Here is a 43,296-nt window from a genome sequence, read left to right on the forward strand (position 1 = left end):
TGGCAACGGCATTTCCGAGGAATTCCAGGTGTTCCGGCACATGGCCAATCTCGAGACCGTCAACACCTATGAGGGCACGCATGACGTGCACGCGCTGATCCTCGGCCGCGCGCAGACCGGATTGCAGGCGTTCTTCTGAGATGACGGCGGACCGGGCAGAGCACGTCCACCGGCGCTTTCTCGAGCGGGTCGCCGCCGGTGATTTCCCCAAGGCCGACCTGCCGCATGACCTGCCGCTTAACGCCGAGCGGGCCGTCGGCATCTTCCGCTCGCAATGCATCTCGCGCCATCTCGACCGGATGGCGCGCCGGATGCAGAAGGCGGGGCAGGGCTACTACACGATCGGTTCGTCCGGGCACGAGGGCATGGCCGCCGTCGCCGCGGCGCTGCGCCCGACGGACATGGCCTTCCTGCACTACCGTGACGGCGCGTTCCAGGTCGAGCGCGCGGGCCAGGTCGACGGCCAGAACCCGATCCGCGACATGCTGCTGAGCTTCGCCTGTTCGACCGACGATCCGGTCTCCGGCGGGCGTCACAAGGTGCTGGGCTCGAAGGCGCTGACGATCCCGCCGCAGACCTCGACCATCGCCAGCCATCTGCCGAAGGCGGTGGGCGCGGCCTATTCGATCGGGCTGGCGAAACGTATGCGGCCCGAACACGCGGCGCTCGAACCCGATTCCATCGTCATGTGTTCCTTCGGCGATGCCTCGGCCAATCATTCGACGGCGCAAGGTGCCTTCAACACGGCCTGCTGGACGGCCTATCAGGGCGTTCCGTTGCCGCTGATGTTCGTCTGCGAGGACAATGGCATCGGCATTTCGGTGAAGACCCCGCCCGGCTGGATCGAGGCGAATTTCTCCGACCGGCGGGGGCTCGCCTGGTTCGCGTGCGACGGGCTCGACATCTTCGAGACCTATGCCACAGCGCTTGAGGCGGCGGAGTTCGCGCGGCGCAATCGCCAGCCGGTGTTCCTGCATGTGAAGACGGTGCGGCTCTTCGGTCATGCCGGCTCGGACGTGGAAGCGGCCTACCGGCCGAAGGCCGAGATCGCGCAGTCGGAGGAGGCCGATCCGCTGGTGCGCACGGCGGGGCTGCTCGCAAGGGCAGGCTATCTTTCGCCCGCTGACGCGATCGATATCTATGAAGGCATCGAGAAGGCCTGCGAGGCCGAGATGGAATTCGCCGTCGACCGGCCGCGGCTGAAGCGCGCGCGCGATGTGATGGCGAGCCTGATCCCGCCGAAACGCGCATGCAAGCGCAGGAACGGACCGTCGCAGGACGAGCGGACGCAGGCGTTCGGCGGCGACGAAAAGGCGTTCGACCAGCCGCAGCCGATGGCGAAGCTCATCAACTGGGCGTTGACCGACCTGATGCTGGAGCACCGCGAGATCGTGCTTGCCGGCGAGGATGTCGGCGTGAAGGGCGGCGTCTACGGCGTGACGCAGAAGCTTTGCGAGCGGTTCGGCCGCCACCGCGTCATCGACACGCTGCTGGACGAGCAGTCGATCCTCGGCCTTGCCATCGGCATGGCGCATAACGGGTTCGTGCCGATCCCGGAAATCCAGTTCCTTGCCTATCTGCACAATGCCGAGGACCAGTTGCGCGGCGAGGCGGCGACGCTGCCGTTCTTCTCCAACGGGCAATATGCCAATCCGATGGTCGTGCGCATCGCCGGGCTCGGCTACCAGAGGGGCTTCGGCGGGCATTTCCACAACGACAATTCGCTCGCTGTGCTGCGCGACATTCCGGGCATCGTGATTGCCTGTCCGTCGAATGGCGCGGACGCCGCGATGATGTTGCGCGAATGCGTGCGGCTGGCGCGCGAGGAACAGCGCGTCTCGGTCTTTGTCGAGCCGATCGCGCTCTATCCGATGCGCGACCTGCATGCCGAAAAGGACGGCCTGTGGATGCGCCACTATCCCGCGCCGGACAAACGGATTGCGCTCGGCGACATCGCGGTGGAGGGCCATGGCGACCATCTCGCCATCGTCACCTATGGCAATGGCTGCTACCTGGCGCACCAGGCGGTCGAGAAGCTGATCGAGGCGCACGGAATCGAAAGCCGCATCATCGACATGCGCTGGCTCGCGCCCTTGCCGGAACAGGCGATCCTCGAGGCAGTCTCGGGCTGCAGGCACGTGCTGATCGTCGACGAATGCCGGCGTACCGGCTCGCAGTCCGAGGCGCTGATGGCGCTGATGGCGGAAAACGGCGTGAAATCGTTTGCCCGGATAACCGCCGAGGACTGTTTCATCGCCACCGGGCCTGCCTATGCGGCGACACTGCCGTCAACGGCGGGCATCGTCGATGCCGCGGTGGCGCTGGCGAAAGGCGCCCGGAAAGACGGCTAGCGCTTCCGGTTTTCCCGGAACGAAACGGTGCCGGCAGCATTGTCTTTGCGCGCGCAAGCTGGCAATGAAAACCGGATGGCGGACACAGAACAAACAAAAAAAACGTCAGCGCCAAGACGCAGGCGACGCCGGAAAGAGGCGCGTCCGGCCGAACTGATCGAAGCCGGGTTGCAGGAGTTCGCCGAAAAAGGCTTCGCGGCGACCCGGCTCGAGGACGTCGCGGCGCGCGCCGGTGTCGTCAAGGGCACCATCTATCTCTATTTCGAGAACAAGGAAGCGCTGTTCCGCGCCGCGATCCATTCCAGGACCGCTCCGGCCATCGCCGATGTCCAGGGGATCGTCGACACCTTTCCGGGCGACACCGAAAGCCTGCTTCGTCTCGTCTTCCACACTATGTACGAGAAGCTCGTGAAGGGCGACGTGCGGATCATCCTGCGCATCATGATTTCGGAAGGGCACCGGTTTCCCGAAATTCTGGAATATTACCACGCCAACACGATCTGCATCGCCAAGCAATTGCTCACCAGGATCCTGCGACGCGGCATCGAGCGCGGCGAGTTTCGCGCCGACATTCCGATCGATTATCCCGTGGTCGTAGCGGCGCCCGCGATAACGGCGGCAATGTGGATGATGACTTTCCAGCAGTACGATCCGCTCGACATCGATGCCTATGCCGCCGCCCATGTTGACATCGTTCTCAATGGGCTGTTGAGCCGCGCTTGAGGATACTCCATAACCGCCCGATCAATCCCGGCCGCGACGCAGCGGCCGCAACGAGGTCTGACAAAACATGAAACTTGCCACATTGAAGAACGATACGCGCGACGGGCGTCTCGTCGTCGTCTCCCGGGACCTCACGCAGTGTTCGGATGTCGCCCATATTGCGCCGACGCTGCAGGCGGCGCTGGACGACTGGCATGCGGCCGCGCCGCGGCTGGAGCGGGTCGCCGAGGGTATCGAGACGGGCGCGCAGCCGACGGAGCGGTTCCACGAACACGAAGCCATGTCGCCCTTGCCGCGCGCCTATCAGTGGGCCGACGGCTCGGCCTATGTGAACCATGTCGAACTGGTCAGGAAGGCGCGCAATGCGGAGATGCCGGCGACGTTCTGGACCGATCCGCTGATGTATCAGGGCGGTTCCGACAGTTTCCTCGGGCCGCGCGATGCTGTCGTGATGGCCGACGAGGCCTGGGGCATCGACTTCGAAGGCGAGGTGGCGGTGATCGTCGACGACGTGCCCACGGGCGCGAGCGCCGAACAGGCGCGTGACGCGATCCGCCTTGTCATGCTGGTCAATGACGTCAGCCTGCGCGGGCTTATCCCGGGCGAGCTTGCCAAGGGGTTCGGCTTCTTCCAGTCGAAGCCGTCGAGCGCGTTCTCGCCGGTCGCCGTGACGCCCGATGAACTGGGCGATGCCTGGGACGGCGGCAAGGTGACCTTGCCGCTTTGCGTCGATTTCAACGGCGCGGCTTTCGGCCGGGCGAATGCCGGCGTCGACATGACCTTCGATTTCGGCGAACTGGTCGCCCATGCGGCCAAGACCCGGCCGCTCGGCGCCGGCGCGATCATCGGATCGGGCACGGTGTCGAACAAGCTCGACGGCGGGCCCGGCAAACCGGTCTCCGAGGGCGGGGCGGGCTATTCCTGCATCGCCGAAATCCGGATGATCGAGACGATCAACAACGGCACGGCCTCGACGGCGTTCATGAAATTCGGCGACACGGTCCGCATCGAGATGAAGGACGCCGACGGCCATTCGATCTTCGGAGCGATCGAGCAGACGGTCGAAAAATACGGCGGCTGAACGGTTTTTGCCCAAGGCCCATTCACCGTTTCCGTAAAACGGTGAATGGGTCTAGGCTTGGCCGGCCGCAGATGACCGCGGAGGTCCAATGACCGGGAAAAATGATCTTGCGAAAGACCGGCTCGGCCGCAATGCGGAGGCGTTCTACGAGGCTTTGCTCGACGCGCATGAAGGGCTGACCTTCGAGCAATGCGTGCGCATGGACACCCGCCTGATCCTGATCCTCGCCAGCCAGATCGGCGATCCCGAGCTTCTGGCGGCCGCGCTGGCCGCCGCGCGCAAGGGCGCGAAATAGGCACTTCCCGCACTTCCCGTCTGCCGCTAGGGCAGATGGAAGGTCTTAATATGCCAAATCCGGAATATTGCCTAAATAGTGGGCGGTAATTCCGTATGCGCGATTTTTGCCCATATTTCAGGCTTCCTGCCATTTCACGCAGCAAGCGACTCGCGTGTTTTCCGGTTGGCGCGGCGAGTCCGTTTTCGGGCGCAAGGCGCTGAAAAACAACATGAAAGATCTCTGTCTACTGCGAAATATTGGGGTTGGCACGGCGATTGCTGGATAGCCGAGGTCACCAACTGTCAGGAGCCTCCCATGAATTTCATTCGCAAAACCATGGCTGGTGTCTTCGCAAGCGCTGCGCTCGCCGCAGCTACGCTTGTACCGAGCGCGCAGGCGCAGGAAGACACCATCAAGGTCGGCGTTCTCCACTCGCTTTCGGGAACGATGGCGATTTCCGAAACCACGTTGAAAGACGTGATGCTGATGCTCATCGACGAGCAGAACAAGAAGGGCGGCCTTCTCGGCAAGAAGCTCGAAGCCGTGGTCGTCGACCCGGCGTCGGACTGGCCGCTCTTCGCCGAAAAGGCGCGTGAACTGATCACGGCCGACAAGGTCGCGGCCGTCTTCGGCTGCTGGACGTCCGTATCGCGCAAGTCCGTGCTGCCGGTCTTCGAGGAACTGGACTCGATCCTGTTCTACCCCGTGCAGTACGAGGGCGAGGAAAGCCAGCGCAACGTGTTCTACACGGGTGCGGCGCCGAACCAGCAGGCGATCCCGGCCGTCGACTATCTGATGAATGAAGAAGGCGTCGAGCGCTGGGTTCTCGCCGGCACCGACTATGTCTATCCGCGCACGACCAACAAGATCCTCGAAGCCTATCTGAAGGCCAAGGGCGTGGCTCCGGACGACATCATGATCAACTACACGCCGTTCGGTCATTCCGACTGGCAGACGATCGTCTCCGACATCAAGGCCTTCGGTTCGGCCGGCAAGAAGACCGCCGTGGTTTCCACCATCAATGGCGACGCCAACGTTCCCTTCTACAAGGAACTCGGCAACCAGGGCATCTCGGCGTCCGACATTCCGGTCGTCGCCTTCTCGGTCGGCGAGGAAGAGCTTGCCGGTCTCGACACCGCGCCGCTGGTCGGCCATCTCGCCGCATGGAACTACTTCCAGTCGGTCGATACGCCGGAAAACGCCGCCTTCATCAAGGAATGGAAGGCGCGAATGGGCGAGAACCGCGTGACCAACGACCCGATGGAAGCGCATTACATTGGCTTCAACATGTGGGTCAAAGCGGTCGAGAAGGCCGGCACCACGGACGCCGACGCCGTCATCGCCGCCCTGCCGGGCATCCAGGCGCCGAACCTGACCGGCGGCATGTCCACCATGCTTCCGAACCACCACATCACCAAGCCGGTGCTGATCGGTGAAATCCAGGACGACGGCCAGTTCGAAGTGGTCTCCGAGACCGAAGACCTGGTTCCGGGCGACGCATGGTCGGACTACCTGCCGGAATCCAAGCCGCTGAAGTCCGACTGGGTCGAGCTGAATTGCGGCAACTACAATACCGAGACCAAGACCTGCCTCGGCGGTTCGTAGGATCTCCAACTGTCAGGGGAGCCGATTGTCCGGCTCCCCGCCCATGTCCCTGAAACACTTTGCTAGGCGCGGCTGACCAACCCATGCGGCTGATCATTCTCCTTTCCGGGCTGCTGGCCCTCATTCTGGCCGCCACCATGCCCGTATCCGCCGACGAAGCCGAACTGCGCGCCGTCATCGCCAAGTTCTCCGAGGCGAAGAAATTCTCCCAGACCGAAGCCGTCATCGAAGAGTTGCAGGCACTCGGCGACACCGATGCCGTCCCGACGCTGAACGCCTTGTCCGACGGGCTTTTGCAGGTGCGCGAAAGCGACGGCGCGGTGTTCATCATCAAGGGCGACGGCGAGACCGTCGACCTGCTCGATCCGCTCACGCGCGAGGCCGCAGGCACGGCCCCCGGGGCCGATCTGCGCAAGGTCAAGGTCAAGAACTCCATCCGGCGCCTGATCGCCGATGTCGTCTCTGGTCTGACGCTGCGCGCCAGGAACTCGGCCGTGCGGCTCGAGGCGGCGGAGACGATGTTCTCGCGGCCCGATCCCGCGATGATCGCGACGCTCGACGGCGTCATCGCGGAAGAAACCGACGCCGGCGTGAAAACCGCCTTCATGCAGGCGCGTGCCGCGGCCGTTCTGCAATCCGACCTGCCGGAAGCCGACAAGCTCGATGCGATCGCGCTCATGCGCGACCGCGGCGGCCGCGACGTGCTGCCGATCCTGACCGCAATCGGCGCCAGCACCCAATCCGACGCGATCCGTGCCGCAAGCCGCGAGGCGATCGCGTCGATCGAGGAATCGATGATGTTCTGGGATGCCGGCCAGAACATCCTCTACGGCGTCTCGCTCGGCTCGGTGCTGCTGCTCGCCGCCATCGGCCTCGCCATCACCTTCGGCGTCATGGGCGTCATCAACATGGCGCATGGCGAAATGGTCATGCTCGGCGCCTACACGACCTTCGTCGTGCAGGAATTCATCCGCACATCCGCACCCTGGGCCTTCGACTATTCGCTGGCCATCGCGCTGCCGCTCGCCTTCTGCGTCTCCGGCGCCGCCGGGCTGGTGATGGAGCGCGGCATCATCCGTTTCCTCTACGGGCGGCCGCTCGAAACGCTGCTTGCGACATGGGGCGTGTCGCTGATCCTGCAGCAGGCGGTGCGCACGATCTTCGGCCCGACCAACCGCGAGGTCGGCAACCCGTCCTGGATGTCGGGATCGTTCGAGGTCGGCGAATTGCTGATCACCACCAACCGGCTGTGGATCGTCGTCTTCTCCGGCGTCGTCTTCGCGATCCTGCTGCTCGTGCTCAAACGCACGCGCTTCGGGCTGCAGATGCGCGCCGTGACGCAGAACCGCCCGATGGCCTCGTCGATGGGCATCGCGACGCCCTGGGTCGACGCGTTTACCTTCGCGCTCGGCTCGGGCATCGCCGGCATCGCCGGCGTCGCGCTCTCGCAGATCGACAACGTGTCGCCCAATCTCGGGCAGGGCTACATCATCGACAGTTTCATGGTCGTCGTCTTCGGCGGAGTCGGCAATCTCTGGGGCACGCTGGTCGGCGCGATGACGCTCGGCATCGCCAACAAGTTCCTCGAACCCTATGCCGGGGCCGTGCTGGCGAAGATCTTCATCCTCGTCCTGATCATCCTGTTCATCCAGAAACGTCCGCGCGGCCTGTTCGCGCTCAAGGGAAGGTCGGTGGAGGCATGATCACCGGTTTCCTGTTCAGGGCGCTGGACCGCAAGGCGATCCTGGTCGCGCTGGCGCTCATGGCGATCGCGCTGCTGGTGCCGCTGTCGAACCTTTATCTGCCGGCCTCGCATCCGCTGCATGTGCCGACGCATATCCTCAGCCTGTCGGGCAAGTACCTCACTTACGCGCTGCTGGCGCTCGCCCTCGATCTGGTCTGGGGCTATTGCGGCATCCTTTCGCTCGGCCACGGCGCGTTCTTCGCGCTCGGCGGCTATGCGATGGGCATGTATCTGATGCGCCAGATCGGCACGCGCGGCGTCTACGGCAATCCGGTCCTGCCTGATTTCATGGTGTTCCTGAACTGGAAGGAACTGCCCTGGTACTGGTACGGCTTCGACCAGTTCTGGTTTGCCGCGCTGATGGTCGTCGCCGTGCCCGGCGCGCTCGCCTTCGTGTTCGGCTGGTTCGCCTTCCGCAGCCGCGTCTCCGGCGTCTATCTGTCGATCATCACCCAGGCGCTGACCTACGCGCTGCTGCTCGCCTTCTTCCGCAACGAGATGGGCTTCGGCGGCAATAACGGCCTGACCGACTTCAAGGACATTCTCGGCTATTCGGTGCAGGCGCGCGAAACCCGCGCGGCGCTGTTCGCCGCGACCGCCATCGCGCTGGCGCTCGCCTTCGTCATCTGTTCCGGTATCGTCAATTCGCGCTACGGCAAGGTGCTGGTCTGCGTGCGCGACGCGGAAAGCCGGACCCGCTTCATCGGCTACCGGGTCGAGCACATCAAGCTGTTCGCCTTCGTCGTCTCGGCGATGATGGCGGGGATCGCCGGCGCGCTCTACGTGCCGCAGGTCGGCATCATCAATCCGGGCGAATTCGCGCCGGCCAACTCCATCGAGGTGGTCATCTGGACGGCTGTCGGCGGGCGCGGCACGCTGGTCGGGCCGATCATCGGCGCCATCGCGGTCAATGGCGGCAAGAGCTACTTCACCGCGGCGTTCCCGGAATTCTGGCTGTTCGCGCTCGGCGCGCTGTTCGTCGCGACCACGCTGTTCCTGCCGAAGGGCATCGTCGGCCTCGTCAGTGGCGGGGTCGCGCGCCTCAGGACGGGCCGCGAGGCCGACCGCATCGAGGAAACCCTGCAGCCGGAAGCGGGAGCGGCGGAATGAACGAGAGGCTGACCAGGTCGCTGCTCTATCTCGACGGCGTGTCCGTTTCCTTCGACGGATTCAAGGCGATCAACGAATTGTCGCTGACCGTCGAGCCCGGCGAGATGCGCGCCATCATCGGGCCGAACGGCGCCGGCAAGACGACGATGATGGACATCATCACCGGCAAGACCCGGCCCGACACGGGCACGGTCCTGTTCGAAGGCTCGGTCGACCTGACGAAGCATGACGAGGCGGCGATCGCGCAGCTCGGCATCGGCCGCAAGTTCCAGAAGCCGACGGTGTTCGAGAGCCACACCGTCGAGGACAATCTGGAACTGGCGCTGAAGCGCGATCACGGCATCGTCGCGACGCTGTTCAACAGCACGTCGGCCGACCAGAAAACGCGCATCGAGGAAATCCTCGACACCATCCGCCTGACGCATCGCCGCGCCGAGCGCGCGGCCGACCTCTCGCACGGCCAGAAGCAATGGCTCGAGATCGGCATGCTGCTGGCGCAGGACCCGAAACTGCTGCTCGTCGACGAGCCGGTCGCCGGGATGACCGACGCCGAGACCGTCGAGACGGCGAAGCTCTTGCGCGGCATCGCGGGCGAGAAGGCCGTGATCGTCGTCGAGCACGACATGACCTTCATCCGCGACCTCGACGTCAAGGTGACCGTGCTGGCCGAAGGCTCGGTGCTCGCCGAAGGCTCGCTCGACCATGTCAGCGCCGACGAGCGCGTGATCGAAAGCTATCTGGGGCGGTAATTCGTGATGTTGTCCTCGGTCAATGCGATTGCAGGCGGTTCGAGTATTCTTCCCGCGGACATGTCCGTCACGGAGGGATTGGCGATGCTGCGACGCAGGACGCTGTTGGGGCTGGGGGTCGCCGCCGGCGCGCTTGTCGCCGGCGGCGGATTGACCGCATCCGCCTATCGCCGCGCGATGGCGCAGGCGCGCACGCGGATCTCGCCGGAACGCAGCACGCTGGTCGCGAGCCGGTTCGGCGATCTCGAATATGCCGAGGCCGGAACCGGGACGCCGTTCCTGATGGTTCACGGAACGGGTGGCGGCTTCGACCAGGGGCTGGCGTTCGCCGCACCACTGGTCAGGGCCGGCTACCGCGTCATCGCCCCGTCGCGCTTCGGCTATCTGCGCTCGGCCTTTCCCGACGATCCGTCGTCGGCCAACCAGGCGGACGCTTTCGCCGATCTGCTGGACGCGCTGGGCATCGACAGGATCGCCATCGCCGGCGGATCGGCCGGTGCGCTGTCGGCAATGCAATTCGCCATCCGCCATCCAGACCGCTGTGCCGCATTGCTGCCGATCGTTCCGGCCAGCTACGCACCCGACCGGCCGCCGGCGCGTCCCTGGTCGCCGTTTCAGCAATCGGTCGCGGAAAGCGTGTTGCGGTCGGACTTCCTGTTCTGGGCGGCCATCGTCACCATGCGCGAGACGATGATCGAAACCCTGCTCGCGACGGACGCCGCCGTCTACGAAGCGGCCAGCGCCCCGGAAAAGGCGCGCGCGGACGAAATTCTGCGGGGCATCCTGCCGGTCAGCGCGCGCGCCGACGGGCTTCTCAACGATGCGAGGCTTTCCGGCAATCCGGCGCCGATGGACCTGCAGAAGGTCTTAGCGCCGACACTGGCCATTTCGGTCGAGGACGACCGGTTCCTGACGGCGGACGCGGCGCGCCATATCGCGGCAAGCGTGCCGGGCGCGCGTCTCGTCACCTATCCGAGCGGCGGCCATATCTGGCTCGGCCACGATCGCGAACTATTCGGCGAAATCGACATGTTCCTGAAGGGGATCGGCTACGCATGACCGCACTTACCGTTTCCGGGATCGATCTCTATTACGGCGCCGCGCAGGCGCTGCGCGGCGTTTCGGTGACCGCCGGGTCCGGCAAGATCACCTGCGTGCTCGGCCGCAACGGCGTCGGCAAGTCGTCGCTGCTGCGCGCCGTGATGGGGCACCAGCCGATCCGCAAGGGCGAGATCGCGCTGGACGAGGAGACGCTTTCCGGAGCGCCGCATGCGCGGGCGGGCAGGGGGCTCGCCTATGTGCCGCAGGGCCGCGAGATCTTTCCGCTGCTGACGGTCAGGGAGAACCTCGAAACCGGCTATGCGCGGCTGCCGCGCAAGGACCGCAATGTGCCGGGCGACGTGTTCGAACTGTTCCCGGTCTTGAAAACCATGCTGTCGCGGCGCGGCGGCGACCTGTCCGGCGGCCAGCAGCAGCAACTGGCCATCGGCCGGGCGCTGGTGACACGCCCGAAGGTGCTCGTCCTCGACGAGCCGACCGAGGGCATCCAGCCCTCGATCATCAAGGATATCGGCCGGGCGCTGCAATATCTGCGCGACGAAAAGGGCATATCGATCCTGCTGGTCGAGCAATATCTCGATTTCTGCCGCGAACTGGCCGACCAGGTCTACATCATGGACCGCGGCGAGATCGTCCATGAAGGCGCGGCGGACACGCTGGATGACCCGGCGGTGCGGCGGCATCTGACGGTGTAGGCTGCGCCGGCTGACCGAATGGGATTTAAGGGCTGTTTCGAGCCCTTTGTGACGGTTCTGCGGTGCAATCGAACGCCTTCTATCGCGCTACAGAGGCGATCGCCTTTTTCGCTACAAGGCAATAACTCATGGGTATTTGTGCCTCGCGACCCGCGTAAATATCGTATTCCGGTGCGCGATTGGGCGTATAGGTTTTGATCAATGAGTATTGGTATTGACAAGGGGCTCGCTTCGCCAATCTATTTGGATCATCTCGCCTTGGCGATAGTTATGAGCGCATAATTACGCAGCATCCCAAATGGAGTGATTGAATTTGACGGCGGGGGGCTTTTATCGAGTGGCGGCTGCGGCTGCTGGGCCATGTGAAACGGACAAGCTGATGGAGGTCATCGAACCGTACCTCACCTTTGCCATAGACCGGCACGCAGATGAGCGACTGGCTTTGGATTTTTCGCTACGCGTTTTGCCGGGCGCATTTGTCAGTTCCCAATGGCTGTCAGGTGCCGCTGTATCGCGCCGGAAAAAACACGCCACAATGGACGGAAATGACGATCTGTGTCTGCTGGTTCCCCGCGGAGGGGGAACGATCCAGATGCGTTTTCCTGACCGGCGTCACGGGCTGGATGACGTTGTCTTACATGCAGGAGGGTACGCCCAACTGTGGGGAAATGAGGAAAGTTATCACTCCTGGTCGCTGGGGAGCGACAATCAGGTCATCTGCGTCCCGCGCGCAGAAGTCTCCGATTCTGTCAACGACCTCGATGATGCCCTTTATCGCGGCGTGCCACAATCCGCCGCGCTCAACCTCTTGTGCGGTTATGCGAAGACGCTGGCGAGCAACATCGGGCCGCTCGACAAAGGGACGCTCCTCCAGGCTAGGAAGACGCTGACCGATCTCTTCATCCTCGCGCTCGGCCCCACCCGCGATGCGGCCGAAGTGGCAAAGGATAGCGCGCGGGCAGCACAGTTCGCACGGATCAAGGCCGATATCGAGGAAAATCTCGACAATCCGGATCTCTCTCTTGGCTGGTTGGCACGACGGCATGGCCGGCGCCCTCGCGCCATCCGCGATCTGTTTTACGCTTTCGGTACAAATTTCACCGATCACGTGCTTGCCACAAAACTCGGGCGAGCCAACAAGATGCTCTCCGACCCCCGATTGTGTGAACTCACAATAACGGCAATCGCTTTCAGAGCTGGTTTCAGTGACCTGTCGTGGTTCAATCAGGCATTTCGCCGCCGCTACGGAATGACGCCATCTGATCAGCGCAGGATCTCGCAGGAAAAGCACTCGGCCTCGACAATCCGATAGCGGCTCTCACCCCTGCCGCATCCCCCAAGTCTGAATATTCGCGACGAGCTATTCCTCATGCCGCGAGGCAAAGCATTGAGGAACCATGTCGATGACCAGTGGAAGTTCATTCACCGCCGCAGGTGGAAAGCGCCTGAATATTACATTGGGGGCGCTGTTGACATCGACTGCCTTGGGTCTGTTTGCCAGTCATCCGGCATATGCGCAGCAGGTCATTGAAGGCGGCGCCAACGAGACTGTCATCGGCGGAGGCGGCGGCACGCGACCGGACCCGTGGAACGTCGGCGATGATCTGACGATCGGCGATAGCGGCGCGGGCATGTTGACCGTCACCAATGGTGGTGGCGTCGGCAGTGATACAGGGCGTATCGGCATGTTCAGCACCGGCACGGTAACGGTCGATGATCCTGGCTCGACATGGGACCTTCTGAATTCCCCGCTCTATGTCGGGGTTGGCGGCGCGGGCAATCTGCATATTACCGATGGCGCGGTGGTTGAAAATGGTTCCGCCTATATTGGTGATGAGGCTGGTAGCGAGGGCGTTGTCAACGTGAACGGTAACAATGCCACTTGGGACAATAGCGGTGGCCTGATTGTCGGAAACGCTGGTGAGGCCACGCTGAATATCACGAATAGCGGCGTTGTGAATAACAGCACGGCGCGCATCGGCGAGCTTGAGGGCAGTCTTGGCCATGTCAATGTCGATGGATTCGGATCGACTTGGACAAGTTCGGCCAGCCTCTATGTCGGCGATCACGGGCAGGGCTTGCTGGGCATTTCCAATCAGGGCGCGGTCAGCAGCAACTCGGGCGTTATTGGCGCTTCAGACACAGGGTTTGGTCAGGTCACCGTGGATGACGCGGCCTGGAATATCGCCAACACCCTCGATGTCGGTAATGACGGCGCAGGCAGGCTTGATATTTCGGGGGGCGGTGCCGTCACCAACGGCAATGCGATTGTCGGCAGCGCGGCGGATAGCAGCGGCATCGCCAATGTGCGTGGTGTGGGGTCTGTCTGGAACAACGCTATTCTGACTATCGGCGAGTCCGGCACCGGCGAAATCAACATTACCAACAGCGGCACGGTGAACAGCACCGTGGCCAGGATCGGCGCCGATGCCGATGGTGTCGGGACCGTGAGTGTTGATGCCGCGACCTGGAATAACGCTAATAACTTGCGCGTGGGCAATTGGGGCGAAGGCACGCTCAATATTACCGGCGGCGGCACGGTCAATAGTTCGGCGGGTTATGTTGCGGCCACGCCGGAAGGCGTCGGTACAGTCAATATTGAGGGCGCCGGTTCCAATTGGACCACAACCGGCGGAAATTACATCGGGTGGCAGGGCGATGGCACGCTCACGCTCTCCGATGGCGGGGGGGTCGTCGTTGGCTCCGGCCAGTTGACATTGGCCAATGCCGCAGCGACCACCGGCACACTCAATATCGGTACCGGGGGCGGCGGTGCGGCGGGCGTGGTCGACGCCCTTGTGGTTGATGGCGGTTCCGGCACCGCGGTGATCAATTTCAATCATAGCGATGCCGATTACTTCTTTACCAGTAATGGCACGGTGGCTGGCACCAATATCTCCATAACCGGTTCGACCGTAGTCAATCATATCGGCTCTGGGACAACGGTCTTGCGCGGCCTCAACACCTATACGGGGGGCACCACGGTCTCCAACGGCACATTGCGCAATTTGGGTACGATTGGCGATGTACTGGTTACCGGCGGCACGTTTGGCGGCGATGGCACGGCGGGTGCCGTCACCATCAATTCCGGGGGAACGCTGGCGCCAGGCAATTCCGTTGGCCTTATGACGGCGGCTTCCGCCAATTTCAATGCCGGATCAGTCTTTGAAGTTGAACTCAACAATCCAGGCAATCTTGCAGGCGTCAATAATGACCTTCTTAACGTCACTGGCATTGCCACCATCAATGGCGGCACGGTATTTGTAACGCCGGAAAATATCGGCGAAGACGGCAGTACCTACACGCCCGGCACCACCTATACCATTCTGGCTGCGGGCGGCGGGGTAACCGGAGAGTTCGACGCCGTGAGCGATGCGTATGCCTTCCTCGATTTCGCGCTCTCTTACGACCCAGGCAATGTCTTTTTGACTTCGTCGGAAGCGACCAGCTTCTGCCTGGCTGGCATGACGGCCAACCAGTGCGCGACGGGAGATGGTGCCTTCTCGCTCGGTGCGGGCAACAGTGTTTTCAACGCCGTGCTTGCGCTATCCGATACTGAAGCCCCCGGTGCGTTCGACCGGCTTTCGGGTGAGATCCACGCCAGTGCGAAGACGGTGCTGGTTGAGGACAGCCGCTTTGCCCGCGAGGCGGCGCTGGAGCGGTTGCGCGTGGCACTCGGTGGGACGCGCAGCAATGCCGGTCAGGCGGTACGGGAGACTCCTGAAGGCACCAATATCTGGGCGCAAGGCTTCGGCTCGTGGAGCCAGTGGGGTGGCGATGGCAATGCGGCAACCCTCAACCGCTCTATCGGTGGGGTGTTCATGGGAGCGGACGCCGAGATCGCTGATGATATCACCCTCGGCCTGATGGGTGGCTATTCCCGTTCCGGTGTCAGTGTCGCGGACCGCATGTCTTCGGGCATTGTGGACAGCTACACACTTGGGACCTATGCGGGCGGGAGCTGGAATGCCTTCTCGTTGAAGGGCGGTGCAGCCTATGGCTGGAACGCTCTCAGCACGTCCCGCTCGGTGGCCTTCACCGGCTTTTCCGACAGCCTGTCGGCGTCCTACAATGCCCGCACCTTCCAGGCCTATACCGAGGCGGCCTACACTATTGATGTCGGCAATGCCCGCATCGAACCCTTCGCCAATCTTGCCTATGTGAACCTCAACGCCGACGGTTACACCGAGACCGGCGGCGCGGCAGCACTCACCGTGGCGTCCAACACCGTCGATGCGACCTTCACCACCCTTGGCTTGAGGGCCGATACCGATGTGTCGCTCAGCGGCATGGATGCCACGCTACGCGGGGTGGTGGGCTGGCGGCATGCGTTCGGCGGCACTCCAACCTCGCAGATGCGCTTCGCCTCGGGCGGCAATGCCTTCACCATCGCGGGCGTGCCGCTGGCGCAGGACACCCTGGTGCTTGATGCCGGGTTCGACGTGAACCTGACCGACAGTGCCACGCTGGGCCTTGCCTATGGCGGCCTGTTCGGCTCGGGGGTGGCGGACCATTCCGCCAATCTCAGTCTGAACGTGCGGTTCTGAGTGCCGGCAGAGTCTCGCGCGCACTCACGCAAGACCTGCGCCCGCCGGCCCAATTGTTGAGGCGGCTGGCGTCTTTCCTTCTAGACATGAAGATCATACCCATGCCCGGCACAAGGTTCGGCCTTACCGCCGGTGCCGCTCGCACCCTCTCCGCTTCGAGATCCTTCGCCCAGGAGATAGGCGTGCCCGGCAACGCCTCCCACCTGCGCGAGGGCCATGGCGACTGGCGGATAGCCTGCACGGCATTGTCACATAAAATATGGCTGCCCTTTCCGCTGAGCTTCCGCGATGTGGAAGACCTGCTCGCAGAGCGCGGCATTGACATTTCCTATGACACCGTCACGCGCGGGTCTTTGAAGTTCGGGCAGGTGGGCATCCGCTTTTGGTCTACGTTTCGCCTGTCGAGGATGGCCGCAATGAGGGCACGAAGCAGCCATTCGAACGCTCGTTTCATCACGATACTCGGGTAAAGCGCGAATCCGGCCTTTCACCGCATTTCGGCATCTCCTGTCGATAATCAATGCTATTTCGTTGCATAAACCGAATCAGCCTTTCCCCTAAGCGCATTGATTTCAAATCATTTCTGCCCGCCCGTCCGGTTTGCATATCCAACGCCTCCAATCCTCCCCTATCCTTTCCCGCGTCCTCTCGAAGGAAGCCCGGATGCGCACCGGCAACGGGGAGCGGGCCGGTGCCTGGCTGGCTGCGGGAGCGTGCCGCGGTCTGGTGATGAGCCCCAAGCCAGGGCGGAAGGCGTCCCTCGAAGACGGGATCGCAACCGCAAGACCACCGAGCGGGCGGTCGAAGGACCGCACATACACATTAGACAGAGCGATCCTCCGACCGCCCGTCTTCCTGTTGTTTGACAATCCGGTCTCGAAAACGAGGTGCGGCGATGTTGATGCGTGGCCTTTCCCTCCCGCGGTAATGATACCGCTTGACCTTCCAGTTACTGGAAGCCCTATCTAGGGGTTACAAAGACTGGAAGGTTTGACCCATGGGCACACACGATCATTCGCATCACGAGCACAAGAGCGACGGCAGTTGCTGCGGTTCGGCGAAAGCCGGGGGCGCGGCGCCTGCGGGCGAGACCGCGATCGATCCCGTCTGCGGGATGACGGTGAAGCTCGGCATTGGAAAGCCGTCGCTGACCTACAAGGGCACCGAGTACCATTTCTGCAATCCGAAGTGCCACGACCGCTTCGAGGCGGACCCGTATTTCTATTTGTCGGGCAACAACAGGAAAAAGAAAAAGGCGGCGCCGAAAAACGCGCTCTACACCTGCCCGATGGACCCGGAAATCGTCCAGGAGGGGCCCGGAACCTGCCCGATCTGCGGCATGGCGCTGGAGCCGATGAGCGGCGTTTCCGACGAGCCGAACCACGAGCTGATCGACTTCACGCGCCGGCTGTGGGTGAGCGCCGGCGCGGCGATCCCGCTGCTGATCCTGACGATGGGCCCGATGATCGGCCTGCCGGTGCGCGAATGGATCGGCGAGCGGATCGCCGTCTACCTGGAATTCCTGCTGGCGACGCCGGTCGTGCTGTGGGCGGCGCGACCGTTCTTCCATCGCGGCTGGACGTCGCTGAAGACGCGCAATTTCAACATGTGGACGCTGATCATGCTCGGCGTCGCGGCGGCCTATGCCTACAGCGTGGTCGGCACCTTCATGCCGGAACTGTTCCCGGCGCGGATGCTGATGGAAGGCGGCCATGTGCCGGTCTATTTCGAGGCGTCGGTGGTGATCATCGCGCTCGTCTTCGTCGGCCAGGTGCTGGAATTGCGCGCCCGTGAACGCACCGGCGACGCGATCAAGGCGCTGCTCGATCTGGCGCCGAAGACGGCGCGGCGGATCACGCCCGACGGCGACGAATATGACGTGCCGCTCGAAAACATCATCGAGGGCGACCTGATGCGGGTCCGGCCGGGCGAAAGCGTGCCCGTCGACGCGGTCGTGCGCGAAGGCCATTCGTCCGTCGACGAGAGCATGCTCACCGGCGAGCCGCTGCCGGTCGAAAAGGAAGAAGGCGATAACGTCACCGGCGGCACGCTAAACAAGAACGGTACGCTCGTCATCGAGGCGGCCAAGGTCGGCGAAGACACCATGCTGGCGCATATCGTCGAGATGGTCGCCGCGGCGCAGCGCTCGCGCGCGCCGATCCAGGGGCTGGCCGACCGCGTGGCGTCGTATTTCGTGCCGACGGTGGTTGCGGTCGCGATCATCGCCTTCATCTCATGGATGGTGTGGGGCCCGCAGCCGGCCTTCGTCTTCGCCATCGTCTCGGCGGTCTCGGTGCTGATCATCGCCTGTCCCTGCGCCCTCGGGCTGGCGACGCCGATGTCGATCATGACGGCGACCGGGCGCGGCGCGCAGGCGGGCGTCCTCGTCAAGGAGGCCGGCGCTCTGGAACGCATGGCGAAAGTCGACACGGTGGTCGTCGACAAGACCGGCACGCTGACCGAGGGCCGGCCGAAGCTGACCGACGTGGTGGCGCTCGGCGATGCGAGCGAAGACGACGTGCTGGCCTTCGCCGCGGCGCTGGAGAAGGGCTCCGAGCACCCGCTCGCCGAGGCGATCGTCGCCGGGGCGGAAGAGCGGGGGATCAAGCTCGAGGCCGCTTCCGGTTTCGAGGCGGTCACCGGCCGAGGCGTCAAGGGCACGGTTGGCGGCAAGGCGGTCGCGCTCGGTAACGGCGCGATGATGCAGGCCGAGGAGATCGAAGCCGGCGCCGCGACGGAGCGCGCGGACGCGTTGCGGACCGAGGGCAAGACGGCGATGTTCGTTGCCGTCGACGGAGCGGTCGCCGGCATCGTGGCGGTCGCCGACCCGGTGAAGGAAACCACTGCCGATGCGATCAGGGCGCTGCACGACGCCGGCCTGCGCATCATCATGGCGACCGGCGACAACGAGCGCACGGCAAAAGCCGTCGCCGCCCATCTCGGCATCGACGAGGTGCGCGCCGGCGTGCTGCCGGAGGACAAGAAGGCGCTGGTCGACGCACTGCACGCCAGGGGCGCCAGGGTCGCCATGGCCGGCGACGGCGTCAACGACGCGCCGGCGCTGGCGGCGGCCGATGTCGGCATCGCGATGGGCACCGGCGCCGACGTCGCGGTCGAAAGCGCCGGCATCACGCTTCTCAAGGGCGATCTGCAAGGCATCGTCAAGGCGAGGAAACTGGCGCAATCGACGCTTGCCAACATCAAGCAGAATCTGTTCTTCGCCTTCGCCTACAACTCGATCGGGGTCCCGGTCGCGGCCGGCATCCTCTATCCGCTGACCGGCACGCTGCTGTCGCCGATGATCGCGGCGGTGGCGATGAGCCTGTCGTCGGTCTCGGTCATCTCCAACGCGCTGCGCCTGCGCTCGCTGAAGCTTTGAGGAGGACGGCATGAATATCGGAACGGCCGCCGAACAGGCGAACCTGCCACCCAAGACGATCCGCTACTACGAGGAGATCGGGCTGTTGTCGCCGGGACGGGCGGAGAACGGTTACCGCGACTATTCGGACAAGGACGTCCACCGCCTGCGCTTCCTGCAGCGTTCGCGCAGCCTCGGCTTCACGATCGACGAATGCCGGCTGCTGCTGTCGCTCTATGACGACAAGAACCGGGCTAGCGCCGACGTGAAGGCCGTGGCGCTGGAAAAGGTCGCCGAGATCGACCGCAAGATCGCGGAGCTGCAATCGCTGCGCGACACGCTCGCGACATTGGCGAAGCACTGCCACGGCGACGGCCGGCCGGATTGCCCGATCATCGACGATCTCGCGGGGGAGCACGCCTGAGGAGGCGTCAGCCGGCCAGCCACTCGGCGAGTTTCGCCTTGCGCATGTCGGCGAGGAGTTTGACGAAGCCGCGCGCCTGGTGTTCGGCTGTGAGTTTTCCCTTCTCGGCGGTCGCCTTGGCGGCTTCCCCGACCGCGCCGCCTGGGTTTACGTCCTGCGCGATCCAGGCGAAGGCGTGGGTGCCGGTATGGGCGATATGGCTGAATGTCTCCTGCGCGTCGGCAACGCGCGAGGGGAAATTTTCCGCCTTGTCCATCTTCACGGTTTCGGGCCGGAAATGCAGCATCAGCGAGGTTTCGACGTCGCCGCCATGGATGCCGTATTTGCGCTCGTAATCGCCATAGAGCCCGTCCGGGACGCCGAAGCGCATCCAGGACGTCTTGGCGACCAGCATGTCATGGCGCACCCGCAATTCGCGCGCGACGATGCCCATGATCTCCTCGTTGCCGCCATGCGAGTTGACGATCACCAGCTTGCGGATGCCGGCGCGGGCGACGGATGCGCCGAGGTCGCACCAGTGGTCGATCAGCGTGGTCGCCGAGATCGTCAGGGTGCCGGGCGAACGGATGTGTTCGTTCGACTTGCCGACGGCCTGGATCGGCAGGACGCGGACATCGAGATCGTCCGGGACGAGCGGCGAGACGGTCTCCAGCATGCCGGCCATGATCGTGTGGTCGGTCGAGACCGGCAGATGCGGGCCGTGCTGCTCGGTCGCGGCGATCGGCAGGACCGCGACGACCGCGTCCGGGTCGAGGCCCTCGAAGTCGCGCGTGGTGCGGTCGCTCCACCAGAAATGTCGGCTCATCATGCGCTCCTTGCCGGTGCGGCCGCGACCGCCTCGATCTCGACCGTGAATTCCTCGCGGGCAAAGCCCGAGACGATCATCAGCGTCGAGGCCGGGGCGGGTTCGGAAAACAGTTCGTCACGCACGGCCATATAGGGTTTCAGATGTTCGCGTCCGGTGACATAGGCGTTGATGCGCACGATGTTATCCAACGTCATCCCGGCTTCCGTTAGAATTGCCTCGATATTGGCGAAACACAATCGTGCCTGGGCTTCGGTGCCGGCGGGAATCGCGTCGTCGGGGCCGATGCCCAGCTGGCCGGAACACAAGACCAGCCGCATGCCTTCGGAAACCTCGACGCCATGGCTGTATTTGGCGAAGGGCGGCCGGATCGACGCCGGCGTCAGATGGGTGAACAAGGGGGCACTCCGCTTCGGATTTGACGCCCCATAATGCAAAGCGCGTGGGCAAAGACAAGCGTGCTGCATTTTTGGGCAACTTGCGATAAAACTGTGCTTGCTGCGAGGAGGTAACGCCGCGATCACATGGAATATTCGGCCGCCAACATGCCGGCATGGCTGGCATATCTCTTGCATTGCATTCCGAGGAACAGAAGCATGGCAAATCGCCCATGCCCCCAGCAAACAGAGGTGTGAACATGAAACGGATCCTACTGGCAACTACGGCCGTCCTCGCGGTGCTGTCCACGCAGGCCACCGCGGCCGAGAAGGTGGTCTTCGGCACGAACTGGCTCGCCGAACCGGAGCACGGCGGCTACTACCAGTCGGTTGCCGACGGCACCTACGCCGCATGCGGCCTCGACGTCGAGATCATGCAGGGTGGGCCGCAGGTTTCCGGCCGGCCGCTGCTTCTGGCAGGCAAGATCGATTTCTACATGGGCGGCAACATGCTGCAGGCCTTCTCGGCCGTCGAGCAGGACATTCCGCTGAAGGTCGTCGCCGCCGATTTCCAGAAGGATCCGCAGGTCCTGATGTCGCATCCCGGTCAGGGGCTCGACACCTGGGAAGACCTGAAGAAGGCCGACCAGTTCATCCTCGGTGACGAGGGCAACCAGACCTTCTTCCAGTGGATGGTCGCGGAATTCGGCTTCGACGCGTCCAAGCGCGTTCCCTACACCTTCAACCCGGCGCCCTTCATCGCCAATCCGAAATCCGTCCAGCAGGGCTACGTCACGTCGGAGCCGTTCGCCGTCGAACGCGAAGGCGGCTTCAAGCCCAATGTGTTCCTGCTCGCCGACAATGGCTGGAGCACCTACGCCACGACGATCGAGACGATGCAGAAGACGATCGACGAACGTCCGGAAGTGGTCAAATGCTTCGTCGAAGGCTCGGCCAAGGGCTGGTACAATTATCTCTACGGCGACAACACGGCCGCCAACGAGATGATCAAGAAGGACAATCCGGACATGACGGATGAACAGATCGCCTTCTCGATCAAGCAGTTGAAGGATTTCGGCATCGTCGATTCCGGCGAGACGGAGACCATGGGCATCGGCGCCATGAACGACGAGCGCATGGCCGACTACTATGCCAAGCTGGTCAAGGCGGGCGCCATCGGCGACGGCCTCGACATCAAGAAGGCCTATACGCTGGACTTCGTGAACCAGGGCGTCGGGCTCGACCTGAAAAAGTAACGCTGCGACAGGTAGTTACGCGTGGATGTACGAATGGCCCAAGCGGCAGCCACTGACGGACCGCAGTTGATCCTGCGGTCCGTCGGCAAGACTTTCGGAAATGACGTCGTGGCGCTGCGCGACGTCAACATGACCATCAATCACGGCGATTTCCTGAGCCTGCTCGGACCGTCGGGCTGCGGCAAGTCGACGGCGCTGCGGCTGGTGGCCGGGCTGTCCTCGCCGACCTCCGGCCTGCTCGACTGGCGCGGCCCGCCGATGGGCAAGAGCGATGTCGGCTTCGTCTTCCAGGAGCCGACGCTGATGCCGTGGGCGACGGTGTTCGAGAATGTCTGGCTGCCGCTGAGGCTGCAGGGCGTTTCGCGCGCCGAGGCGACGCCGCAGGTGAGCGAAGTGCTGGCGCAGGTCAACCTGACCGGCTTCGAGAATGCGGTGCCGCGCGAATTGTCGGGCGGCATGAAAATGCGCGTCTCGATCGCGCGCGGCCTCGTCACGCGGCCGCGTCTCCTGCTGATGGACGAGCCCTTCGCCGCTCTCGACGAGATCACGCGTTTCCAGCTCAACAGCGATCTTCTGGCCTTGTGGGAGCAGGAGCGCTTCACCGTCATCTTCGTGACGCACAGCGTGTTCGAGAGCGTGTTCCTGTCGAACCGCATCGTGGTCATGGCGGCACATCCGGGCCGCGTTTACGGTGAGATGGAGGTCGACGCACCTTATCCGCGCGACGAGCAGTTCAGAACGTCGGAGGATTACGCCCATCTGACCCGCAAGGCGTCGTCGATCCTTCGGGCGGCGATGGGCATCGAAGACGGCGAGGGGGCGCATCCCGATGTCCTTCACTGACACGCGGTCGCATGCGGCGCATGAAGAGGTGCCTATCGACGCCGAGGAGGCGCGGCGTGCCCGCGCGCGCAGGCTGGAGAAGACCGGCCGGTGGCTGTTTCCGATGCTGATCATGGTTCTGGCGATCATCATGTGGGACCGGATCTGCGTCTGGAACGAGATCCCGCGCTACATCCTGCCGCGCCCGGGCGAGGTGCTGGCGACGCTGATCACGGACCGGGGGCTTTTGTTCTCCTCGCTTCTGACGACACTGAAGATCACCTTCCTGTCGCTTCTTCTGGCGGTGCTGGGCGGGGTTGGGCTGTCGGTGCTGTTCACCCAGTCGAAATGGGTGGAGATGAGCTTTTTTCCCTTCGCCGTCATTTTGCAGGTAACGCCGATCGTGGCGATCTTTCCGCTGATCAACATCTATGTCGACAACCAGACGGCGAAGCTTCTGCTGTGCGCGTGGATCGTCGCCTTCTTCCCGATCCTGTCGAACACGACGCTGGGGCTGAACTCGGTCGATCGCAACCTGCTCGACCTGTTCAAGCTGAACGGCGCGTCCCGCTGGCAGACATTGTGGCACCTGCGCCTGCCGGCATCGATGCCGTATTTTCTCGGCGGGCTGAAAATCGCCGGCGGTCTGGCGCTGATCGGCGCCGTCGTGGCGGAATTCGTGGCCGGCACGTCGGGTCAATCCTCGGGCCTCGCGAGCCGGATCATCGAGGCCGGTTACCGGCTGAACGCGCCGCGGCTTTTTGCGGCTTTGATCCTGATATCGTTCACCGGCATCCTCATCTTCCTCGTGCTGACCTGGATTTCCAACCGGATCCTGCGCCGCTGGCACGAAAGCGCGCTGAAACAGGAGCATTGATGTCTGGTGGTCCGATCGTTTCCAGCGGCAAGGGTTTCACGCTGCATCGCGTACATCTGCATTCGTCCTGGGTCGATGGCGGCGCCGCGCGCCACGACAGCGAGGGTTTCGGCCTTTACGACCTGACCGTCGCCGATGGGCGCATCGCGGCGATCGCGCCGTCGACGGATGACAGCGCCGGCGCGGAAAACGACATGCGCCGCCGGGTCGTCATGCCGGCCTTCATCGATTGCCACACCCATCTCGACAAGGGCCATATCTGGCCGCGCAAGCCCAATCCGGACGGTTCCTTTCCCGGTGCGCTGGAGGCGGTCGGGGCGGACCGCATGACCAATTGGTCGGCCGCCGATGTCGAGGCGCGCATGGAGTTCGCGCTGAAATGCGCCTGGGCCTACGGCACCAGGGCGATCCGCACCCATCTCGATTCGTTGCCGCCGCAGGAGACGATTTCGTGGCCGGTCTTCGAGATGATGCGCGAGCGCTGGGCCGGCCGGATCGACCTGCAGGCGGCGTGCCTGTTCGGGATCGACTCGGCGCGCGACGAAGCATGGTTCGACAATCTGGTCGCGCGGGTGAAGGCGGCGGGCGGCGTGCTCGGCGCCGTCACCTACATGGTGCCGGACCTCGACGAATTGCTCGACCGGATGTTCCGGGCCGCGCTCGATCACGGGCTGGAACTTGATTTCCATGCAGACGAGACGGACGCTGTCGAGGCGGTGTCGCTGCGCAGGATCGCCGAAGCGGCGGCGCGGCACGGCTATGACGGCCGTATCCTGATCGGCCATTGCTGCTCGCTGGCGCGCCAGCCCGACGCGGAAGTTTTGCGCACGCTCGATGCGGTCGCCGCCAGGAACATCTCGGTCGTCTCGCTGCCGATGTGCAACATGTACCTGCAGGACCGTAGGTCCGACGGCGCGACGCCGCGCTGGCGCGGGGTGACGCTACTGCACGAGATGAAGGCGCGCGGCATCAATGTCTGCGTCGCCTCGGACAATACGCGCGATCCGTTCTACGCCTATGGCGATCTCGACATGATCGAGGTCTACCGCATGGCGACGCGCACCATCCATTTCGATCATCCTGTCGCCGACTGGCCGAAGACGGTTCTCGCCAATCCGGCGCGAGCGATGGGACTGGACGACAGCTACGGCAAGCTTGCGGAAGGCGGACCGGCGGATTTCGTGATCTGCGAGGGACGCTCCTGGACGGAAGTGCTGTCGCGGCCGGAAAGCGGGCGCATCGTCGTGCGCAACGGGGCGGTCGTCGACCGCGCGCTGCCCGCCTACGAGGAACTTGACCGTTTAATGGAGTAGGACATGGCCGATTTGCAGGCGCTGAGAGCGGATATCGAAGGCATCAGGATCGAGGACAACGAGAAGATCGTCCAGCAGAAGAGCCGGGACTTCTACTGGTATTCGCCGGTGCTAAAGGAGCGCCTCGAAGCCGTGACCGGCGATCTCGTCGTCTCGCCCAAAACAGAAGCCGAATTGATCCGCGTCCTGAAGGCCTGCTACAGGCACGGTGTGCCGGTGACGCCGCGCGGCACGGGAACCGGAAATTACGGCCAGGCGATGCCGCTGTCCGGCGGCGTGGTTTTGTCGCTCGCCGACATGAACGAGATCCGTGAAATCGCGCCGGGCAGGGCGGTTGTCGGTCCCGGGGTGATCTGCTCCGACCTCGACAAGGCGGCTCGTTTCGAGTCCGGCCAGGAGATGCGGATGCATCCTTCCACGGCGCATACGGCGACGGTCGGCGGTTTCATCGCCGGCGGCTCGGGCGGCGTCGGGTCGACGCGCTGGGGCGGCTTGCGCGACTTCGGCAATGTCATCCGGTTGCGCGTCGTCACGATGGAAGAGGAGCCGCGCGCCCTCGAGCTGACCGGCGAGGACCTGCACAAGGTCACGCACGCCTACGGCACCAACGGCATCATCACCGAGGTCGAACTGCCGCTGACGGCGGCCTATGACTGGGTCGACGTGATCGTCGCCTTCGACGATTTCATGGAGGCGGCGACCTACGCCAATGCGCTCGGCCGCCAGGACGGCATCCTGTTGAAGCTGAACACGGTCGTCGCGGCGCCGGCGCCGTTCGACTATTTCAAGCGGCATCAGAAATTCCTCAAGGAAGGCGAGAACACCGTCATCTGCATGGTGGCGCCGCAATCGCTCGATGCGTTCCTTGCCTTCACGCGCCGCGAGGGCGGACGTATCGCCTTCAACCGGTCGGAACTGGCCGAAGAGGACCTTCGCGGCCTGCCCGTCGCCTACGAGCTCGCGTGGAACCACACGACGCTGCGCGGCCTGCGCGTCGACCCGGCGATCACCTATCTGCAGGTGCTCTATCCGTTCCCGGACCAGCTCGCGCTGGTCTCGAAGCTGCACGAAATGTTCGAGGGCGAGGTGATCGATCATCTCGAATTCGTGCGCTTCGACGGCGACATCACCTGTTTCGGTCTGCCGATGGTGCGGTATTCCACGGAGGAACGGCTCGACGAGATCATCGAGACGTTCAATCGCGAAGGCGCGCCGATCTTCAATCCGCATCGCTACACGCTGGAAGAGGGCGGCATGAAGCAGACGGACGAGATCCAGCTTGCCTTCAAGCGCGAGGCGGACCCCAGGGGATTGCTCAATCCGGGCAAGATGATCGCCTGGGAAAATCCGGATTACGACTTCGACAGCGGCGCCGTCTGGCTGTTCAAGGGACTGCAGAAAGCGGGTTGAGACCATGCGCATCCTCGTGCTTCACGCGCATCCGGTCGCCGAAAGCTATAACGGGTCCCTGCATCGCCTGATCGTCGAGCGCCTGACGGCCAACGGCCACAAGGTGGACGATTGCGATCTCTATGCCGAAGGTTTCGATCCGCGCCTGACCCGCGATGAGCGGCTGAACTATCACGATATCGGGCCGAACATCGAGCCGGTGAGGGTCTATGTCGAGCGGCTGCGTGCGGCGGAAGCGCTGGTGATGAGCTATCCGGTCTGGAACTTCGGCTACCCGGCAATGCTGAAGGGCTTCTTCGACCGCGTGTTTCTGCCCGGCGTGTCGTTCAAGATGGTCGACGGCAAGGCGACCCCGTGCCTGCACAACATCCGCAAGGTCAACGTCGTCACGACCTATGGCGGTACGCGCACCCGCGCTTTCCTCGTCGGTGACCCGCCGCGCAAGGCGGTCAACCGGGTGCTGCGGGTGATCGTCAAGCCAGGCGCGCCGTTCAAGTATCTCGCGCATTACGACATGAACCGCTCGACCGACACGACGCGCAAACGGTTCATCGGGCGTGTCGAGCAGGCGATGGATGCCTTCTGATGCGCATCCTTGTCATTTTCTGCCATCCTGTGCCCGAAAGTTACGGTACGGCACTGCGCGACACGGTGATGAAGGGGCTGGCCGAGGGGGGAAACGAGACGCGGCTGATCGATCTCTATGCCGAGAAGTTCGATCCTGTCATGGGCTGCGAGGAGCGGCGCACCTATAACGACATGAAAAGCCATCAGCATCCGGTGCCCGACCATGCGGCGCACCTGGCCTGGGCGGAGGGGCTGGTGTTCGTTTATCCGACCTGGTGGTATGGCTTGCCGGCGATGCTGAAGGGGTGGCTCGACCGGGTCTGGACGCCGGAAATCACGTTCTCGATTGCGCCCGACACCAAGCGGATCCGGCCGCTGATGACGCATATTCGCAAGCTCGGGGTCGTGACCACCTGCGGCGCGCCGCGCTGGTGGTCCTATCTCGTCGGTCATCCCGGCAAGCGCACGATCATGCGCGGCATGCGGGCGCTGTTCGCCAGGCGCTGCAAGACGGTCTTTCTCGCCCACTATCTGATGGATGTGTCGACGCCACAATCACGAGCCGCGTTTCTCGGCAGGGTCGAGCGTGAGATGCGCCGGTTCTGACGCCGGTCAGACCGCCACGGGCGGTTTCGTCTCTTCGGCACGGTTTTCGATCGGCGGCGTTTTGCCGCCGTCCCCGTCCGGATATGACAGAAACTGCAGCTCCGTTGGCGGAACGCCCTGAATCGAGCGGATGACGCAGGTCGCCAGATCGCGCCCGCCGAGGCGCACGTCCTCGTTGATGACCTCGATATCCTCGCGGAAGCGCCTGAGGATATTGGTGTGCTGCTTGGAGACGATCAGAACGTCACGGCCGACGCGCAGCCCGGCCTGCTCGATCCCTGCGACCGCCGCGATCGCCGCGCCACCGCTGCCGCAGACGATGCCGTCCGGGCGATCCGGCGACTGCATGACCTCGAAGACGCCGGCCTGGATCGTATCGAGATTGTCGTCGACGGTGATCGTGTCAAGCGGAACCCGGCGCAGGCCGCATTCGCGCAGTCCCGTCGTGAACCCGGCCTTCATGTGGCGCGAATAGGTCAGGATGTCGGGCGGAGCGATCAGGGCGAGGCGTCTGGCCCCGCGTTCGGCGAGACGTTTCACTGCGTCATAGGCAAAGCGTTCGTTATCGAAATCGTGCCACGGATGCTCGATGCCCATCTCGGTGCGCCCATGGGTTGCGAAGGGCATGCCGTTTTCGGTCAGGTAGCGCACGCGCCGGTCCTGCAATTCCGTGCGTGACAGGATGATCCCGTCGGCGGAACCGGTTTCGACGATGTATCGCACCGGCTCCATGGGATCGTTCTGGTGCGCATAAGGCGTCACGACGAGATGGTATGGCGTATCGCGCAGCACCTCGGAAATGCCGTAGACCATCTGCGACGTCAGGCCCATGACCTCTTCCTCGGTGTTGAGAACGAGGCTGATGACATTGGTCTTGCCGGTGCGCAGGCGCACGCCGGCACGGTTGGGCCGGTAACCGATCTGCTGGGCGACGAGACGGACGCGCTGCTTGGTCTCCATGCCGATATCGGGCGCGTCCTTGAGCGCGCGCGAAACCGCCGTCACCGAATAACCTGTCATGTAGGCGATGGTTTTCAGGGTCGGAGGCCCGGCAGTCGGGACCGTCGTGTCCGGCCGATCAGTTCTTTTTCTTTTTGTCATGTTCCCGGCCCCTGAATGCCGCCGGAATATAGGCTGGCGGGGATGAGGGTTTCAACCAGTGCGACGCTTTTTCCGCAAACGTTAAAGTATTTTGCGTTGCGGCAATTCATTTTGCGGTGCCGAAGTGCAGATTGATGCGCGCTTGATCGAGGTTCTATAACTCGCTGAATTTTATACGTTAATTGCTCAATTTTCGATGTCTGTCCGATTTTCTTCACAGCTCGAATTATTTTTTCCGAACCTGTTGCGCGACAAATTGCCTTGCCATACAGTTTCACTGCAACGTTAAAGTTTCCAGGGAGGAATACATGCGTCTTCGTACAATGATTGCGGCACTGGCGGCGTCCGCCGTCCTGCCGATCACCGGCGCCCAGGCGACCGATCTCGAGGTCACCCACTGGTGGACTTCGGGCGGTGAAGCCGCCGCGGTCGCCGAATTCGCCAAGGCGTTCGATAATGACGGAGCCGGCGACCACTGGGTCGACGGCGCCATTGCCGGGTCCGGCGGTGTCGCGCGTCCGATCATGATCAGCCGGATCACCGGCGGTGATCCGATGGGCGCCACGCAATTCAACCATGGCCGCCAGGCGGAGGAACTGGTCCAGGCCGGGTTGATGCGCGATCTTACCGATCTCGCGGACAAGGAAGGCTGGCGCGATGCGATCGGCGATCCGAAGCTGCTCGATTCCTGCACACTGGACGGCAAGGTCTATTGCGTGCCGGTTAATATCCACTCCTGGCAGTGGCTGTGGCTGAACCGTCACGTCTACGAAGACAACGGCTTGGCCGTGCCGACCAATTGGGAAGAATTCGTTTCGACCGCTCCGGCGCTGCGCGAAAAGGGTATCATCCCTCTCGCCATGGGCAACCAGCCCTGGCAGTCCTCCGGCGCTTTCAATGTGATGGCGATCGCGCTGACCGGTGTCGATAACTTCCTTGCCGTCAACCGCGACAAGGATGCCGAGGTGGCGGCCGGTCCGGCTTATGCACGCTTGTTCAAGGCCGCGGCTGACGCCCGCGATTTGCGCCAGGGTTCGAACGTTCAGGACTGGAACCAGGCAACCAGCATGGTCATCACCGGCAAGGCCGCCGGCCAGATCATGGGCGACTGGGCCCAGGGCGAATTCGCTGTGGCCGGCAAGGTCGCCGGCGTCGACTACGACTGCCTGCCGGGCCTCGGCACGAACCCGATCGTGTCCACGGACGGCGACGCGTTCTACTTCCCGAAACTTGACGATCCCGACAAGTCGGCGGCCCAGTTGCGGCTGGCCTCGGTGATGTTCTCCAAGGAGGCGCAGGTCGCGTTCAACCTGAAGAAGGGATCGATGCCGATTCGCACCGACGTCGACCTGGCGCAGGCCAATGCCTGCATGAAAAAGGGTATCGCCCTGCTCAAGGAAGGCAAGATCGCTCCGTCTACCAACCAGCTCCTCAGCCCGGACACTTCCGGTCAGATCGAGGATCTGATGACCGAGTTCTGGTCGAGCGACTCGATGAGCGCCGAAGATGCACAGAAGCGTTACGCGGAAATCATCGCGAACGCCGACTGATCTCCTCCCGGGCATGCAATGCCCGCCGTCGGCCTGCGATCTCGCAGGTCGGCGGCATCTTCGACACTTTGAGCCAGCCGGTCTGCCGGTAGGGGGTGACAATGGCGCAATATCCGCGCCCCGTACAACTGTTCCGGAATCTGAACGCGAAGATCGCCGCGATTCCGATGATCGTAACCGCGGTCGTGATATTTGCTGGCGGTACGATCTGGACCGTCGTCTATTCGTTCACGAACTCCAAACTGCTGCCACGGGTGAAATGGGTTGGACTGGACCAGTATGAACGGCTCTGGTCGACCAGCCGCTGGCTGATCTCCATCGAGAATTTGATGATCTACGGCGTGTGTTCGCTGATCTTTTCGCTGGTCATCGGGTTCATGCTCGCCGCGCTGCTCGATCAGAAGATCCGGTTCGAAAACACGTTCCGCTCCATCTTTCTTTTTCCGTTTGCGCTCAGCTTCATCGTCACCGGGCTGGTGTGGCAGTGGATACTCAATCCGGATTTCGGCGTTCAGAGCGTGATCCGCGAGCTGGGATGGGAGAGCTTCTCCTTCGATCCGCTCTACAACCCGAACATCGTCATCTATGGAATCCTGATTGCCGGCCTGTGGCAGGGAACCGGGCTCATCATGTGCCTGATGCTGGCTGGTCTGCGCGGCATCGACGAGGACGTGTGGAAGGCGGCGCGCGTCGACGGCATCCCGGTCTGGAAGACCTATCTCTTCATCATCATTCCGATGATGCGGCCGGTGTTCATCACGACGCTGGTCATCATCGCCTCGGGCATCGTACGCGTCTACGACCTCGTCGTCGCCCAGACGAGCGGCGGACCGGGCATCGCCTCCGAAGTGCCGGCGAAATATGTCTACGACAAGATGTTTCTCGGCCAGAACCTCGCCCAGGGCTTCGCCGGCTCGACGATGATGCTGCTGTCGGTGCTGATCGTCCTGATCCCCTGGGCCTATCTCGAATTCGGGGGCAAGAAACGTGTCTAATCCCGCTACCATCAGTATTGCCGTGGCAGGCATGGATCCCGTCCGGAATCGTGTTGACGGAGGGCCGAGCGGGCCCAGGCCGCGCCGCCGCTTCTCGCGCCGCAACATCTTCATCTACGGCACGCTCTTCGTCGTCGCGGTCTACTATCTGCTGCCGCTCTACGTGATGATCGTGACGTCGCTGAAGGGCATGCCTGAGATCCGGCTGGGCAATATCTTCTCGCCGCCGGTGGAGATCACCTTCGAGCCATGGGTGAAAGCCTGGGCGGAAGCCTGCACCGGGCTCAACTGCGACGGCCTCAGCCGCGGATTCTGGAATTCGGTGCGGATCACGGTTCCCTCGGTGTTCCTGTCGATCGCGGTCGCCTCGGTCAACGGCTACGCGCTTGCCAACTGGCGGTTCCGCGGCGCCGACATCTTCTTCACGATCCTGATTTTCGGGGCGTTCATTCCCTATCAGGTGATGCTGTATCCGATCGTCATCATCCTGCGCGAAATCGGTCTTTACGGGACGCTGTGGGGGCTGGTGCTGGTGCACACGATCTTCGGCATGCCGATCCTGACGCTTCTTTTCCGCAACTACTTCACCTCGTTGCCGGAGGAACTGTTCAAGGCGGCGCGCGTCGACGGGGCGGGGTTCTGGGGGATCTATTTCCGGATCATGCTGCCGATGAGCCTGCCGATCTTCGTCGTGGCGATCATCCTGCAGGTGACCGGCATCTGGAACGACTTCCTGTTCGGCGTGATCTACACCAAACCGGACCTCTACCCGATGACCGTGCAGCTCAACAACATCGTCAATTCCGTCCAGGGCGTGAAAGAGTACAACGTGAACATGGCCGCAACGCTGCTGACCGGGCTGGTTCCACTCGTCATCTATTTCATTTCCGGAAAACTCTTCGTCCGTGGCATCGCTGCTGGCGCCGTGAAAGGCTGATTATCCATGGAAAGCGTATCCATCCGCGACGTGAGCCTGAATTTCGGGGCTGTCCGCGTCCTGGAAAAACTCAATCTTGATGTCATGGAGGGGGAATTCCTCGTCCTGCTCGGACCGTCCGGCTGCGGGAAATCGACCTTGCTCAATTGTATCGCCGGCCTTCTCGACGTCAGCGACGGGCAGATCATCATCAAGGAACGCAACGTGACCTGGCAGGAGCCGAAGGACCGCGGCATCGGCATGGTGTTCCAGTCCTACGCGCTCTATCCGCAGATGACGGTGGAGGGCAATCTGAGCTTCGGCCTGAAGAACCAGGGCATGCCGCGCGACCAGATCAGGGAACGCATCGAGCGGGCCGCGAAAATCCTGCAGATCGAGCCGCTGCTCGCCCGCAAGCCGGCGCAACTGTCGGGCGGCCAGCGCCAGCGCGTGGCAATCGGCCGTGCGCTGGTGCGCGATGTCGACGTGTTCCTGTTCGACGAGCCGCTGTCGAACCTCGACGCCAAGCTGCGCTCGGAGCTGCGCGTCGAGATCAAGCGGCTGCACCAGAAGCTGACCAACACGATGATCTATGTCACGCATGACCAGATCGAGGCGCTGACGCTGGCGGACCGGATCGCGGTGATGAAGGGCGGGGTCATCCAGCAGCTCGACGAACCGCATACGATCTACAACCGGCCGCGCAACCTGTTCGTCGCGGGCTTCATCGGCTCGCCGCCCATGAGCTTCCTCGATGGCGAGGTCATGGCGAAGGGGAACGGTTTTTCGTTCCGGCTGGGCGAGCATGAAGTCCCGCTTGCGGGGTATGTCGCCGAAACCGAACTCGCTCCCAAGCAAGCCGCCATATTCGGCGTGCGGCCGGAACATGTCGAGATCCATCACGAGGGCGATGTTCCGGAAACGGCGCTCTATCCGGCCACGGTCGATCTGGAGGAGCCGATGGGGGCCGACAGCCTGGTATGGGTGTCGCTCGGCGGCCATACACTGTCGGCGCGCGTCGATTCCTCCCAGCGCTTCCGCCGCGGGGACAAGGTGCGGATCGGCTTCAACCTGTCGATGGCCTCGATCTTCGACCAGGAAACAGAAATCCGCTTATAAGGCACACGATCTCCCATGAACGTCCTGCAAACATCTGCGGCAAAGTCCTTCGCGACTCCAACCGGCGCGTTCGATCTCGCCGGAACATGGTCGCTCGCCGACAGCGAGGGCGGCCACGCGGCTGAGATCGCGCTGCCGGGGGACGTGCATTCGGCGCTGTTTGCGGCGGGCCTCATTCGCGATCCCTATTTCGGGCGCAACGAATACGACGTGCGCTGGGTGGCGGAGCGCGACTGGGTCCTGACGCGGGAATTCACGCTCGACGACCCTGACGTCGAACTGGTGGTCTCCGGGCTCGATACGATCGCCGAAGTCCGGGTCAACGATCAATCCGTGCTGCAGGGCGCAAACAGCTTCCGGACCTGGCGCGCGGACCTGTCGCCGGCCGCCATTGCCGGGACGAACCGGATCGAGATCGTCATCCGGTCGAGTATCGCCGAGGGCGCGCGACTGCAGGCGGCCCAGCCGTTCCATGTGCCGTGGAACAAGGACAACTGCCCGATTCCGAACGGCAACATGCTGCGCAAGCCGCAATGCGATTTCGGCTGGGACTGGAACATCGCGCTCGCGCCGCTCGGCGTGCATGGCGACATCCGCCTCGAGCCAAAACGCGCCGGGCGGCTTGCCGATATTCAGGTGCGGCAGCGGCATGACGGTTCGAAGGTTACGCTCAACCTGATTGCGAAGATCGAAGGCGAGTCGGCTGAAAAGGGAATCGAATTCCTGTTCGGCGGGTCGCTTGTCGAAGTGCCGGTGCGAAATGGCGAGGCGCATGCCGAAATCGTTGTCGACAATCCGGAATTGTGGTGGCCGGCCGGTCTCGGCGAACAGACCCTGCACGATCTCGAGGTGCGTTTCGGCGAACAGGTCCTTCGCAGGCGCATCGGGTTGCGCTCCCTCGACCTCATGGTCGAAGAGGATGGCGGATTCAAATTCCGCGTCAACGGGCGCGATGTCTTTGCGCGTGGCGCCAACTGGATCCCGGCGGATGCGCTGCCCGGCCGGGTCACGCCGGAAAAGACGCGGGACCTGCTGCAATCGGCCGTCGACGCGAACTTGAACATGCTGCGGGTCTGGGGCGGCGGGCGCTACGAGCCGGACTGGTTCTACGACCTGTGCGACGAGCTCGGCCTGATGGTCTGGCAGGACTTCATGTTCGCCTGCCATCTCTATCCGTCGACGCCGGAATTCCTGGCCGAAATCGACCGGGAGGTGCGCGAAGTCGTTGCGCGGATCGATTATCATGCCTGCATCGCGCTGTGGTGCGGCGACAACGAACTGATCGGCGCGCTGACGTGGTTCGAGGAAAGCCGTAACAATCGCGACCGCTATCTCGTCGCCTATGACCGGTTGAACCGCACGATCGAAGGCGCATTGAAGGAAACCGCGCCGGAGGCGAACTGGTGGCCGTCGTCGCCATCGCCAGGCTATCTGAAATTCGGCGATGCCTGGCATGACGACAGTTCGGGCGACATGCATTTCTGGTCAGTCTGGCACGAGGGCCGCGATTTCGAGCATTACCGGGACGTCTCGCCGCGTTTCTGCTCCGAGTTCGGCTTCCAGTCCTATCCGTCGATGCAAACGATCCGGACCTTCGCAGAACCGAAGGACTTCAATATCGCCGCGCCGGTGCTCGAAAGCCACCAGAAGAATGCCGGCGGCAATGCGCGCATCGCCGAAACGATGTTCCGCTATTTCCGCTTTCCGACGGATTTCGGGAATTTCGTTTACCTGTCGCAGGTCCAGCAGGGACTGGCGATCAAGACCGCCGTCACGCATTGGCGCAGCCTGAAACCGCATTGCATGGGCACCCTCTACTGGCAGTTGAACGATACATGGCCGGTGGCCAGCTGGTCGTCGCTGGATTACGGCGGCGGCTGGAAGCTGATGCATCACATGGCGCGCGGTTTCTTCGCGCCGGTGATCGTCAGCGTTGTGCCGGAGGAGGGCGGTTTCGCCTTCAAGGGCGTGAACGACACGCTGACGGGCGTTTCGATCGATCTGGAGGTCTTCGCCGCGAAGATGACGGGCGAGGTCCGCAGCCTCGGCGCGGTCAGGGGCGACGTGTCTCCCGACGCAGCGGCGCGCCTGCTCGATATCGGCACCGATGCGGTTGGCGATGGCGAATTTCTCGCCTGGCGCTGGATTGCCTCCGACGGCAGCGCCGGCGGCGACATCTTCACGCCGAAGCCGTTCAAGGCCTACGACCTGCTTGCGCCGCAGGTCACGGTCGCGGCGCGCGAGGACGGGTCGATATGGCGGCTCAGGCTGAGCGCGGAAAAACCGGCCTTTTTCGTTGCCGTCGAGGCGGATATCGCGGGCCGTTTTTCTGACAATGCCTTCACGCTGTTTCCCGGACACGATACGGAAATCACCTTCACGCCGAGGGACCGCGATTCCACGCCGTCTTTCGTCATCCGCGATCTCCACTCAGCAACATACGGTCCATCATGAAACGCTCTGTCATCAACGACATCATCCGCGAAAGCGACGCCTTCATCCGCTCCTTCGGCTACATCATGCCGCCCTTTGCCTATTGGCCTCCGGCCGAACTGAAGCGGCATACGGAAACCGACAGCGCGCGCATCCGCGACCACCGGCTCGGCTGGGACATCACCGATTATGGCCAGGGCAAGTTCGAGGAGCTGGGCCTGTTCCTGTTCACGGTGCGCAACGGCAACAACGCCAATGTCGAGAAGGGCAGGGGCATGCTCTATGCCGAGAAGATCATGATCTCGGGCGAAAACCAGATTTCGCCGATGCACCGGCACAATCTCAAGACCGAGGACATCATCAACAAGGGTGGCGGCACGCTGGTGCTGGAGCTGTTCAAGGCCAATCCGGACGGCTCGATCGACCAGAACGCCGAGGTGAATGTGCTGACCGATGGCACCCGGCGCAGCCTTCCGGCGGGCGGCCTCCTGAAGCTCGCGCCCGGCGAGAGCGTGACGCTGGAGCCCGACTGCTGGCACGCCTTCTGGGGCGAGGGCGGCAAGGTGCTGATCGGCGAGGTCTCCAACGTCAACGACGATCTCACCGACAACATCTTCCGCGATCCGATCGGGCGGTTCTCGCAGGTCGAGGAAGACACCGACCCGCTGCACCTGCTTGTTTCCGACTACGACACCTGGCTCCGCTGAGCCCATTTCGAGGATGTATCCATGACCGAGTTTTCCTATCAGCTCTACAGTTCACGCAATTTCCCGCCGCTTTCGGAGACGCTGAAAATGCTCGGGTCGCTCGGATACACACAGGTCGAAGGCTATGGCGGACTGTTCGCCGATCTCGATGCGGTCGACGAACTGAAGGCGGACCTCGCCGGTAACGGCCTGTCCATGCCGACCGGCCATTTCGGTCTCGACATGGTGCAAAACCAGCCCGACCGCGTGCTCGATATCGCCGGGGCGCTCGGCATCGAGGCGGTTTTCGTGCCGGCGGTACCGGCGGAGGAGCGCAAAAAGGACGCGGCCGGCTGGCGCGCGCTCGGCGAGCAGCTCGCGGCGGCGGCCGAACCGTACCGGAAGGCCGGGCTCATCTTCGGCTGGCACAACCATGCCTTCGAATTCGTCGAAACCGAAACCGGTGAAATGCCGCTCGACCTGATCATGGCGGGCGATCCGAAGCTGGCGCTGGAGTTCGACGTGGCCTGGGCCGTGAAGGGCGGCCAGGATCCGATCGCCTGGATCGAAAGATATTCGAAGCGGATCGCCGCGGCCCATATCAAGGACATCGCGCCCGAGGGCGAATGCGCCGACGAGGACGGCTGGGCCGATGTCGGCCACGGCGTCATGGACTGGATCGGGATCATGGCGGCGCTGCGCGACACCACGGCGCGCTGGTTCGTGATGGAGCACGACAATCCGAACGACCATGCCCGCTTCGCCCGCCGGTCGATCGAAACCGCACGCACTCTCTGAGGATTGGAAACATGAACAAGCTCGGTGTCGGCATCATCGGATGCGGCAACATCTCGGCCGCCTATCTGCGGCTCGGCCCGCTGTTCAAGGCGCTGGAAATGCGCGCGGTCGCCGACGTCAACATGGACGCGGCCAGGGCGCGGGCCGATGAATTCGGTGTCCGCGCGACGAGCGTCGAGGACCTTCTGGCGTCCAGAGACATCGACGTTGTCGTGAACCTGACAATCCCGGATGCGCATTTCATGGTGACCAAGGCGATCCTGGAGGCGGGCAAGCACGCCTATTCGGAAAAGCCGCTCGTTCTTTCGCTGGCCGAAGGCGAACAGTTGCGCGGTCTGGCGGACGGTAGGGGGCTGCGCGTCGGATCGGCCCCGGACACTTTCCTCGGCGGTGCGCACCAGCTGGCCCGCGCCAGGATCGACGAGGGGCTGATCGGCGACGTCGTCGCAGGGACCTGCCACGTCATGTCGCACGGCATGGAGCACTGGCATCCCAATCCCGACTTCTTCTTCCTGCCCGGTGCAGGTCCGGTGCTCGATGTCGGGCCGTATTATATCACCAACCTGATCCAGCTGATCGGGCCGGTGAAGCGGGTCGCGTCGCTGACCTCCTCGGCGACGTCGACCCGCACGATTTCGACCGAGGGGCCGCGCAAGGGCGAGGTGATTCCGGTCAAGACGCCGACCAACATCCACGCGCTGCTGGACTTCGAGAACGGCGCGACGATCACGCTGTCGGCAAGCTGGGACGTGTGGGCGCACCGCCATGCCAACATGGAGCTCTACGGCAGGGAAGGTTCGCTGTTCGTGCCCGATCCGAACTTCTTCGGCGGGACGGTCGAACATGCGGGCCGCGACGGCAAGATCGCGCCGCTGCCGGAATGGGATCATCCGTTCGGCGTGGCCAACCAGGAACATCCGGCCGGAGCCAGGGCCAATTACCGCACGGCGGGACTTGCCGACATGGCGCAGGCCATCGTCGAGGAGAGGCCGCACCGCTGCTCGCTGGAACTGGCGATCCATGCCGTCGACGTGATGACGTCGATCCTGAAGTCGGGCGAGACCGGCACCTTCGTCGAACTGATGACGAGTTGCGAGCGTCCGGCGGCCTTGTCGCCCGACGCGGCCCGCAAGCTGATGGGCTGACTGTTGGCCAGCGTGCAATTCGCCGGCGCGCCGGCCTCATATCGATACGAATGAAAGGGTAAGCCATGACCTATGTGCCTGCAGAAAGCCGCTACGAGAAGATGGTCTATCGCCGTTGCGGGAAGTCCGGGCTCGATCTGCCGGCGATCTCTCTCGGCCTGTGGCACAATTTCGGCTACGACACGCCGCACGACACCAAGCGCGCGATCGTCCAGGCGGCATTCGACCACGGCATCACGCATTTCGATCTCGCCAACAATTACGGTCCGCCGGCGGGCAGCGCGGAGGAAGCCTTCGGCGAAATCCTGCGCACCGACCTGAGAGGCTATCGCGACGAGATCATCGTGTCGTCGAAGGCCGGCTACATGATGTGGCCCGGGCCTTACGGCGAGTGGGGCAGCCGCAAATACCTGATCTCGTCCTGCGACCAGTCGCTGAAGCGCCTCGGCCTCGACTATGTCGATATCTTCTATTCGCACCGCTTCGATCCGGATACGCCGCTGGAGGAGACGATGGGCGCGCTCGACCAGATCGTGCGTTCGGGCAAGGCGCTTTATGCCGGCATCTCGTCCTATAATTCGGAGCGCACGCGCGAGGCGGTGAAAATCCTCAACGACCTCGGCACGCCGTGCCTGATCCACCAGCCGTCATACAACATGCTCAATCGCTGGGTGGAGCGCGACGGGTTGAAGGACACGCTGAAGGAACTCGGCATCGGTTCCATCGCGTTTACGCCGCTCGCGCAGGGTATGCTGACCAACAAATATCTGAAGGGCATTCCCGAAGACAGCCGCGCCGCGCAGGGCAAGTCGCTGAAGAAGGAATTCCTCAACGAGGATGCGATCGAACATATCAACAAGCTCAACGACATCGCCAAACGGCGGGGCCAGTCGCTCGCCCAGATGGCGCTGGCGTGGGTGCTGCGCGAGGGCGGCATCACCACGGCGCTGATCGGCGCATCGCGGCCAAGCCAGGTGATCGATTGCGTCGGCGCCGTCGGCAATCTCGATTTCACGGCCGAGGAGCTCGCCGAAATCGACAAATATGCCGACGAGGAGAACATCAATTTGTGGGCGCAGTCTGCCGAACAGAAGAAGGGGGCGGCGCAGAGATGATCCGCAATCCGATCCTTCCCGGCTTCAATCCCGACCCGTCCTTCTGCTGTGTCGGCGAGGACTACTACATCGCCACCTCGACCTTCGAGTGGTATCCGGGCGTCCAGATCCACCATTCGCGCGATCTCGTGAACTGGATGCTGGTGTCGCGGCCGCTCGCGCGCAAGGCGCTGCTCGACATGCGCGGCAACCCCGACAGTTGCGGCATCTGGGCACCGTGCTTGTCGCATGCGGACGGGAAATTCTGGCTCGTTTATACCGACGTCAAGCGCTACGACGGCAATTTCAAGGACGCGCCGAACTACATCACGACCTGCGAGACCATCGACGGCGAATGGTCCGATCCGTGGTATGTCAATTCGTCCGGCTTCGACCCGTCGCTGTTCCACGACGATGACGGGCGCAAGTGGTTCATGAACATGCAGTGGAACCATCGCGGGCCGGGCACCGGCGGCAACCCGAAACACGCTTCCTTCGATGGCATCCTGCTGCAGCAATGGGATCCGGAGAACGGCCTGACGGGTCCGGTGACCAATATCTACCCCGGCACCGACCGCGGGCTGACCGAGGCGCCGCATATCTTCAAGCGCCATGGCTGGTACTATCTGACGACGGCGGAAGGCGGCACCGGCTACAACCATGCGGTAACCATGGCGCGGTCTCGGTCGATCACAGGTCCCTACGAGGACCATCCGGACAAGCACCTGATCTGCGCCGCCGATGCGCCGGATCACCCGATCCAGCGGACGGGCCACGGCCAGTATGTCGAGACGCATTGGGGCGACATCTACCACACCTTCCTGATGGGTCGGCCGATATACGGACCTGACGGCACGGGCCGGTTCTGCCCGCTCGGGCGCGAAACCGGGATCGAGCGCTGTGTGTGGGGCGAAGACGACTGGCTCTATCTCGAAGAGGGCGGGCTGTTGCCGCGCGTGGAGGTGCCGTCTCCGACCGATGCCGAGCCATTCGCGCCGGAACCGGTGCGCCGGACATTCGACGGCGCGGCGTTGCCCGAGGAGTTCCAGTGGCTCAGAACGCCGGACACGGGCCGCATTTTCCGCATCGGCGACGGCGCGCTGACGCTGACCGGGCGCGAGAGTGCCGGCAGCTGGTTCGAGCAGGCGCTCGTCGCCCGCCGGCAGGAGCACCTTGCCTATGCGGCCGAAACGGAGGTTTTTTTCGATCCCGTCACCTATCAGCAGGCGGCGGGGCTGACGACCTATTACAATCGCCACAAGTTCCATGCCTTGCTGGTCTCGCACGAGCCAGGAATCGGGCGCGCGCTGGTGATCCTGTCGTGCAATGGCGACTGGCCGAATGGCGCGCTCACGAAACCGCTCGACGTACCGGTCGCCGTGGGCGAGGGGCCGGTCGAAATGCGGGTGGAGGTCGACCACGCCGTGCAGCGGTTTTTCTGGCGGCAGGGCGGCGGCGCCTGGACCGTGATCGGACCCGTGCTGGACGCATCAGTGATTTCCGATGAGGGCGGGCGCGGCGAGCACGGCTCGTTCACCGGCGCCTTCGTCGGCATGCTCGCTTTCGACATCACCGGGCAGGGCAGGGAAGCCCGGTTCCCTCGGTTCGATTACGTGCCGGGTGAATGATGCGCAGCGAACTTGCGATCCATGATCTTTCGACCGGACAGATCGAGACGGTGCTGCAAACCGAGCGGCTGATCGAGGCGCCGAACTGGACGCCTGACGGGCAGGCGCTGATCGTCAATGGCGACGGAAGGCTGTTTCGCGTCGCGCTCGACGGTTCGCCGAATCTCGTCGAGATCGATACCGGTTTTGCGACGAGGCTCAACAACGATCACGGCATTTCGCCGGACGGAAAGACGCTGGCGATCAGCGATTCGACCGAGGAGGGGAAAAGCTGCGTCTACACGCTGCCGATTGCTGGCGGCGCGCCGATGCGGATAACGGCGCATGTGCCGTCCTACTGGCATGGCTGGTCGCCGGACGGGACAATGCTCGCCTATGTCGGCAAGCGTGATGCCGGTTTCGATATTTATGTCTGTCCGGCGTCAGGCGGCGAGGAAACTCGCCTGACATCCGGCTTCGAGCATTGCGACGGGCCGGACTACACGCCCGATGGCGAATGGATCTGGTTCAACGGCAAGCAGGATGGCCGGATGCAGCTTTGGCGGATGCGTCCGGACGGAAGTGCGCTCGAGCGGATGACAGACGACGAGCGCGTGAACTGGTTTCCGCATCCGTCGCCCGATGGCCGGACGATCCTCTATCTCGCCTATGAGAACGGCGTGGAAGGGCATCCGCGCGACCACGACGTCGAACTCAGGGCGATGCCGGCAAGCGGCGGCCTGCCGGAGGTTCTGCTCGGCCTGTATGGCGGGCAGGGGTCGATCAACGTGCCGTGCTGGGCGCCGGATTCCGGCCGCTTCGCCTTCGTGCGCTATGCGCGCACGGCCGGATAATCCGAAAACAGTCGAGTCGATTCAGCCTGTTGGCGGCCGGAGTTGATGCACGCAGTCAGCCAATTGTAATGTTCGATTTTATAGCACGGTTTCCGCGGCAATCATTCGCCAAGGGTGCGCTGCACAAACGAATCCCGGTTGACGGATGGGTAGCCGTACCGCATTTTGGCGCGACATATAGGGAAAACGCTATGCATTTTGACGAGTTCTTCGCCGATCGTCTTTCGTCGCTGCGCGATGACGGCAATTACCGGGTATTTGCGGATCTGGAACGTCATGCGGGCCAGTTCCCGAAGGCGACGCGCTACCGGGAAGACGGGTCGACGCAGGACGTCACGGTGTGGTGCTCGAACGACTATCTCGGCATGGGCCAGAACGAGAAGGTCGTTTCCGCCATGCATGCGGCGATCGACAAATGCGGCACCGGGGCGGGCGGCACGCGCAATATTTCGGGCACCAACCACTACCATGTCATGCTGGAGCGCGAGCTGGCCGATCTGCACGGCAAGCAAGCTGCGCTGATCTTCACCTCCGGCTATGTCTCCAACTGGGCGGCGCTCGGCACGCTGGCCGCGAAGATCCCCGGCGTCATCGTCTATTCCGACGCCTTGAACCACGCCTCGATGATCGAGGGCATCCGGCACTCGCGCTGCGAGAAGCGGGTGTTCAGGCACAATGACTGGAAAGACCTCGACCGGCTGATGAGCCAGGACGACCCGGCGGCGCCGAAGCTGGTCGCCTTCGAGAGCGTCTATTCGATGGATGGCGACATCGCGCCGATCAAGGAGATCTGCGACGTCGCCGACAGGCACAATGCGATGACTTATCTCGACGAGGTGCATGCGGTCGGCATGTACGGCCCGCGCGGCGGCGGCGTCGCCGAACGCGAGGGGCTGATGGACCGGCTCACCGTGATCGAGGGTACGCTCGGCAAGGCCTTTGGCGTGATGGGCGGCTACATCACCGGCTCGTCCAACCTGATCGACTTCGTGCGCTCGTTTGCGTCGGGCTTCATCTTTACCACCGCGCTGCCGCCGTCGCTTGCCGCCGGCGCGACGGCCTCGATCCGGCACCTGAAAGACAGCCAGGCCGAGCGCCAGATGCATCAGGCCAATGTCGCCCGGGTGCGCGCGGCGCTCGATGCGCGCGGTATCCCGCACATGCCGAACCCGAGCCACATCGTTCCGGTGCTGGTGGGCGACGCGAAGAAGTGCAAGTGGATCTCGGACATCCTGCTCGACC

General features: G+C 63.4%; 37 protein-coding genes and 1 pseudogene. 35 read left to right on the forward strand and 3 right to left on the reverse strand.

The genetic code is table 11. The annotated features are described in order from the left end of the window. From IG169_RS16455 to cueR, 16 genes and pseudogenes are all read left to right on the forward strand, one after another. Nucleotides 1–139 (forward strand): annotated as a pseudogene (locus IG169_RS16455) (acyl-CoA dehydrogenase); the annotation flags it as partial. A 1-nt stretch (nucleotide 140) separates the two neighbouring features. Continuing rightward, complete coding sequence (locus IG169_RS16460; RefSeq protein WP_193177330.1) at nucleotides 141–2,351, forward strand: dehydrogenase E1 component subunit alpha/beta; 2,211 nt, start codon at nucleotides 141–143, stop codon at nucleotides 2,349–2,351. Between the two features lie 75 nt (nucleotides 2,352–2,426). Beyond that, the gene (locus tag IG169_RS16465; protein WP_193177331.1) at nucleotides 2,427–3,074 is read left to right on the forward strand and encodes a TetR/AcrR family transcriptional regulator; all 648 of its coding nucleotides are present in this window, start codon (nucleotides 2,427–2,429) and stop codon (nucleotides 3,072–3,074) included. A 67-nt stretch (nucleotides 3,075–3,141) separates the two neighbouring features. Then, the gene (locus tag IG169_RS16470; protein WP_193177332.1) at nucleotides 3,142–4,155 is read left to right on the forward strand and encodes a fumarylacetoacetate hydrolase family protein; all 1,014 of its coding nucleotides are present in this window, start codon (nucleotides 3,142–3,144) and stop codon (nucleotides 4,153–4,155) included. Between the two features lie 88 nt (nucleotides 4,156–4,243). Next, the gene (locus IG169_RS16475; protein ID WP_193177333.1) at nucleotides 4,244–4,450 is read left to right on the forward strand and encodes a DUF2783 domain-containing protein; all 207 of its coding nucleotides are present in this window, start codon (nucleotides 4,244–4,246) and stop codon (nucleotides 4,448–4,450) included. A gap of 297 nt (nucleotides 4,451–4,747) precedes the next feature. After that, nucleotides 4,748–6,037 (forward strand): urea ABC transporter substrate-binding protein, encoded by a 1,290-nt coding sequence (gene urtA / locus IG169_RS16480; RefSeq protein ID WP_193177334.1) that lies wholly within the window; start codon nucleotides 4,748–4,750, stop codon nucleotides 6,035–6,037. An 83-nt stretch (nucleotides 6,038–6,120) separates the two neighbouring features. Beyond that, on the forward strand, nucleotides 6,121–7,740 hold the full coding sequence (urtB, locus tag IG169_RS16485; protein ID WP_193177335.1) for an urea ABC transporter permease subunit UrtB: 1,620 nt from the start codon (nucleotides 6,121–6,123) through the stop codon (nucleotides 7,738–7,740). Then, a complete protein-coding gene (gene urtC, locus IG169_RS16490) occupies nucleotides 7,737–8,891 on the forward strand; it encodes an urea ABC transporter permease subunit UrtC (RefSeq protein ID WP_193177336.1) in 1,155 nt (384 codons plus the stop codon). The genes urtB and urtC overlap by 4 nt, the downstream gene beginning before the upstream one ends. Next, nucleotides 8,888–9,640, forward strand: coding sequence for an urea ABC transporter ATP-binding protein UrtD (gene urtD / locus IG169_RS16495; protein WP_193177337.1), 753 nt, complete (start codon nucleotides 8,888–8,890; stop codon nucleotides 9,638–9,640). The genes urtC and urtD overlap by 4 nt, the downstream gene beginning before the upstream one ends. A gap of 84 nt (nucleotides 9,641–9,724) precedes the next feature. Continuing rightward, nucleotides 9,725–10,699, forward strand: coding sequence for an alpha/beta fold hydrolase (locus IG169_RS16500; protein ID WP_193177338.1), 975 nt, complete (start codon nucleotides 9,725–9,727; stop codon nucleotides 10,697–10,699). Further along, nucleotides 10,696–11,394: an urea ABC transporter ATP-binding subunit UrtE gene (gene urtE, locus IG169_RS16505; RefSeq protein WP_193177339.1), complete on the forward strand. Its 699-nt coding sequence runs from the start codon at nucleotides 10,696–10,698 to the stop codon at nucleotides 11,392–11,394. Before IG169_RS16500 ends, urtE begins: the two co-directional genes overlap by 4 nt. Nucleotides 11,395–11,773: 379 nt before the next feature. After that, nucleotides 11,774–12,706 carry a helix-turn-helix transcriptional regulator gene (locus IG169_RS16510; RefSeq protein ID WP_193177340.1) on the forward strand — a complete coding sequence of 311 codons (933 nt, stop codon included), beginning with the start codon at nucleotides 11,774–11,776 and terminating at the stop codon, nucleotides 12,704–12,706. A 91-nt stretch (nucleotides 12,707–12,797) separates the two neighbouring features. Next, complete coding sequence (locus IG169_RS16515; RefSeq protein WP_193177341.1) at nucleotides 12,798–15,941, forward strand: autotransporter outer membrane beta-barrel domain-containing protein; 3,144 nt, start codon at nucleotides 12,798–12,800, stop codon at nucleotides 15,939–15,941. A 182-nt stretch (nucleotides 15,942–16,123) separates the two neighbouring features. After that, entirely contained in the window at nucleotides 16,124–16,411 is a 288-nt protein-coding gene (locus IG169_RS16520; protein WP_193177342.1) for a hypothetical protein, read from the forward strand. 527 nt (nucleotides 16,412–16,938) lie between these two features. Then, nucleotides 16,939–19,320 (forward strand): heavy metal translocating P-type ATPase, encoded by a 2,382-nt coding sequence (locus IG169_RS16525; protein ID WP_193177343.1) that lies wholly within the window; start codon nucleotides 16,939–16,941, stop codon nucleotides 19,318–19,320. 10 nt (nucleotides 19,321–19,330) lie between these two features. Next, a complete protein-coding gene (cueR, locus tag IG169_RS16530) occupies nucleotides 19,331–19,723 on the forward strand; it encodes a Cu(I)-responsive transcriptional regulator (RefSeq protein WP_193177344.1) in 393 nt (130 codons plus the stop codon). 7 nt (nucleotides 19,724–19,730) lie between these two features. On the opposite strand, the gene IG169_RS16535 is transcribed toward cueR, so the two are convergent. After that, entirely contained in the window at nucleotides 19,731–20,528 is a 798-nt protein-coding gene (locus IG169_RS16535) for a creatininase family protein (protein WP_193177345.1), read from the reverse strand. Then, nucleotides 20,528–20,926, reverse strand: coding sequence for a RidA family protein (locus IG169_RS16540; RefSeq protein WP_193177346.1), 399 nt, complete (start codon nucleotides 20,924–20,926; stop codon nucleotides 20,528–20,530). The genes IG169_RS16535 and IG169_RS16540 overlap by 1 nt, the downstream gene beginning before the upstream one ends. Nucleotides 20,927–21,165: 239 nt before the next feature. Here IG169_RS16540 and IG169_RS16545 point away from each other — a divergent pair, with 239 nt between their 5' ends. The 7 genes from IG169_RS16545 to IG169_RS16575 are packed head-to-tail and all read left to right on the forward strand — an operon-like array spanning nucleotide 21,166 to nucleotide 27,756. Further along, the gene (locus tag IG169_RS16545) at nucleotides 21,166–22,161 is read left to right on the forward strand and encodes an ABC transporter substrate-binding protein (RefSeq protein ID WP_193177347.1); all 996 of its coding nucleotides are present in this window, start codon (nucleotides 21,166–21,168) and stop codon (nucleotides 22,159–22,161) included. A 33-nt stretch (nucleotides 22,162–22,194) separates the two neighbouring features. Then, on the forward strand, nucleotides 22,195–23,004 hold the full coding sequence (locus IG169_RS16550) for an ABC transporter ATP-binding protein (RefSeq protein WP_193177348.1): 810 nt from the start codon (nucleotides 22,195–22,197) through the stop codon (nucleotides 23,002–23,004). Then, nucleotides 22,991–23,860 carry an ABC transporter permease gene (locus tag IG169_RS16555; RefSeq protein ID WP_193177349.1) on the forward strand — a complete coding sequence of 290 codons (870 nt, stop codon included), beginning with the start codon at nucleotides 22,991–22,993 and terminating at the stop codon, nucleotides 23,858–23,860. The genes IG169_RS16550 and IG169_RS16555 overlap by 14 nt, the downstream gene beginning before the upstream one ends. A gap of 14 nt (nucleotides 23,861–23,874) precedes the next feature. Continuing rightward, nucleotides 23,875–25,173, forward strand: coding sequence for a cytosine deaminase (locus IG169_RS16560; RefSeq protein ID WP_428982258.1), 1,299 nt, complete (start codon nucleotides 23,875–23,877; stop codon nucleotides 25,171–25,173). A gap of 3 nt (nucleotides 25,174–25,176) precedes the next feature. After that, nucleotides 25,177–26,583 (forward strand): FAD-binding oxidoreductase, encoded by a 1,407-nt coding sequence (locus IG169_RS16565; protein ID WP_193177351.1) that lies wholly within the window; start codon nucleotides 25,177–25,179, stop codon nucleotides 26,581–26,583. A 4-nt stretch (nucleotides 26,584–26,587) separates the two neighbouring features. Then, nucleotides 26,588–27,169: an NAD(P)H-dependent oxidoreductase gene (locus IG169_RS16570; RefSeq protein WP_193177352.1), complete on the forward strand. Its 582-nt coding sequence runs from the start codon at nucleotides 26,588–26,590 to the stop codon at nucleotides 27,167–27,169. Then, nucleotides 27,169–27,756: an NAD(P)H-dependent oxidoreductase gene (locus tag IG169_RS16575; RefSeq protein WP_193177353.1), complete on the forward strand. Its 588-nt coding sequence runs from the start codon at nucleotides 27,169–27,171 to the stop codon at nucleotides 27,754–27,756. Before IG169_RS16570 ends, IG169_RS16575 begins: the two co-directional genes overlap by 1 nt. Before the next feature lie 6 nt (nucleotides 27,757–27,762). Here the strand turns inward: IG169_RS16575 and IG169_RS16580 are convergent, their stop codons facing one another. Continuing rightward, a complete protein-coding gene (locus IG169_RS16580; protein WP_193177354.1) occupies nucleotides 27,763–28,857 on the reverse strand; it encodes a LacI family transcriptional regulator in 1,095 nt (364 codons plus the stop codon). A 308-nt stretch (nucleotides 28,858–29,165) separates the two neighbouring features. Between IG169_RS16580 and IG169_RS16585 the strand changes: the two genes are divergently transcribed. The 12 genes from IG169_RS16585 to hemA form a co-directional block, all read left to right on the forward strand. Further along, entirely contained in the window at nucleotides 29,166–30,407 is a 1,242-nt protein-coding gene (locus IG169_RS16585; RefSeq protein ID WP_193177355.1) for an ABC transporter substrate-binding protein, read from the forward strand. Nucleotides 30,408–30,508: 101 nt separating this feature from the next. Further along, on the forward strand, nucleotides 30,509–31,402 hold the full coding sequence (locus IG169_RS16590; RefSeq protein ID WP_193177356.1) for a carbohydrate ABC transporter permease: 894 nt from the start codon (nucleotides 30,509–30,511) through the stop codon (nucleotides 31,400–31,402). A gap of 31 nt (nucleotides 31,403–31,433) precedes the next feature. After that, nucleotides 31,434–32,339, forward strand: a complete 906-nt coding sequence (locus tag IG169_RS16595) for a carbohydrate ABC transporter permease (protein ID WP_210326072.1) — start codon at nucleotides 31,434–31,436, stop codon at nucleotides 32,337–32,339. Between the two features lie 6 nt (nucleotides 32,340–32,345). Further along, complete coding sequence (locus IG169_RS16600; RefSeq protein WP_193177358.1) at nucleotides 32,346–33,437, forward strand: ABC transporter ATP-binding protein; 1,092 nt, start codon at nucleotides 32,346–32,348, stop codon at nucleotides 33,435–33,437. A gap of 15 nt (nucleotides 33,438–33,452) precedes the next feature. After that, complete coding sequence (locus IG169_RS16605; protein WP_193177359.1) at nucleotides 33,453–35,891, forward strand: beta-mannosidase; 2,439 nt, start codon at nucleotides 33,453–33,455, stop codon at nucleotides 35,889–35,891. Further along, on the forward strand, nucleotides 35,888–36,577 hold the full coding sequence (locus IG169_RS16610; protein ID WP_193177360.1) for a D-lyxose/D-mannose family sugar isomerase: 690 nt from the start codon (nucleotides 35,888–35,890) through the stop codon (nucleotides 36,575–36,577). The genes IG169_RS16605 and IG169_RS16610 overlap by 4 nt, the downstream gene beginning before the upstream one ends. A 21-nt stretch (nucleotides 36,578–36,598) precedes the next feature. Beyond that, on the forward strand, nucleotides 36,599–37,354 hold the full coding sequence (locus IG169_RS16615) for a sugar phosphate isomerase/epimerase family protein (RefSeq protein ID WP_193177361.1): 756 nt from the start codon (nucleotides 36,599–36,601) through the stop codon (nucleotides 37,352–37,354). 11 nt (nucleotides 37,355–37,365) lie between these two features. Then, a complete protein-coding gene (locus tag IG169_RS16620; protein WP_193177362.1) occupies nucleotides 37,366–38,499 on the forward strand; it encodes a Gfo/Idh/MocA family protein in 1,134 nt (377 codons plus the stop codon). A gap of 65 nt (nucleotides 38,500–38,564) precedes the next feature. Continuing rightward, on the forward strand, nucleotides 38,565–39,614 hold the full coding sequence (gene mgrA, locus IG169_RS16625; RefSeq protein ID WP_193177363.1) for an L-glyceraldehyde 3-phosphate reductase: 1,050 nt from the start codon (nucleotides 38,565–38,567) through the stop codon (nucleotides 39,612–39,614). Then, nucleotides 39,611–41,221: a glycoside hydrolase family 43 protein gene (locus IG169_RS16630; protein WP_193177364.1), complete on the forward strand. Its 1,611-nt coding sequence runs from the start codon at nucleotides 39,611–39,613 to the stop codon at nucleotides 41,219–41,221. Before mgrA ends, IG169_RS16630 begins: the two co-directional genes overlap by 4 nt. Beyond that, entirely contained in the window at nucleotides 41,221–42,054 is an 834-nt protein-coding gene (locus IG169_RS16635) for a TolB family protein (RefSeq protein ID WP_193177366.1), read from the forward strand. The genes IG169_RS16630 and IG169_RS16635 overlap by 1 nt, the downstream gene beginning before the upstream one ends. Before the next feature lie 191 nt (nucleotides 42,055–42,245). After that, nucleotides 42,246–43,296 (forward strand): 5-aminolevulinate synthase (hemA, locus tag IG169_RS16640; protein WP_193177365.1); only part of this gene is annotated, 1,051 nt, incomplete at its 3' end.

Origin of the sequence: Oricola nitratireducens (assembly GCF_014904745.1) — a bacterium.
GTDB lineage: Bacteria > Pseudomonadota > Alphaproteobacteria > Rhizobiales > Rhizobiaceae > Oricola > Oricola nitratireducens.

Coding starts and splice junctions, on each gene's coding strand:
- IG169_RS16460 (WP_193177330.1), top strand. CDS start 141: ATGACGGCGGACCGGGCAGAGCACGTCCACCGGCGCTTTCTCGAGCGG.
- IG169_RS16465 (WP_193177331.1), top strand. CDS start 2,427: ATGGCGGACACAGAACAAACAAAAAAAACGTCAGCGCCAAGACGCAGG.
- IG169_RS16470 (WP_193177332.1), top strand. CDS start 3,142: ATGAAACTTGCCACATTGAAGAACGATACGCGCGACGGGCGTCTCGTC.
- IG169_RS16475 (WP_193177333.1), top strand. CDS start 4,244: ATGACCGGGAAAAATGATCTTGCGAAAGACCGGCTCGGCCGCAATGCG.
- urtA (WP_193177334.1), top strand. CDS start 4,748: ATGAATTTCATTCGCAAAACCATGGCTGGTGTCTTCGCAAGCGCTGCG.
- urtB (WP_193177335.1), top strand. CDS start 6,121: ATGCGGCTGATCATTCTCCTTTCCGGGCTGCTGGCCCTCATTCTGGCC.
- urtC (WP_193177336.1), top strand. CDS start 7,737: ATGATCACCGGTTTCCTGTTCAGGGCGCTGGACCGCAAGGCGATCCTG.
- urtD (WP_193177337.1), top strand. CDS start 8,888: ATGAACGAGAGGCTGACCAGGTCGCTGCTCTATCTCGACGGCGTGTCC.
- IG169_RS16500 (WP_193177338.1), top strand. CDS start 9,725: ATGCTGCGACGCAGGACGCTGTTGGGGCTGGGGGTCGCCGCCGGCGCG.
- urtE (WP_193177339.1), top strand. CDS start 10,696: ATGACCGCACTTACCGTTTCCGGGATCGATCTCTATTACGGCGCCGCG.
- IG169_RS16510 (WP_193177340.1), top strand. CDS start 11,774: ATGGAGGTCATCGAACCGTACCTCACCTTTGCCATAGACCGGCACGCA.
- IG169_RS16515 (WP_193177341.1), top strand. CDS start 12,798: ATGACCAGTGGAAGTTCATTCACCGCCGCAGGTGGAAAGCGCCTGAAT.
- IG169_RS16525 (WP_193177343.1), top strand. CDS start 16,939: ATGGGCACACACGATCATTCGCATCACGAGCACAAGAGCGACGGCAGT.
- cueR (WP_193177344.1), top strand. CDS start 19,331: ATGAATATCGGAACGGCCGCCGAACAGGCGAACCTGCCACCCAAGACG.
- IG169_RS16535 (WP_193177345.1), bottom strand. CDS start 20,528: ATGAGCCGACATTTCTGGTGGAGCGACCGCACCACGCGCGACTTCGAG.
- IG169_RS16545 (WP_193177347.1), top strand. CDS start 21,166: ATGAAACGGATCCTACTGGCAACTACGGCCGTCCTCGCGGTGCTGTCC.
- IG169_RS16550 (WP_193177348.1), top strand. CDS start 22,195: ATGGCCCAAGCGGCAGCCACTGACGGACCGCAGTTGATCCTGCGGTCC.
- IG169_RS16555 (WP_193177349.1), top strand. CDS start 22,991: ATGTCCTTCACTGACACGCGGTCGCATGCGGCGCATGAAGAGGTGCCT.
- IG169_RS16565 (WP_193177351.1), top strand. CDS start 25,177: ATGGCCGATTTGCAGGCGCTGAGAGCGGATATCGAAGGCATCAGGATC.
- IG169_RS16570 (WP_193177352.1), top strand. CDS start 26,588: ATGCGCATCCTCGTGCTTCACGCGCATCCGGTCGCCGAAAGCTATAAC.
- IG169_RS16575 (WP_193177353.1), top strand. CDS start 27,169: ATGCGCATCCTTGTCATTTTCTGCCATCCTGTGCCCGAAAGTTACGGT.
- IG169_RS16580 (WP_193177354.1), bottom strand. CDS start 28,857: ATGACAAAAAGAAAAAGAACTGATCGGCCGGACACGACGGTCCCGACT.
- IG169_RS16585 (WP_193177355.1), top strand. CDS start 29,166: ATGCGTCTTCGTACAATGATTGCGGCACTGGCGGCGTCCGCCGTCCTG.
- IG169_RS16590 (WP_193177356.1), top strand. CDS start 30,509: ATGGCGCAATATCCGCGCCCCGTACAACTGTTCCGGAATCTGAACGCG.
- IG169_RS16595 (WP_210326072.1), top strand. CDS start 31,434: ATGGATCCCGTCCGGAATCGTGTTGACGGAGGGCCGAGCGGGCCCAGG.
- IG169_RS16600 (WP_193177358.1), top strand. CDS start 32,346: ATGGAAAGCGTATCCATCCGCGACGTGAGCCTGAATTTCGGGGCTGTC.
- IG169_RS16605 (WP_193177359.1), top strand. CDS start 33,453: ATGAACGTCCTGCAAACATCTGCGGCAAAGTCCTTCGCGACTCCAACC.
- IG169_RS16610 (WP_193177360.1), top strand. CDS start 35,888: ATGAAACGCTCTGTCATCAACGACATCATCCGCGAAAGCGACGCCTTC.
- IG169_RS16615 (WP_193177361.1), top strand. CDS start 36,599: ATGACCGAGTTTTCCTATCAGCTCTACAGTTCACGCAATTTCCCGCCG.
- IG169_RS16620 (WP_193177362.1), top strand. CDS start 37,366: ATGAACAAGCTCGGTGTCGGCATCATCGGATGCGGCAACATCTCGGCC.
- mgrA (WP_193177363.1), top strand. CDS start 38,565: ATGACCTATGTGCCTGCAGAAAGCCGCTACGAGAAGATGGTCTATCGC.
- IG169_RS16630 (WP_193177364.1), top strand. CDS start 39,611: ATGATCCGCAATCCGATCCTTCCCGGCTTCAATCCCGACCCGTCCTTC.
- IG169_RS16635 (WP_193177366.1), top strand. CDS start 41,221: ATGCGCAGCGAACTTGCGATCCATGATCTTTCGACCGGACAGATCGAG.